This window comes from Methylobacterium sp. J-090 (genome assembly GCF_022829345.1).
Lineage (GTDB): Bacteria > Pseudomonadota > Alphaproteobacteria > Rhizobiales > Beijerinckiaceae > Methylobacterium.
In genome coordinates this window covers 1-50,215 of the sequence record NZ_JAKSXV010000115.1, presented here as the reverse complement: position 1 = coordinate 50,215, position 50,215 = coordinate 1, and the positions used below count along the sequence as shown (strand labels likewise).

Annotated in this window: 58 protein-coding genes, 2 tRNA genes and 2 pseudogenes; 40 read left to right on the top strand and 22 right to left on the bottom strand. The window is 67.3% G+C overall.

What is annotated here, in order from left to right:
* Positions 1-17 precede the first annotated feature (17 nt).
* The 16 genes and pseudogenes from MKK49_RS24105 (at position 18) to MKK49_RS24030 (ending at position 11,435) form a co-directional block, all read left to right on the top strand.
* Positions 18-94: transfer RNA gene (locus MKK49_RS24105), tRNA-Met, on the top strand.
* Between the two features lie 165 nt (positions 95-259).
* A pseudogene (locus MKK49_RS24100) lies at positions 260-501 on the top strand (DUF6429 family protein).
* Between the two features lie 410 nt (positions 502-911).
* The gene (locus MKK49_RS24095; RefSeq protein WP_244032723.1) at positions 912-1,793 is read left to right on the top strand and encodes a bifunctional DNA primase/polymerase; all 882 of its coding nucleotides are present in this window, start codon (positions 912-914) and stop codon (positions 1,791-1,793) included.
* On the top strand, positions 1,777-3,186 hold the full coding sequence (locus tag MKK49_RS24090; RefSeq protein ID WP_244032721.1) for a phage/plasmid primase, P4 family: 1,410 nt from the start codon (positions 1,777-1,779) through the stop codon (positions 3,184-3,186). Before MKK49_RS24095 ends, MKK49_RS24090 begins: the two co-directional genes overlap by 17 nt.
* Positions 3,186-3,581, top strand: coding sequence for a helix-turn-helix domain-containing protein (locus MKK49_RS24085; protein ID WP_244032719.1), 396 nt, complete (start codon positions 3,186-3,188; stop codon positions 3,579-3,581). The genes MKK49_RS24090 and MKK49_RS24085 overlap by 1 nt, the downstream gene beginning before the upstream one ends.
* 3 nt (positions 3,582-3,584) lie before the next feature.
* Entirely contained in the window at positions 3,585-3,881 is a 297-nt protein-coding gene (locus MKK49_RS24080; RefSeq protein WP_244032715.1) for a hypothetical protein, read from the top strand.
* A gap of 144 nt (positions 3,882-4,025) precedes the next feature.
* The gene (locus MKK49_RS24075; RefSeq protein WP_244032713.1) at positions 4,026-4,565 is read left to right on the top strand and encodes a hypothetical protein; all 540 of its coding nucleotides are present in this window, start codon (positions 4,026-4,028) and stop codon (positions 4,563-4,565) included.
* Positions 4,562-4,792 (top strand): hypothetical protein, encoded by a 231-nt coding sequence (locus MKK49_RS24070; RefSeq protein ID WP_244032710.1) that lies wholly within the window; start codon positions 4,562-4,564, stop codon positions 4,790-4,792. The genes MKK49_RS24075 and MKK49_RS24070 overlap by 4 nt, the downstream gene beginning before the upstream one ends.
* Positions 4,789-5,748 carry a hypothetical protein gene (locus tag MKK49_RS24065; RefSeq protein ID WP_244032701.1) on the top strand — a complete coding sequence of 320 codons (960 nt, stop codon included), beginning with the start codon at positions 4,789-4,791 and terminating at the stop codon, positions 5,746-5,748. The genes MKK49_RS24070 and MKK49_RS24065 overlap by 4 nt, the downstream gene beginning before the upstream one ends.
* Positions 5,745-6,014, top strand: coding sequence for a hypothetical protein (locus MKK49_RS24060; protein WP_244032699.1), 270 nt, complete (start codon positions 5,745-5,747; stop codon positions 6,012-6,014). Before MKK49_RS24065 ends, MKK49_RS24060 begins: the two co-directional genes overlap by 4 nt.
* Positions 6,011-6,241, top strand: coding sequence for a hypothetical protein (locus MKK49_RS24055; protein WP_244032698.1), 231 nt, complete (start codon positions 6,011-6,013; stop codon positions 6,239-6,241). Before MKK49_RS24060 ends, MKK49_RS24055 begins: the two co-directional genes overlap by 4 nt.
* Before the next feature lie 24 nt (positions 6,242-6,265).
* Positions 6,266-6,571 (top strand): hypothetical protein, encoded by a 306-nt coding sequence (locus tag MKK49_RS24050; protein ID WP_244032696.1) that lies wholly within the window; start codon positions 6,266-6,268, stop codon positions 6,569-6,571.
* 3 nt (positions 6,572-6,574) lie between these two features.
* Complete coding sequence (locus MKK49_RS24045) at positions 6,575-6,778, top strand: hypothetical protein (protein ID WP_244032694.1); 204 nt, start codon at positions 6,575-6,577, stop codon at positions 6,776-6,778.
* Positions 6,775-7,167: a hypothetical protein gene (locus MKK49_RS24040; protein WP_244032692.1), complete on the top strand. Its 393-nt coding sequence runs from the start codon at positions 6,775-6,777 to the stop codon at positions 7,165-7,167. Before MKK49_RS24045 ends, MKK49_RS24040 begins: the two co-directional genes overlap by 4 nt.
* A gap of 398 nt (positions 7,168-7,565) precedes the next feature.
* Entirely contained in the window at positions 7,566-10,136 is a 2,571-nt protein-coding gene (locus MKK49_RS24035; RefSeq protein ID WP_244032689.1) for a phage tail tape measure protein, read from the top strand.
* A gap of 162 nt (positions 10,137-10,298) precedes the next feature.
* Positions 10,299-11,435 carry a DNA cytosine methyltransferase gene (locus tag MKK49_RS24030; RefSeq protein ID WP_244032687.1) on the top strand — a complete coding sequence of 379 codons (1,137 nt, stop codon included), beginning with the start codon at positions 10,299-10,301 and terminating at the stop codon, positions 11,433-11,435.
* On the opposite strand, the gene MKK49_RS24025 is transcribed toward MKK49_RS24030, so the two are convergent.
* A complete protein-coding gene (locus MKK49_RS24025) occupies positions 11,422-13,473 on the bottom strand; it encodes a Z1 domain-containing protein (protein ID WP_244032685.1) in 2,052 nt (683 codons plus the stop codon). The genes MKK49_RS24030 and MKK49_RS24025 overlap by 14 nt on opposite strands.
* A 125-nt stretch (positions 13,474-13,598) precedes the next feature.
* Between MKK49_RS24025 and MKK49_RS24020 the strand changes: the two genes are divergently transcribed.
* On the top strand, positions 13,599-14,027 hold the full coding sequence (locus MKK49_RS24020) for a very short patch repair endonuclease (RefSeq protein ID WP_279595757.1): 429 nt from the start codon (positions 13,599-13,601) through the stop codon (positions 14,025-14,027).
* A gap of 22 nt (positions 14,028-14,049) precedes the next feature.
* Here MKK49_RS24020 and MKK49_RS24015 read toward each other — a convergent pair whose 3' ends face one another.
* Positions 14,050-15,015, bottom strand: coding sequence for a phage exclusion protein Lit family protein (locus MKK49_RS24015; RefSeq protein ID WP_244032682.1), 966 nt, complete (start codon positions 15,013-15,015; stop codon positions 14,050-14,052).
* Between the two features lie 33 nt (positions 15,016-15,048).
* Positions 15,049-15,285: a hypothetical protein gene (locus MKK49_RS24010; protein ID WP_244032681.1), complete on the bottom strand. Its 237-nt coding sequence runs from the start codon at positions 15,283-15,285 to the stop codon at positions 15,049-15,051.
* A 398-nt stretch (positions 15,286-15,683) separates the two neighbouring features.
* Here MKK49_RS24010 and MKK49_RS24005 point away from each other — a divergent pair, with 398 nt between their 5' ends.
* The 3 genes from MKK49_RS24005 to MKK49_RS23995 all read left to right on the top strand — a co-directional run bounded on the left by MKK49_RS24005 (position 15,684) and on the right by MKK49_RS23995 (position 18,195).
* On the top strand, positions 15,684-16,598 hold the full coding sequence (locus MKK49_RS24005; protein WP_244032680.1) for a ferritin-like domain-containing protein: 915 nt from the start codon (positions 15,684-15,686) through the stop codon (positions 16,596-16,598).
* 11 nt (positions 16,599-16,609) lie between these two features.
* On the top strand, positions 16,610-17,548 hold the full coding sequence (locus tag MKK49_RS24000; RefSeq protein WP_244032678.1) for a ferritin-like domain-containing protein: 939 nt from the start codon (positions 16,610-16,612) through the stop codon (positions 17,546-17,548).
* Positions 17,549-17,676: 128 nt separating this feature from the next.
* Positions 17,677-18,195: a tetratricopeptide repeat protein gene (locus MKK49_RS23995; protein WP_244032676.1), complete on the top strand. Its 519-nt coding sequence runs from the start codon at positions 17,677-17,679 to the stop codon at positions 18,193-18,195.
* A gap of 536 nt (positions 18,196-18,731) precedes the next feature.
* Here the strand turns inward: MKK49_RS23995 and MKK49_RS23990 are convergent.
* Positions 18,732-18,989, bottom strand: coding sequence for a hypothetical protein (locus MKK49_RS23990; RefSeq protein ID WP_244032674.1), 258 nt, complete (start codon positions 18,987-18,989; stop codon positions 18,732-18,734).
* Positions 18,990-19,452: 463 nt separating this feature from the next.
* On the opposite strand from MKK49_RS23990, the gene MKK49_RS23980 reads away from it, so the two are divergent.
* The 6 genes from MKK49_RS23980 to MKK49_RS23955 all read left to right on the top strand — a co-directional run bounded on the left by MKK49_RS23980 (position 19,453) and on the right by MKK49_RS23955 (position 22,382).
* Positions 19,453-19,710, top strand: coding sequence for a hypothetical protein (locus MKK49_RS23980; protein ID WP_244032672.1), 258 nt, complete (start codon positions 19,453-19,455; stop codon positions 19,708-19,710).
* 11 nt (positions 19,711-19,721) lie between these two features.
* Positions 19,722-20,264 carry a hypothetical protein gene (locus MKK49_RS23975; protein ID WP_244032671.1) on the top strand — a complete coding sequence of 181 codons (543 nt, stop codon included), beginning with the start codon at positions 19,722-19,724 and terminating at the stop codon, positions 20,262-20,264.
* Positions 20,261-20,509 carry a hypothetical protein gene (locus tag MKK49_RS23970; protein ID WP_244032669.1) on the top strand — a complete coding sequence of 83 codons (249 nt, stop codon included), beginning with the start codon at positions 20,261-20,263 and terminating at the stop codon, positions 20,507-20,509. Before MKK49_RS23975 ends, MKK49_RS23970 begins: the two co-directional genes overlap by 4 nt.
* 78 nt (positions 20,510-20,587) lie before the next feature.
* Complete coding sequence (locus tag MKK49_RS23965; RefSeq protein WP_244032666.1) at positions 20,588-21,151, top strand: MerR family transcriptional regulator; 564 nt, start codon at positions 20,588-20,590, stop codon at positions 21,149-21,151.
* Between the two features lie 3 nt (positions 21,152-21,154).
* Positions 21,155-21,343, top strand: coding sequence for a hypothetical protein (locus MKK49_RS23960; RefSeq protein ID WP_244032665.1), 189 nt, complete (start codon positions 21,155-21,157; stop codon positions 21,341-21,343).
* A gap of 28 nt (positions 21,344-21,371) precedes the next feature.
* Positions 21,372-22,382 carry a tyrosine-type recombinase/integrase gene (locus tag MKK49_RS23955; RefSeq protein ID WP_313899203.1) on the top strand — a complete coding sequence of 337 codons (1,011 nt, stop codon included), beginning with the start codon at positions 21,372-21,374 and terminating at the stop codon, positions 22,380-22,382.
* A 41-nt stretch (positions 22,383-22,423) separates the two neighbouring features.
* Here the strand turns inward: MKK49_RS23955 and MKK49_RS23950 are convergent.
* Together MKK49_RS23950 and MKK49_RS23945 are read right to left on the bottom strand one after the other, a co-directional pair.
* Positions 22,424-22,497 (bottom strand) — tRNA-Gln (locus tag MKK49_RS23950).
* Between the two features lie 150 nt (positions 22,498-22,647).
* On the bottom strand, positions 22,648-22,965 hold the full coding sequence (locus MKK49_RS23945) for a hypothetical protein (RefSeq protein WP_244032659.1): 318 nt from the start codon (positions 22,963-22,965) through the stop codon (positions 22,648-22,650).
* 150 nt (positions 22,966-23,115) lie between these two features.
* On the opposite strand from MKK49_RS23945, the gene MKK49_RS23940 reads away from it, so the two are divergent.
* Positions 23,116-24,558 carry a protein adenylyltransferase SelO gene (locus MKK49_RS23940; protein WP_244032658.1) on the top strand — a complete coding sequence of 481 codons (1,443 nt, stop codon included), beginning with the start codon at positions 23,116-23,118 and terminating at the stop codon, positions 24,556-24,558.
* A 77-nt stretch (positions 24,559-24,635) separates the two neighbouring features.
* Positions 24,636-25,208, top strand: a complete 573-nt coding sequence (locus MKK49_RS23935; RefSeq protein WP_244032657.1) for a hypothetical protein — start codon at positions 24,636-24,638, stop codon at positions 25,206-25,208.
* Positions 25,209-25,320: 112 nt separating this feature from the next.
* Here the strand turns inward: MKK49_RS23935 and MKK49_RS23930 are convergent, their stop codons facing one another.
* Positions 25,321-26,583 (bottom strand): allantoate amidohydrolase, encoded by a 1,263-nt coding sequence (locus tag MKK49_RS23930; RefSeq protein WP_244032656.1) that lies wholly within the window; start codon positions 26,581-26,583, stop codon positions 25,321-25,323.
* Between the two features lie 222 nt (positions 26,584-26,805).
* Here MKK49_RS23930 and MKK49_RS23925 point away from each other — a divergent pair, with 222 nt between their 5' ends.
* Positions 26,806-27,216 carry a hypothetical protein gene (locus tag MKK49_RS23925; protein ID WP_244032654.1) on the top strand — a complete coding sequence of 137 codons (411 nt, stop codon included), beginning with the start codon at positions 26,806-26,808 and terminating at the stop codon, positions 27,214-27,216.
* Between the two features lie 279 nt (positions 27,217-27,495).
* On the opposite strand, the gene MKK49_RS23920 is transcribed toward MKK49_RS23925, so the two are convergent.
* The 3 genes and pseudogenes from MKK49_RS23920 to puuE form a co-directional block, all read right to left on the bottom strand.
* On the bottom strand, positions 27,496-28,023 hold the full coding sequence (locus MKK49_RS23920) for a flavin reductase (protein ID WP_409565132.1): 528 nt from the start codon (positions 28,021-28,023) through the stop codon (positions 27,496-27,498).
* Positions 28,024-28,087: 64 nt separating this feature from the next.
* Positions 28,088-29,722: a histidine ammonia-lyase gene (hutH, locus tag MKK49_RS23915; RefSeq protein WP_244032651.1), complete on the bottom strand. Its 1,635-nt coding sequence runs from the start codon at positions 29,720-29,722 to the stop codon at positions 28,088-28,090.
* An 85-nt stretch (positions 29,723-29,807) separates the two neighbouring features.
* A pseudogene (gene puuE, locus MKK49_RS23910) lies at positions 29,808-30,698 on the bottom strand (allantoinase PuuE); the annotation flags it as partial.
* 199 nt (positions 30,699-30,897) lie between these two features.
* Here puuE and MKK49_RS23905 point away from each other — a divergent pair.
* From MKK49_RS23905 to chrA, 6 genes are read left to right on the top strand one after another with little or no spacing between them, the layout of a single operon-like run.
* Positions 30,898-31,518 carry an urease subunit gamma gene (locus MKK49_RS23905; RefSeq protein ID WP_244032648.1) on the top strand — a complete coding sequence of 207 codons (621 nt, stop codon included), beginning with the start codon at positions 30,898-30,900 and terminating at the stop codon, positions 31,516-31,518.
* A gap of 14 nt (positions 31,519-31,532) precedes the next feature.
* Entirely contained in the window at positions 31,533-33,251 is a 1,719-nt protein-coding gene (gene ureC / locus MKK49_RS23900; RefSeq protein ID WP_409565133.1) for an urease subunit alpha, read from the top strand.
* 8 nt (positions 33,252-33,259) lie between these two features.
* Positions 33,260-33,775 (top strand): urease accessory protein UreE, encoded by a 516-nt coding sequence (locus MKK49_RS23895; protein ID WP_244032646.1) that lies wholly within the window; start codon positions 33,260-33,262, stop codon positions 33,773-33,775.
* Positions 33,768-34,442 (top strand): urease accessory protein UreF, encoded by a 675-nt coding sequence (locus MKK49_RS23890; RefSeq protein ID WP_244032644.1) that lies wholly within the window; start codon positions 33,768-33,770, stop codon positions 34,440-34,442. Before MKK49_RS23895 ends, MKK49_RS23890 begins: the two co-directional genes overlap by 8 nt.
* 11 nt (positions 34,443-34,453) lie before the next feature.
* Complete coding sequence (gene ureG / locus MKK49_RS23885) at positions 34,454-35,083, top strand: urease accessory protein UreG (RefSeq protein WP_244032642.1); 630 nt, start codon at positions 34,454-34,456, stop codon at positions 35,081-35,083.
* Positions 35,076-36,272, top strand: a complete 1,197-nt coding sequence (gene chrA / locus MKK49_RS23880) for a chromate efflux transporter (protein ID WP_244032640.1) — start codon at positions 35,076-35,078, stop codon at positions 36,270-36,272. The genes ureG and chrA overlap by 8 nt, the downstream gene beginning before the upstream one ends.
* On the opposite strand, the gene MKK49_RS23875 is transcribed toward chrA, so the two are convergent.
* The 7 genes from MKK49_RS23875 to sfnG all read right to left on the bottom strand — a co-directional run bounded on the left by MKK49_RS23875 (position 36,273) and on the right by sfnG (position 42,375).
* Positions 36,273-37,025, bottom strand: a complete 753-nt coding sequence (locus MKK49_RS23875; protein ID WP_244032638.1) for a molybdopterin-dependent oxidoreductase — start codon at positions 37,023-37,025, stop codon at positions 36,273-36,275.
* Positions 37,018-37,737, bottom strand: coding sequence for a cytochrome b/b6 domain-containing protein (locus MKK49_RS23870; RefSeq protein WP_244032636.1), 720 nt, complete (start codon positions 37,735-37,737; stop codon positions 37,018-37,020). Before MKK49_RS23870 ends, MKK49_RS23875 begins: the two co-directional genes overlap by 8 nt.
* Positions 37,734-38,324, bottom strand: a complete 591-nt coding sequence (locus tag MKK49_RS23865) for a class I SAM-dependent DNA methyltransferase (protein WP_244032634.1) — start codon at positions 38,322-38,324, stop codon at positions 37,734-37,736. Before MKK49_RS23865 ends, MKK49_RS23870 begins: the two co-directional genes overlap by 4 nt.
* Positions 38,321-39,520 (bottom strand): acyl-CoA dehydrogenase family protein, encoded by a 1,200-nt coding sequence (locus tag MKK49_RS23860; protein WP_244032632.1) that lies wholly within the window; start codon positions 39,518-39,520, stop codon positions 38,321-38,323. Before MKK49_RS23860 ends, MKK49_RS23865 begins: the two co-directional genes overlap by 4 nt.
* Positions 39,521-39,615: 95 nt before the next feature.
* Positions 39,616-39,774 carry a hypothetical protein gene (locus MKK49_RS23855; protein ID WP_244032630.1) on the bottom strand — a complete coding sequence of 53 codons (159 nt, stop codon included), beginning with the start codon at positions 39,772-39,774 and terminating at the stop codon, positions 39,616-39,618.
* 182 nt (positions 39,775-39,956) lie between these two features.
* Complete coding sequence (locus tag MKK49_RS23850; RefSeq protein WP_244032629.1) at positions 39,957-41,216, bottom strand: SfnB family sulfur acquisition oxidoreductase; 1,260 nt, start codon at positions 41,214-41,216, stop codon at positions 39,957-39,959.
* Positions 41,217-41,262: 46 nt separating this feature from the next.
* On the bottom strand, positions 41,263-42,375 hold the full coding sequence (gene sfnG, locus MKK49_RS23845) for a dimethylsulfone monooxygenase SfnG (protein ID WP_244032628.1): 1,113 nt from the start codon (positions 42,373-42,375) through the stop codon (positions 41,263-41,265).
* Positions 42,376-43,085: 710 nt separating this feature from the next.
* On the opposite strand from sfnG, the gene MKK49_RS23840 reads away from it, so the two are divergent.
* The 4 genes from MKK49_RS23840 (at position 43,086) to MKK49_RS23825 (ending at position 45,449) form a co-directional block, all read left to right on the top strand.
* A complete protein-coding gene (locus MKK49_RS23840; RefSeq protein ID WP_244032627.1) occupies positions 43,086-43,505 on the top strand; it encodes a response regulator in 420 nt (139 codons plus the stop codon).
* Between the two features lie 222 nt (positions 43,506-43,727).
* Entirely contained in the window at positions 43,728-44,420 is a 693-nt protein-coding gene (locus MKK49_RS23835; RefSeq protein ID WP_244032625.1) for a helix-turn-helix transcriptional regulator, read from the top strand.
* Between the two features lie 88 nt (positions 44,421-44,508).
* A complete protein-coding gene (locus tag MKK49_RS23830; protein WP_244032623.1) occupies positions 44,509-45,168 on the top strand; it encodes an acyl-homoserine-lactone synthase in 660 nt (219 codons plus the stop codon).
* Positions 45,169-45,230: 62 nt separating this feature from the next.
* Positions 45,231-45,449, top strand: coding sequence for a hypothetical protein (locus MKK49_RS23825; protein WP_244032621.1), 219 nt, complete (start codon positions 45,231-45,233; stop codon positions 45,447-45,449).
* A 37-nt stretch (positions 45,450-45,486) separates the two neighbouring features.
* Here the strand turns inward: MKK49_RS23825 and MKK49_RS23820 are convergent, their stop codons facing one another.
* Both MKK49_RS23820 and MKK49_RS23815 read right to left on the bottom strand, forming a co-directional pair.
* Entirely contained in the window at positions 45,487-46,128 is a 642-nt protein-coding gene (locus MKK49_RS23820) for a response regulator (protein ID WP_244032619.1), read from the bottom strand.
* A 97-nt stretch (positions 46,129-46,225) separates the two neighbouring features.
* Positions 46,226-46,696, bottom strand: a complete 471-nt coding sequence (locus MKK49_RS23815) for a type II 3-dehydroquinate dehydratase (RefSeq protein ID WP_244032725.1) — start codon at positions 46,694-46,696, stop codon at positions 46,226-46,228.
* 304 nt (positions 46,697-47,000) lie between these two features.
* Here MKK49_RS23815 and rocF point away from each other — a divergent pair, with 304 nt between their 5' ends.
* Positions 47,001-47,930 (top strand): arginase, encoded by a 930-nt coding sequence (rocF, locus tag MKK49_RS23810; RefSeq protein WP_244032617.1) that lies wholly within the window; start codon positions 47,001-47,003, stop codon positions 47,928-47,930.
* 9 nt (positions 47,931-47,939) lie between these two features.
* On the opposite strand, the gene MKK49_RS23805 is transcribed toward rocF, so the two are convergent.
* The 3 genes from MKK49_RS23805 to MKK49_RS23795 form a co-directional block, all read right to left on the bottom strand.
* The gene (locus MKK49_RS23805) at positions 47,940-49,448 is read right to left on the bottom strand and encodes a methyl-accepting chemotaxis protein (protein WP_244032615.1); all 1,509 of its coding nucleotides are present in this window, start codon (positions 49,446-49,448) and stop codon (positions 47,940-47,942) included.
* Between the two features lie 10 nt (positions 49,449-49,458).
* The gene (locus MKK49_RS23800) at positions 49,459-49,764 is read right to left on the bottom strand and encodes a hypothetical protein (protein ID WP_244032613.1); all 306 of its coding nucleotides are present in this window, start codon (positions 49,762-49,764) and stop codon (positions 49,459-49,461) included.
* Positions 49,765-49,981: 217 nt separating this feature from the next.
* Positions 49,982-50,215 (bottom strand): sugar transferase (locus MKK49_RS23795; protein ID WP_244032611.1); only part of this gene is annotated, 234 nt, incomplete at its 5' end.

The window sequence follows — 50,215 nt, the reverse complement described above, 5'->3', positions numbered from 1 at the left end:
ACGGCAAAACACCCTGGCGCGGGGTGGAGCAGCCCGGTAGCTCGTCAGGCTCATAACCTGAAGGTCACAGGTTCAAATCCTGTCCCCGCAACCAAAAAACCAACACCAGAAAGCCCCCGACCCGAAACGGTCGGGGGCTTTTCGATGTTCTGAGGTCCTCGAACGAAGGCGACAGGTGGGCCCTGCCCCTTGTGCGCAGACCGAAATTCGACATGCTGGCGCCCAGAGGAGCCCTGCCCACGCGCATGGAGGAGGCCCCATGGAGGTCGACGCGGACAAGACGACGATGCGGTCCTGGCACTCCTTCATCTGACGCTCGATCGCGACGGACGGGCCTGGAAAGGCTTCGATTGGGAGACCATGAACCGCTTGCACGCCAAGGGGATGATCGACGACCCCGTCGGCAAGGCCAAATCGGTCGGCCTCACCGAGAAAGGCGTTCGACGGTCGAAAGACCTCTTCGCCGGCATGTTCGCGAAGTCCGATAATCCGACGCCTTGAAACCCACGAAAAAGCCCGCCGAGTCCGAGACTGGCGGGCTGAATTCGTTGGCTGGGGGACGAGGATTCGAACCTCGACTAGAGGAGTCAGAGTCCCCCCTGCCCCATTGAAATTACTGCGCTTTTTCTCCGACCATGGAGGAAAGCGACTATGCAACATCAAAGGGTTAGCAAGAGAAATCCGACTGGCAAAGGCCTCTCGGCAAGCGCTGGAAATAGCAACGCCGTCGCGGGGGTGAAGGCCCGCAACGGCGCTAAGAGAGGCTCCGACCAAAGAACCAGCGCACATGGTACTGGCCAGCGCCCTCCCCTGGCAACCCGGCTCGTGGCGCTGATCGACCGGGACGGTACGGTTACCGCCCTGTTTCGACGCCCTGACGAGGTGCGTGCCTACCTGCAGGGAGGTCACGCATGATCGAGGTCCCGTCGCGCGTCGACGCTGCTCTCTATTTCACCGAGCGCGGCGGGAGAGTCTTCCCGCTCCACGGCATGTGTGCCGACGACGGCGGGCGCCTCGTATGCACCTGCGGCAAGGCCGATTGCCGCGACGCCGGCAAGCACCCGATGGCGAAGCTGGCTCCGCGCGGGCTGACCAACGCCACGAACCACGAGCACATCATCCGGCACTGGTTCACTGTCGCGCCCTTCGCCAACATCGGGCTCGCCACCGGGCGAGTGGTGGTTCTCGACGTCGATCCACGGCATGGCGGTGACGAGAGCCTGCAGGCGCTCGAAGCCGAGCATGGTCCCCTCCCCCATACCTGCCGTGCACTCACCGGAGGCGGCGGCGAGCACATCCTCTTCCGGCCCCCTGATGGCCTTGAGATCCGTAACAGCGCGGGCGATCACGGCGGTCTGGCACCCGGGCTCGATATCCGTGGAACCGGCGGGTACATCGTCGCCCCACCGAGCCTGCACGCCTCCGGCCGCTCCTACGAGTGGTCGGTGGACCACCACCCCGACGAGGCACCGACGGCCGAGATGCCGCCCTGGATGGTGCAGGCTTTGGTCCACCCCGGTGGTGATGCTCAGCGGGCTCGAAACCCATCGGAGTGGCGCCAACTCGTCGCCCAGGGCGTCGCCGATGGTGGCCGCAACGTCGGTGTGTCTCGCTTGGCTGGGCATCTGCTGCGCCGCTACGTCGACCCCGGCGTGGCGCACGAACTGGTGCAGGCCTGGAACCTCGCTCGCTGCCTCCCGCCCCTGAGCCCCGAGGAGGTGACGAAGACCGTCGGCTCCATCGCCCGCAAGGAACTTCGGCGTAGGGAGGCTCAGCATGGCAGCCGGAGCTGAGGACATCCGCCGCCTGTTCGAGTTCGAGCAGCGTGGCTCGTCGAAGCCGGGTAGCAATGGTGACCTCCTCACCGAGGACCATGCTGCGCAGACCTTCGCTGAACGCCATGCCGGCGAGCTACTGTTCTGCCACGACACCGGCAAATGGCACGAGTGGACCGGTGCGGCTTGGGTGCCGAACCGGCGGGGCAAGGCGTTCCATTGGGCCCGTGAGCTCGCTCGAGAACTCTGCGCCGACGAGGATCCAAAGACCCGCTTCATCGCCTCGAAAACGAGCTTCGCTGGCGGGGTGGAGCGGTTCTGCCGCTCCGATCCCGTCTTCGCGACGACGATCGACACATGGGACCGGGACCCGTGGCTGCTGGGCACCCCAGGCGGGACGGTGGACCTGCACACCGGCGAGCTGCGCGTTGCGGATCGGAACGATCGCATCACGAAGCTGACCGCGGTCACCCCGGCCGAGGCCCCGGACTGCCAGACCTGGTTTCAGTTTCTGCACGACGTCACCCAGGGGGATGCCGGCTACATCCGGTTCATCCAGCAGTGGGCCGGGTACTGCCTCACCGGTGACACCAGCGAGCAGGCCCTGTGCTTCGCCTTCGGAGGCGGCGGCAACGGCAAGGGCGTTCTGATCCACGTCCTGGCCGGGATCCTGAAGGATTACGCCCTCAACGCCGCCATGGAGACCTTCACGGCGGCCAAGCACGACCGCCACCCCACCGAGATCGCGGCGTTGCGCGGTGCCCGCCTGGTCACGGCCTCAGAGACCGAGCAGGGGCGCCAGTGGGCCGAGAGCCGCATCAAGCAGCTCACCGGCGGCGACGTCATGCGCGCCCGCTACATGCGCCAGGACGAGTTCGAGTTCATGCCGGTGCTCAAGCTCCTCATTATCGGCAACAACAAGCCGGGGCTGTCGAGCGTTGACGACGCCGCCCGGCGCCGGTTCAACCTGCTGCCCTTCCTGTTCAAGCCCGCGAAGCCGGATCCCGAGCTCGAGAAAAAGCTGAAGGCCGAATGGCCGGCGATCCTGCGCTGGATGATCGAGGGCTGCCTGGATTGGCAGATCAACCGCCTCGTGCGCCCCGACGTCGTAAAGGACGCCACAGACGAGTATTTCACCGCGCAGGACACGTTCAGCCAGTGGCTGGAGGAGCGGTGCATCGTCGATAAGGCCAATCCCTACCGGAAGGCCACGACCTCTGAGCTGTTCGTCTCGTGGGCCGAATACGCGCGAGCTAACTACGAGCCAACCGGGACACAAACCAGCTTCGGCGAACGCCTGGAGAAGCTCGGGCTCAAGAAGAACAAGAACGTCCCCACGGGGGCCGGAGGCCGCGCCCGTGGGTACGAGGGCATTGAGGTCCGGCCACGTCCATCTCATGAGGCAGCGTGATGAGGCGGCTTGAGGCTAGTCACCCGTACTGCACGCACACGCGCGGGCGTGCGAATGGCAAGGTAACCGGACGGGAGGCCTCACCCCGCCTCACCTCTGTCGCGGCGGTAGCAACCCACTGCCTCGTCCCCTTCAACCGGCGCGAGGGACTGACCACGGCAGAGGCCGCGGAGCAGGCGAACCGCACCGAGCGCACCATCCGGATGTGGTGTCGAGATCACGACATTGGCCGGCGGATCGCGGGTGGCCCCTGGCTGGTGTCACGTGTCGCGCTCGCGATGTTCCTGAACGACGACGCCCCGTCCCTGCGGTCCTACCTGGCGGGCGATCGGCACAGCCCCGAGGTCGCGGCGTACTTCGCCTCGGAAGGCCTGGGCGAGCTCGTCGCCGGCTGAGGCATGCACGTCGCGGAAATCGTGACGTATCCCGGCACCGCTCTCATCGGGCACGTTCTGCACACCCTGAACGGCAGCCCCGAGGATCGCACCATGAAGACCGCCGACCGCTCCATGACCTACCCGGAGTTCGTCCGGTTCCGGACGGAACACGGCATCTCCGGCGCCATCGTCCAAGCTGCACGGCAGAGCCGCATCACCACCAGCGAATTCCTGCGGCAAGCCGTGCGGGCGAAGCTGGCGGCCGACGGCATCGCCCTCCCCGCCCTCGACGAGCTGGCCCCGCGGCAGGCGGCCTGACCCCATGGTCACCCCCTGGCATGCCAGACCCGACCGCGGGTCCTCCGGCGTCCGTGCACCTACTGCGGGCAGAGTTGCTCCCGGTTTTTCCCTCTCTGCAACTTCGATTTTTAGATCGAACGCCCTGAACGAACGGTGCTGAATATGGATCTCGCGACCTCCTACCGACAGCTCTCGAAGGCGACCGGCTACAGCCTCTCGACCCTTCATGGGATGCGGGCAAAAGGGCAGATTCCAGAGCGTGGACCGGACGGCTGGCGGATCGCCGACGTGCTCGCGGCGATGGAAAGGAACACCGATCCAGGCCGCCGTTCGGAGCGCCGTTCGGCACCGAACGTTCGGCCGAACACCGAACGCCCCAAGTCCGACCCGATGCCGGAGCCGGCGGACTACCGCGCTCGCACCGATCTGCCCGACGATTTCGCGCGCGGCGTTCTCTATGCGACCCACGCCCTGGCCTACTCGATGCCGACCCATCTTGCGTCGACGATGATGGAGCAGGGCGCCGACGCCGAGCGTGCCCTTGCGGTGTACCGCGAGAGCCGGGCGGACGCCTCCCTGGTGGTCGCCGACCCGCTGGCGGCCGTCGGGCTGGTGGCCGAGGACGCCGACGACTGCGGCCCCTACGCGCCCACGCTGTTCTGCGGCTTCGACCCGAGCACCTTTTTTGGGGCTGCTCGATGACCCGGCTTCCCCCCTCCTCGGAGCAAAATGGCACGGGTCGGGATCGCGCCGCCGCCATCCTCGCCGAGCGGGTCAGCACCGCCGCCCTGCCGGCCCGCAATCTGGCCGCCGCCCTGTCCCGCCACCGCATCCCCACCGGCCGCGAGATCCTCGCCACCGTCGAAGGGCAGCGGCGCGCCTACCTCGCCCACCTGGGCCTCATTCCTCAGAAGGATCCACGCCCGTGAAATCGACCCTGCCGAAGCTCGCCAAGGATCTGGCCTCCCTCGTCGGTATCGCCCGCAAGGAGACCGACCCGGAGAAGATCGAGTCCGCCCTGCTCGACGCCCGCGGCCAGAACGAGGTCGCCGTCGCCGATCGCGATGCCGCCGAGGCCGCTTACCGCGATGGCCTGCTCGACGCGTCACCGGCGGAGTCGGAGCGGCAGCTTGGGACGATGCTCGCCGCCAAGGTGAAGGTCGACCGTGCCGAGGCGTTGGTCGCCGCCCTGACGCAGCGCCTGGCCCAAGCCCGCGAAGACCACGAACGCGCCGCCCGCAAGGCGATCCACGACGATGCCGTCGCGAAGTGCGAAGCGATTCGCGCTCGGCTGCCGGAGGAATACCGGGTGCACGCCCTGGCACTGCGGAGCTTGCTGCGCGACCTCGCCGAGGCAGAGGTGGCCCGTGAGCTTGCCAAGCCGCTGGAAGCCGAGTTCGGCCGCATCGAGAGCGTCGAGGACAGCCTTCGCGGATTTGCCGGCATCCCCGAAGAGATCATCGAGCAGACCGAAGCCAAACTGTGGACGATCGACGGCCGTAACCAGCCTCTGCCGGATGACCAACAGGGGCGCGTGCAGCGTCACTTGGACGGCCAGGGCCAGCTTCTCGGAATCCACGGGGGCTCAGGATTCACCTGCTTCCGTTACCGCTACACGCGCACGCGTTTCCGGGAAGCGGTCGGTTCTCCACGCGACACCGGCTCCCTTCTGAACCGGGTCAGCCTGCCCGCCTTCCACGCCTACGGCGACGACTACGTCACGGCCGAGAGTTTCCGCGGCCCCAGCACCACCCTGGCCCATCTCACCAAGGAGCTGACAGAGCGTCCCAACCATGAGCGTCCGATCCGGGAGCGCCTGGAAATGGTGATGGAGGAGCGCGAGGACGGCGCCCGCTTCGCGACTCCGCTCCGGAGCGTGGCATGATGCTCTCGGATTTCGAGCAAGCCGTTCTGGCGGACGAGATGATGGACCGGCGAGCTCAGCACGAAGCTCGCCGGAAAACGGTGCTCGGCGCGCCGGAGGCGCAGGGGCGCGATCTGGTCGCCTTCGCCCTGCTGATCCGCTTCGACCTCTCTGCCGAGGATGCTGTCCTCTACCTCCGCGAGGCGCCGACCCTGCTCACGGTCGCCGAGGTGTCCGCATGGGTCGAGGCCATCCCCCGTCCCCCCGTCGTGGAGACCCTGCAATGAGCACGCCCCACCACCAGGCCCATGCGCGCGGCGCGGACGACGGCGACCGGACAAGCGCCGTCGAGGCCTCCCGCGCCAGCATGCGGCGGGAACTCGCCCGTGCCGGTCTTTCCCCCGACGCTGGGCGTACTGCTCAGGCTACCCCCACTGCCATCGGCGCGAAGGCTTCCGATGCTCAGGCCAACATGCGCCGCCAACTGGCGCGCGCCGGCCGCGCCCCCGCCTGATCCTGACACGGAAGGAGCCTCGTCATGAGCACCGAAACCACCCGAGACGCCGCCTCGCTCACGGACCTACGTCGCGATCGTACTGCCGCATCCAACCGCATGACCGAGTTGGTGGGCGTCCAAGCGCGCGGCCGCTCCCTGACCGACGACGAGCAGCGCGACTTCGACGCCGCTTCGCGCGAGTTCACATCACTCGACGGGCGCATTGCCTCCGCCGAAGCTGTTCCTCTGCCCCCTCAGAAACCCGCCGGTGGAATCGCCGGGGTAGGGGCATCGAAGCCCGTCGATCTGGTCGCCGACATGAAGCGACGCCACGGCGTCAAGGCCTGAGCCATGGCCCACCTCACCGCGGCCCTACGCGTGTCCCTGTCGGCCCATCCGCCGGCCGGCGCCCTCCTCGACCTCGCTGACCGGCTGCGCCGGCTCAGCCCGTCGGCGCGCGATCCCGAGCGCTTCCACGTCGAGAAATCCGAGATCGAGGGCGAGCTGCGCCGGCTCGCCCTGCCGTCCGCCCGCACGAAAGGAATCCACCCATGAGCAGCACCGCGTCCACCTCCGCCGTCACCATCGTCGGCGGCCCGCCCGTCACCAGCCCCCGCGTGCCGTGGACCTGGATCTATCAGCATGAGGGCCGGACCTATGACGGCGTGCGTGTAAAGCGCCTCACGGTCGCTGAGGTCCGTGCCCTGATGGCAGCTCAGCGTGCGGCCGAGGCGAGCGACCCGGACGCCTCGCTGCCGCTGCCGATCTACGTCGACGACGAGGGCGCACCGATCCCGCAGGCGGTCATGAACGGGCTGATGGACGACGATCTTGCGGCGACGGAGCGTGTCGCCGCCGATTTTTTTCCCGCCCGGTTCCGGACGACCCCCGCCGATTCTTCCTCGGCCAGTGGCGACGCTACCGAGCCGACATCCAGCGAGTGACCCCTTGGGGGATGGCCGACCTCGACGTGATGGAGTGGTCGGACTTCTGCGCCGAGTGGATCGAAGCCGACGACGCGGCCCGGCCGCCCGCGTGAGGACGTAGCATGATGACGCGCACCGCCCACCTCGTTGCCCGCCTGACAGATCAGGTATCAGGTCCCGCTGCGAAGATGGCGGCAGGCCTAAAGCAGGCCGCGGCCCAGGCCGAAGCCCTGACCCGCCTGTCGGGCAAGGGCGGCACGGGCAAGTTCGCCAGCGACCTGCGCAACCTCGGCGCCAGCGTCTCGCAGATCGACGCGGTGACGGCGGCGATGAAGCGGTACGCCCAGCAGATCGGGGCGAGCGGGAATCGGGCCGACTGGACGAAGGACCACCGGGCCCAGATGCGGACCTGGGAGATGTCCACCGTCGCGAGCCTGAAGAACGTCATCGCCGCCGAGCGCGAGGCAGGGCGGGCCGCCGGTGAGATGGCCAGCGCGCAGCTCGCCGCGGCGGTGAAGGCAGGCGAGGCATCCCGGATCCAGAGGAAGGCAGCCGCCGAGCAGGTACGGGCGCATCGAGAGGCCGTGCGGGAGCGCCGCCGGGACGCTGCGACCACCATCGCCTCCGGTGCCGGCCTGGTGGCCGCGCACAAGGGCAAGCAGATCGGCCTGGCGTCGGTCCAGTCGGCGGCTGACTTCGACATCGCCGTGCGCAAGCAAAAGGAATTTACCGACATCACATCGGTCGACCAGGCCGGCCTGCTCGCCCAGGCGAAACGCGTAGGACAGGAGACGAAGTTCTCGAACGAGGACGTGGTGAAGGCGCAGACGGCCTCGATGCAGGGCCTGCCCGCCGGCTTCGGATCGGAGCTCAAGGCGGCGGTCGCCCAGGGCATCGTCGAGAACGTGAAGAGCTACGCGATCCTGATGGACACCGACCTGAAGGAGGGTGCGGAGACAATCCGCTCGTACCTCTCGCAGACCGGCAAGGACATCAGCACGAAGGAGAGGGCGGTCACCGAGGCGAACAAGGCCACCAATCAGCTCGTGAAGATGGCCAAGCTCGGCGGCATGTCGGGCGAAGACGTCGGACAGTTCGTGAAGCTGGCCATGTCGTCGGGCTCGACCGCCGGCCTGAGCACGGACAGTCTCATGTCCCTCGGCGCGCTGGCCAAGCGCGGTGGCCTGCGCGGCGACGAAGCCGGCACCTTCGTGAAGACCTCGGCCGGCAAGCTCGTGAATCCCACGAAGAAGGGTCTCGCCGCCTTCAACGCGGCCGGGGTCAACCATTCGAGCTTCGTAAAGATGCCGGAGCGGCTCAGCACGTCGGCGTTGGAGGGGCAGTTCCGCCTGGACATGGGCAAGGGCTTCACCCCGGCCATCCGCAAGCGCCTCGACGCCATCAACGCCGACAAGGGTCTGATTGGCGACCAGGGCCGTTACACCGAGGCGGTCGTGAGCGCCGTCGGGGACATCCTCGGCAAGACGAAGAAGGGCAAGGTCCGGGCGTCGGACGCGCAGACGGCGGCCAAGGCCGTGGGCAACTACCACAAGGTCGCCGCCCAGTCGGTCGACGTTGAGGCCCTGCTCGATGCCCTCATGAGTTCCAACGCGACGCTGGCCCAGCTCAATGCGATCTTCACCGGGGCGCACGGCGGCAAGGGCGCGATCACGGCTCGGCAGTGGGAGGAGTTCAAGGCCTCTCGCGCCGAGATCAAAAAGAGCGGAGACGATCCGGACTATGCCAAGAGGAAGGCCAACGAGATCATGGCCGGCCTCGGCGGTGCGGTCGAAAACCTGAAGGGCTCGTGGGAGAACTTCATCCTCACGGTTGGCACGGCGAACGAAGGCCTCATCAAATCCACGGCCGACATGCTCGGCAACGCGATCGACAGCTTCTCCAAGCTCGACAAGACCACGCAGCAGGCCCTCTCCCTGGCCGGCGGCGGCGCGGCGCTCGCCGGGGGCGCCTACGGGGCGTTCAACCTCGGCAAGGCCCTGCTCGGCTTCGGAGGTGGCGCGGCGGCCCTGACGGGCTCGGCGGCGGCCCTGACCACCTCGGCGGGCTTGCTCGATGCTGCTGCCCTGAGGCTCGCGGGCGGTAGCATCGGCAGCGGGATTGGCGCGGGTGTCGGTGCGGCTGCGGGCGGTGCAGCAGTCGGGGGCGTCTCGCTCGGCCTCGGTGGTACCGCTGTGGCAGCCGGCGCCCTGGCCGGCGGCGTCCTCGACATGCTGACGCCCGGCACGAACGGTGGCGTCGGTCACGCGCTGCTCGGGCGCGACAGCAGCCTGCAAAAGACGATGAAGGCTCTGGCCGCAGAGAGGAAGGCGGCTCAGGCCCTACAGGGCGTCGACAGCCCGACAATCATGGGCGCGGGCCGGACCATGTCGCTGCCCGGCGGGGCCGATTCCAAAAAGGGGTTCAAGTCGGAGTACACCGCGTCACGGGGGACGCTGGGCGACTTCCTGTTCGGGCAGGACAAGAAGGCGATCGTGCTCCCTCAGGCCCTTCAGCGAGCCCGCGCCGACATGGCGCAGATCCAAACACCGCCGGCCGCGGGCTCGACCGCGGATGCAGCAGCGCGCAGCGTCCCGCTCCCGCCGCGCCGTCCCGTCGAACTCGGCGGCACGCTTGCGACGCAGCTCGACGAGGCCAAGCGCAAGGCCGACGAACTCAACGCCACCACGATCGCACCGAAGGGCGACGGCGCCGGGCTTGCCCCCCTCGGAACGGCTGCCGACGAGGCCAAGGCGAAGCTATCCGAACTCAGCGGCCTCACCGTTGCCCCGCAGGGCAACACAGCAGGGATCGACTCTGTGACGGCCTCAGCCCGGGCGGCAGCCGCAGCCCTGCGCGAGGTGATCGCTCTTGGCGGGCAGGCTCAGACGACCATTGCGAAGGTCAACACCGCAAACTTCGGCGGGGGCGTGCGCACCGGCAAAGTTGCCGAGACTTTTCGGAACCTGCGTTCGGATACGGGGATGTAGCGGATGCCCTGGTGGGTTGGCTCGCCTTCACCATCGGCATGACCTGCCCGGTTCGAGGGGACGAAAAAGCAGGCTCTTGAGGCACATCGATCCTCAAAAAAATGAGATCGAGCAGCTTGCCTCCGTCGACGTCGGTCCACCGTCCATGCTAGGAGATGCGGTATGCGCGCCGAGGTAGTGGATCTTTTTTGCGGTATCGGAGGACTTAGCGCGGGATTCCGCAGCGAGGGCTTCGACGTCGTCGCCGGCATCGACCTCGATGGAACATGCCGATACGCCTACGAACGCAACATCGGCGCACGGTTCATCGCCGGTGATCTCGGTGACGTATCGGTCGACGAAATCGCCGCTCTGTACTCCGGCACAGCTCGCCGCGTCCTGGTCGGCTGCGCTCCGTGCCAGCCATTCTCCATGTACACGGGCAGGTATCGCAAGGCACCGGACGTTGCCCCGGCCGACCTCCGCTGGCGTCTCCTGGAGGAGTTTGCCCGCATCATCGAGGGTCTAAAGCCCGACGTGGTGTCGATGGAGAATGTCCCTCGCGTGGCGCTTCACCCGGTGTTTGCCGAGTTCGTCGAGCGGCTACGAAACGCGGGCTATCACGTTCGCTACGACAAGGTGAGGGCCGACCATTACGGCGTGCCCCAGAAACGCGCCCGTCTAGTGCTGCTCGCCTCGCTTCATGGTCATGTCGAACTCGTGCCGCCGACACATCGAAAGCACCCGCGTACCGTGCGGGATGCGATCGGCGACCTGCCTGCCCTCGTAGCGGGCGTCCCTGACTCCACCGACAGGTTGCACGTGACCCGGGGACTGAGTGAAAAGAACCTCAGCCGCATTCGCTCGACGAAGGAGGGCGGCAGCTGGCGGGATTGGAGTTCCGACCTCAAGCTCGACTGCCACAAGAAGGCTGGAGGCGAGTCCTTCCGGGCGGTGTACGGTCGCATGAGTTGGGACGAGCCTTCGCCCGTCATCACCACTCAGTGCCTCGGCATCGGCAACGGACGCTTTGGGCATCCCGTACAGGATCGCGCCATATCGATCCGCGAGGCTTCACTCCTGCAGTCGTTCCCTGCGGATTTCGAGTTCGTTGGGCCAGACGAGCCGGTCAACCAACTGCGCCTGTCCCGTCAGATCGGAAACGCGGTTCCGGTACGTCTGGCGGGCGCCATAGCGCAGTCGATTCAGCAACACCTAACAGCCATTCCTGTTCCCATGCCCAAGTCCCCAAAGTCACGCATCCGTCGTCAGCTTAAATGGACGAATGGATGGGTAAGACCAAGCTTCAAGAGGCATTGAAGACATAAGATGGGGCGCCAGGTGGCATAACAAGCGTTGGGTACCAAGCGTCGGGCGCCAATGGATCCCCGCGGTACATTAGGGCAAGAGCCGGCACCTGCGGCGATGATTGCCTAATCATCGCGATCTCGGGACCACTCAACCGCCCCCTGAACCACCCGTCCGTAGGCATGACGGTATCCTGAAGGCCGCGAACGTAGACTTGGCATTGACCGGCAAGGCGATCTTCGTACGTGCGAAGAAGCGCCAGAATTACTTCTGGCTGCCATAGCCCTGGATCTTCGTCTTCAAGTGCCACGCCTTCGATCAAGGCTTTGGCCTCATCGAGAGGCACCGGTGTGGAGCGATCAGAGCGCGTGCCTCCGCCGATCGGAACGCCACACCGTTGTAGTGTCGTCAGCACGGCCGCGGCTTGGACTGGGTCGGTACGAATGTAATATGGGAATATCTGATCGCGACCGGCAACGATCGTTGTGATCGCTGCGGCATGCAATGCGTTCGGTCGAGTCGGGCGCGCCGACCGGGGGACTTGGATAAGGATAGGATCAGTCGGGTCGTCGGATGACAGCGCTGCCCTGAGTTCCTCCTCAGCAACGTGGATCTGCTTGAATTTGGCACCTAATCGCAACGGAAGGTAGATGCGCATGTGGTCCAAATAGGCACGACGATAGCCGTACATGCGAGCATGCTGCCAGACAGTGTCCATCTGCGAAGTGCGTGCCTCCCGGATGTAATAGGTCACGAGCAAGTCATCAATGGTGAGGCCCCGCCCTAGGATGTTTCCACCGACCATGAAGTTGAGTCGGGGGCCATAGACCGGAGCATCGGCCCGCGCATTCACTCGTATGATTTCGACCTGCCTCATGGCGCTCGTGATCGAGCCGACCAGATCAGTCAGCGACGGAGCCGCCGGGACCGAGCGTCGAATCTCGGCGTCGGCGACAGCGAAGAACGTAGGTACCGTGCCGTCACGGACGGCCTGCCGGATTTCCTCTAGTCGCGCCTCGATGTGGCGGACGACGACGTCATGGTCGGTTATGAGGTGGCTGGTGTGGGAAAGGTGCTTGAACCCTTCTGCGGGCCACAAGCCGGCTATCGCTGCTCGGGCGCAGGCGGACAGAACAAAGAAATCGATCGATGCTGCAAAACCTGCGGGAACCGTTCCGCGCATGAAGTCGGTCTGCTGATCGTTGACGATCACGATAGTCGTTGGTTGAGGCTGTCCCGCACGCCCGTCGAATGCACCGAAGAAGACCTCACCACCGCAGTAGCCACCGCCGGGCGCAAGAAGGAAAGTCGCGCTGGGCCGCATAGGCATGTCGCTGCCTTGAAGGAGCAGCACGTAGGGCGTCGCCGTCACTTGAACAAAAAGGCTATGAGGCAGGATCTCGCCTATGGAGAAACCCGACTCCTGCGGCCGGTCATTCTCCACGAGCAGTCGGTTGATCGTGCTGGCGTAAGCGGGCGCGCTCGGCAAGCCGGCTGAACGAGCTGCAAGCGTCGTATCCAAGGACGCTGCATCCGCCTCGTCGTCCAAAATCAAGACGGGATAGCTGGGCGCATCGAGTCTTTGGAGCAGAAGGATGACCTGCTTGAGGTTCGAAGAGTTCTTTGCGCAGACAAGAACTATACCGTCCGTCGCCACAGAATCGCGCAACCGATCCTCTTGACCTTCCCACTCATAGGATTGGCCTTCCTTAGTGGCCGAGAAGACACGAGGTCCGTCGAGGCTCTTAAACCGTGCTGCCGTCTGTTTGACCAGGGCGACGTTGTCGGTCGTAAGAACCACTACGACTCGGAATCCGTTATCGAGGCATAATGCAGCGCTCAGGATCATCGCTACGGTCTTGCCACTCTGAACGCGTCCGTACAGGAGCATGCGAGACGGCTTGTCCGCCAGGATGTCCGCACCGCTGGCTTGAGCCGATCCAGTCGCGCCGACCTCGCCGGGCGCAACCTGCGTCTCGTAGATTCCAACGAGCCGTTCGACGAAGCTAGCTGCTTGGTCCGTCACGGCGTCTACCGCGGACGCGGCCATGGGTCTGCCTCGCAGGCCATCCACCAAGTTGCCACGGGTGCCGGTGGCGACGGGGCCGTCCAAACGAATTGGCATGTGGCTCTTTGGGCTCTTTCAGGTCGAGGGTCCGAACCTACATTCGCCGGATGACCGAAGCGAGTCCCGTTGTGGACCTCCCCGTCGATGCCTCCCGATCCGCCCTGATGGGCCGGATCAAGGGCAAGGACACAAAGCCTGAGATGATTGTCCGCCGCTTGGCGCATCGCCTCGGCTATCGGTTTCGGCTCCACCGCCGCGATCTGCCGGGATCGCCGGACCTCGTGTTCCCGAGCCGGAGGAAGGTAGTGTTCGTCCACGGATGCTTCTGGCACCGTCACCCTGGCTGCCGGCGGGCGTCGACGCCGAGCACCCGCCGGACATTTTGGCAGGCGAAGTTCGACCGCAACGTCGAGCGGGATATCCGCCAAGAGATCGAGCTCATGGCCGCCGGCTGGGAAGTGCTTGTCATTTGGGAGTGTGAGACCCGAGATCTCAATCGCCTCAACTCGGCCCTAATCAATTTTCTTGAGCCATAATCAAAATTGCCTGAGCCCCACACTAAAAATGGATTTGAATGGATGATATGTGCTGATTAAGTCTGTACAGAGCGTCGTACATTGCGTCAGCTGAAGTATCGAATCCCCTGTCTGGCCCAAAACGTTTATCTGGTGTAAGCCAACATCCAACTATATCCGCAATAATTTCTGATGCGGCACTATCTGCGCTTAGCTCGAATGTATTCCAGCAGGCTTCGATGCGCTCCGCTACCGGTGGATAATCGGCGCTACCTCTCGTCTGCTCAGAGTCAAATAGGGCGATCCAGATCAATCCTACTCCTGTCACGAGTGCATTTGCATCCAATGCCAAATCAGATATGCTTGGTTTTGCGCCCAGCTCCCGGTCAACATCAGCAGAAAGGTCCCTTTTTAGCCAGATAGCTGCCTGTTTATCAGACTCCCTTTCGCAGCCTATGGTATCAATATCAAATCTTTTCTGTCTTTCATCGTGGTTTAAAACAATATGAGCTAGTTCGTGTCGGAATATCCATCCGAGAGCGCCTACAAATAAAAGCACGCCCGTATGGTCATCGGTTCCCGGATCTGGGTGGGAGATTATGGGTGGCGCCCAAGCTGGCCAATGTGCCTTGCTAGCAAATTCGCTGGGCACATCATTATCAAGAAATCTTCTAGCCAGCTCGATACCTTTGAGTCCCGTCTCTAACTCAATATCGTCGTCAAGTTGCAGTTCATCTTTGCCGGATCTGCGGGCTTCGAACACCCTTTTAGCTAAACGACTAATACTTTGACTTAGTGCCCATAGGCTTGCTAAGCCGTTCCAAGTGCAAATCACCTGTTTCTGCGATGTTATTACAAGAAATTGAGCGCGGGCCGTATGACGACCATAGGGCTCTTCAGAAATCAATAGCTTAATATCCACCAGCGACAACTTTGCGTCAGCGACCGCCTCCGAGAAACAACTTTCGATCTGAGGCTTAAACTCGCAAAAAAGTGGCTCAAGAGGCATCACAGCACCCTTCAATGATTCGGAGCGTCCGGGTCAGCCTTTGGCTGGCTTGGCTGGCTTAGGTTTTGTCGGTTTGGCGACATCCTTCGCCGCAGCGTCGTCGGCATCCCGCGCCAACCGCTCGGCCTTCAGGCGAACGATCTGGTCGTCACGCGCCGTCTCTCGCACCTTCACCTCTTCCCAGACCTGCCCTGCAGTGTCGGCTCTTTCGGCTGCTTTGGCAGCACGGGTATCGGCACGATCCTGACTGCCGCTTTTATCCTGGGCCATCGGGATCCTCCTACCGCATGAAGTCCGCGCCGGTGAGACGCTTTCATCCCTATCGCACACTTCCGATAGGGTTTGATGCCTCTGCCACCGGGGAAATCTGACATGATGAGGGTATCCCCGGGCAAAACTTATGCACTTTGCTATGTTTAATTCGAAATGCTATAAAACACAGCTCAATATATAAACTAACGAAAATTTGTTTTTTCAGCTTGGAACAAAATCGAAATTCATTCTAATTGAGCAAATTCTAATAACTGTAGTTTTGCGGACTATTCAAGGCTCAGGATCCACGATAAGGGCTTCAAAGCTCCAAGCGTTATCGCAATGCCAATGGCATCATTGGGGCTAGCTGAGTATCGAGTGCGTAATCCTTCCGCCCGTGTAGATGGAATGTATTTATGACTTACCAGCAGCAAGATACAACGCAAGTGCCTGGGAGCACAATCGACACTATTCCTGATTACGCTGCAGGGCGGCGCGCATTTCTCGGAACACTCGGCCTTGGTGCTGCTGGTGCGCTCATCATGGCGGGCACACCAAGTGCCGCTTTCGCGCAGGCCGCTGCCCCGTCAGCCGCGGATGTCTTTAATTTCGCGCTTAACTTCGAGTACCTTGGCGCGGAGTTCTACCTTCACGCTCTCAACGGCTCCACTCTTGGCGCGGGCGATATCGAAGGCACGGGTGCACAAGGTGCGGTCGTCGGCGGCCACGCGGTGCCGTTCCAGGACCCGTTCGTGCGGTCCATTGCCCAGGAGTTCTCCGCGGACGAAGTGGGACACACGCGCTTTCTGCGGTCGATTCTCGGCGCCGCTCGCATCGCGCGTCCGGCCATCGATCTCAACAACAGCTTTACGGTCTTTGCCCGCTTCGCCGGCCTCGTCCCGTCGACGGGAACTTTCGATGCCTTCGCCAGCGACAACAACTTCCTGCTCGCCGCCTTCGTCCTCGAGGATGTCTGCGTCACAGCCCTGAAGGGCGCCTCGCCGCTCATCCGCAACAACGAATTTTTGGAAGCCGCGGCCGGGTTCATCGCCACGGAGGGCTACCAGGCCGGCATCCTGCGGACCCTGCTCGCACAACGGGGGCAGTTCACTCAGGCGCAGCAGGTGTCCGATCTGCGTGACTATTTCGACGGCCCCAGCGACATCGACCAGGGCATCGGTACGGCCCAGCAGGTCAACATCGTTCCGGCCGACGCCAACAGCATCGCCTTCAGCCGCACGCCCGAGCAGGTCCGCAACATCGCCTACGGCACCACGAACGGTCAGCCCGGCGGCTTCTTCCCGAATGGCCTCAACGGCGTCATTCGATAATCCGGCATTCCATGGAAACGGCAGTCCAACCGACGCAACACCACATCCCAGGAATGAGCGCCATGTCAGATACCACCCCCACAACACAGTCAAACACCACGGCCTTTGACTACGAAACCGGACGCCGCGCGTTCATGCGGACCCTCGGTTTGGGCGCTGCAGGAGCAGCACTTCTCACCGCCGGCGGAACGGCACCGGCCGAAGCGCAGAGCGTCGGCGCCGCCGAGGTTTTCAACTTCGCGCTGAATCTCGAATACCTCGAGGCGGAGTTCTATCTCCGCGCCGCCTTCGGTCGCGGTCTCGCCGATGCCGATATCACGGGTACCGGCACCCTCGGTGCCGTCACGGGCGGACGACCGGTCGACTTCACCACACCGCTTCTGCGCGGTTATGCCAACGAGATCGCGGCGGATGAGGAAAACCACGTCCGCTTCCTGCGTGCGATCCTCGGTAGCAGCCGTGTCGCCCGTCCGGCGATCAACTTCGTCGACAGCTTCAACACCCTGGCCCGCTTCTCCGGCCTCGGCAACACCTTCGACGCCTTCGCCAACGAGACGAACTTCCTTCTCGCGGCCTTCGTGTTCGAAGATGTCGGCGTGACTGCCTACAAGGGCGGCTCCCCGCTGATCCGGAACAACGAGTTCCTGGAGGCCACCGCGGGCATCCTCGCCGTCGAGGCGTATCATGCGGGTCTGATCCGCACGGTGCTGGCCACGCGCGGTCTCTACCAGCAGGCCCAGCAGATCTCGGATCTGCGCGACTATTTCGACGGTCCCAGCGACATCGATTTTGGCATCGGGACCTCGGCCACCCCGGATTTGGTTCCGGCCGACGTCAATGGCATCGCTTACAGCCGGACACCGGCGCAGGTTCTGGCGATCGTCTATGGCAGCGGTACTGCTCAGCCGGGCGGGTTCTTCCCGAATGGGGCGAACGGCGTCGTCCGATAAGGCATCAACGGGCGGGGTGGAGAGCCACCCCGCTTCCTTTCGCCTTCAACTAGCCTGGGTGCTGCCGTACTCGACAGCCATGCTTGCCCAACAGCCTAGCTGGGTGTTGGCGCGTTGGAAAACAAAGCGTGAGAGATTTATCAATCGGCAGTTGTAATGCAATTGGTTCGATCGTCCCAACTGTAGTGCTGGGAATCTTACTTGCTGGATGTCAGACTGGCTCAGATCAAGGGATTGCAGTGGTGCCGGGCGTCGAGGCGACATTGCCTGCTGCGAATGAGCTCTACAACGTCGGCCGCATAAATCTTGCTGCTGGAAATAGCGGCTTGGCTGAACGCAACTTCCGCGAAGCAGTTCAGCGTAATGATAAGGATGCAAGTTCCTGGCTTGGTCTTGCGGCTGCGTACGACAATCTTGGACGATACGAACTTGCTGATCGCGCCTATGAACAAGCCACTTCACTTATCGGTGAAACCCTAGAGATCGTCAATAATCGCGGCTACTCATTCATGCTGCGGGGAAACGGTAAGCGTGCTCTTGAGCAGTTTGAGCGTGCTCGTATTCTAGACCCTAGCAACTCTGTCATTCTCAACAATATTCAGATCCTCGGATTAGCACAGCGTCCGACGCGATCTGCGCCATTCTAAACGGCATTTGGGGTAATATCCGGCTCCGGCCTTTCGGCCGCGAGCATAATCTGCCCAAGTAGGGAAGGCAGCTCAATACCGTACTCTCTCAACAGCACGCCGGCGTCGAGAAGTGAGCGGACGTGATCGTCTGGAACCTGCCGCTTCATAATCTGAGCGTCTAGCACCCGATCGGCGAGGAGCGTCGCGAGGCGCGAGACTTCTGACAGCCGCGCTGGCGGCCCACCGATTGCGGGCTCCGTTCCCGGGTCGTCACCTATTTCAGCCACGTGCTGCTCCGGATTACGACGAGCAGGATCATTGACGCACACAACGCGCCGATAATGGCATGCTCGAAGGCGAGCTCAGGCTGAGTTGGCTGCACCAAGTACCAAACCGCGGCGGTGGCGCAGAAGGAGATGCCCGCCAAAGTAAGAGCGGTGCGTGCGAAGGAGGGCCCGGTCATTCGGGTGTCACAGCCTGCCTCTGAGTGCTCTTCCGTAACCGCACGCCTGGCCCCTCAACATTCTGCTCGATGAAGATGACGCCGGCGGGGGCTAATCCCAATCGTCGTCGCTATCTGCGGGTGACCCAGGTGGCAGGACGCCGTCACCGATGACACCCGGATCACCATAGTTAGAGGGCGGCCCGTCGAAGCCCACGACCCCATCTGGGTTATCAGGTGTGACGTTCGGATCGATCCGCCGGCCTGTATTCTCGCGGTCGAGTCGCCTGTCGATGCGGTCCATACGCTTGAGGTCACGCTGAATTGGAATGTCTTGTGCGAACGCGTTGCCGGCGAACGCGACGACCATCAAGGTGGCCCACGAGAGAGATCTCATTTCAGGTAGCCCTTCGCCTTCAGATGCTCGGTCAGCATCAGATCGCCGCTGCTGTCTTCCGCAAACGGACCCCAGGCCCGCTGCCATTCTCTGGGATGAACTCAACGCCGGCCGCTTCGAGGGCGGAGCGTAGAGCCGTGACGGTGCGCTCCTTCAGCTCTTCGCCTGCCTCAAACCGCGAGACCGTATTCGTCGAAACTTGAGCCTGCTCTGCGAGCTCACGGACGCCAATACCCAGCCCGGCACGAGCCATCTTGCACTGAGCGGGAGTCAAATCGCGTCTCCGTTGCGAATTTGCGTTGACACTGCGATTCCAGTGCGTATGTTCGCTACATAGTAGCGAAATCGCTGCTGAACGCAAGCAAAATGGCGACCCGCCAAGGCGGTCGCATCTCCAATCATGCTCGCAACCCCTCAGCCCCGGAGCACACCGGTTATGGCAATGCCCTCGCTCGCCCCTTTGCATCTCAAGCGCCGGCCATCAGAGGGCCTCTACGCCCGTCAGGCCCCGATCCTGGAGGCCAACGAGCACACCCCGGACAGCGCTGAGGATTGGCGCGTCACGGCCCCCGTCCGGCCGGACACTGCCCACGTCCGCGCCCCGCGCTTCCTCGACCAGCTCGGCGACCTCGTGTCTGCCCTCCTCATCATCGCCGGGGGCGTGTTCGCCTACGGCTTCGTGCACCTGGCTTGAGGGGGGTGATCATGAGCACAGCACGAAAGATCGCCCCCGAAGACGGACCTGCAGGCTTGAAGCAGCGTGCCAGGGCTTCACGGGAATCGGCAGAGCGCCGGCTTCATGCGGCACCCAACGCACTCGGAGAAGCGGTCCCCGCCACCTGCGCCGCGGCAAAGCTCGGTGAGTTTCTGGAGAAAACATGGGCTGCTCTGTTCGCGCTCGATGATCTGACCACCGACGCAAACAGGGCGACTCATGAGCCGATGGAGTGCCACTACAGGCATCGAATCGACGAGCTGGAGTTGGCCATCAGCTACGCACGGGCAGCATCACCGGCCGGCATACTCACGCAGCTTGCTGTGGCGTTCGATGCGTTCGATCTGGTTACGACGGGGGCAGATCCTACGATCCGTGAAGCAGCTGGCAGCCGTGGCGAGCGCTGTCTTCATTCGGTTGCTGCAGCGCTCTGCGCAATGACCGGCATCGATCGAGAGGGCTCCTGCGCAAGCCGCTACATGTCGGGCGTAAATGACACGCTGGCCTTCCTCTCTCCGGAGGTGGTCCGATGACGAATGTCGTTCGCTTTCCGGCCAGCCGCCGCGTCCCATCCGCTACCATCCCCCGCGAGGAGTTCGAGCGCCTGGCCGAGCTTGCCCTCGACGTCGTCGATCGCATCGTCGCCCTGCTCGACGCGACGGACGGCGACGCGGATCTCGAGCCCGATGCCGACGACGAGCCGTCGCTGGGGGCGCTCGAGCAACAAATCTCTCAGGTCGGCTGGTTCCGAGGCGGAAGCCGAGACCTCGAGGTTTGAGTGCATGGAACGACCACAAGGGTCTTTACGCTGCGCGTCTTCCAGCGTATGACCTTTGTGGTCTTCTAAGGATGGGTCATGGAACACTCGCAGATTGCGGCCTGGGCGTTCGACCGCAACGTCACCGCTGAGCTCGTCGGCATGAGCACGGTTCAGGTCGGCAATTACCTCAAGCGCTACGACCTCTTCCCCAATCGCCCGCGAGGAAAAGGCTATCCCATTTCCCTCAAGCTCGCCGATCTCCTGAAGCTCAGCGCCGTGAAAACACTCATCGAGCATGGCTTCACACCAGAGCAGGCGTCTGGAGCGCTGCGCTTCAGCCGTGGCCCCTTCAGCGCCATGATCAATGATGGGTACGGCCCAGATCGGGAGCCGCTGTTCGCCTACCCAGGAACGCTCTTCTTCTCTCGCAACCGGGACGGGCAGTTCGTCGAAGTCGACAGCGCGGACACCCTGGTGAGCATTCAAGTTCGCTGCTGGCCGTTGTTCGATGATCTGTGGCCCCGCGTGCGTGCCCAGATCGAGAAGGAAGGCGCATCCGATCGCCCGCCCTACCCTGGCAACGTTACCGAAGGCATCGCGGCATTCGAGAAGTACATCGCCGATCTTCGTGCCGAGCGCTGGGGCGAGGAGCAGGGCTGAGCGATGCAGCGTCGACAGGTCATCACCCAAGCCGCCATCGCCCGCGCCGTGAAGGGCGCACAGGCCGCCGGCCTGAAGGTAGGCCGGGTCGAAATCGAGGGCGGAAAGATCGTGCTCTACTCCAGCGAGGACGCTCCGAAGGATTCGGCGTCCGAGTTCGACGCATGGAGGGCGAAGCGCGATGCGCGTTAGGTTGAAGGGTCTCAATTCACGGACGAAGGTGCTGAGCGACGGCACCAAGCGGACGTACTGGTACGCCTGGAAAGGCGGCCCGCGGATCGAAGGCCACCCGGGCACACCCGAGTTCATGGCGAGCTACAACGCCGCCGTGGCTGAGCGGAAGAAGCCGGCCGCCGGGGTGATGTTCTCGATCCTCAAGGGCTATCAGGCCAGCGCTGAGTTTCAGGGCCGGAGCGAGATCACCCGGAAGGACTACATCCGGCACATCAAGGGCATCGAGGCCGAGTTCGGCGACCTGCCCCTCGGCGCCCTGACGGATCGGCGGATACGCGGCGAGTTCATGGCGTGGCGCGACCGGCTTGCCGTGCGGTCCCGCCGCCAAGCCGACTATGCCTGGAGCGTGCTGGCGCGGGTCCTGTCGTGGGCGCTGGATCGTGGCCACGTGCTGGTGAACCCCTGCGAAAAGGGTGGTCGCCTGTATCGAGCGCAGCGCACCGACAAGGTGTGGACCGCGGCTGACGAGACAGCGTTCCTCGCCAAGGCACCGGCGCACCTGCGCTTGCCCCTCATCCTGGCGCTCTGGACCGGACAGCGCCAGGGCGACCTCTTGCGGCTCCCCTGGTCGGCCTTCGATGGCGAGACGATCCGGTTGAAGCAGAGCAAGACCGGCGCCCGCGTGGTCATCCCCGTCAGCGAGGTACTGCGGGAGGCCTTGGCGGCCACGCCCCGCAAAAGCCCGGTGATCCTCGTGAACTCGGAAGGTCGGCCCTGGACCAGCGACGGATTTCGCTCGTCGTGGCGCAAGGCCTGCCAAGCGGCCGGCGTGAGTGGGGTGACGTTCCACGACATCCGCGGGACGGCGGTCAGCCGTCTGGCACTGGCGGGATGCTCTGAAGCGGAGATCGCGACTTTGACCGGGCACTCGCTGAACGACGTGCGATCGATCCTGGATGCCCACTACCTGAACCGTGATCCGGCTCTGGCGATTTCGGCGATCAGGAAGCTCGAATCGAGAACGCAGTTTCCCGACTGCGTTCCCGACCGGGGCTAAATGTTCTCAGTCTGACACTGGAAAAGCGTAGTAAAATCAAATGGCTGGGGGACGAGGATTCGAACCTCGACTAGAGGAGTCAGAGTCCACTGTTCTACCGTTAAACTATCCCCCAAAGCTTTGAATCATCAAAAGCTTAGGACGGTTTGGTCTGGTCCGCGATCCGTGCCGTGCACCGATCGTTTCGCGCCCGGTCCGTTCCGGTGGAGGGGCGATAGCATGGAGCCGGCGCGGCATGCAAGCGTTCGATTGAGGGCTTCCGCCATCAGGCGATGGCGGGACCGCCGGTGCGGGCCTCGATCATTCCCAGGGTGCGCAGGATCGCGAGCGCCACGATCTCGGCATCGACCTCCCCTTCCGGGGTCGCCGGCAGGATCGCCACGGTGCTGACCTCGTCGTCGGTGAGCAGCCCCGCCACCACCTTGTAGACGTCGCCCTCGGGGGCGGCCGCGTCGTGGACGAGGCAGACACGGCAGCCCCCGGCCTCGCCGTAGACGCGCTGAGTCAGCACCTGGACGCGGCTCTCGTCGTCGGGCTCGGCACGGCGGGGTTGGCCGAAGGTCGGTCGAATGATGTTGTCCATGCTCGTCACTATACCCGAGCCTGGGCGGTTTGTGAGGAGCCCGCTGCCGACGCCGGCGTCCCGGGATCATCCGGGCCGTCAAGGCGATTGACGTGTCATCCGCGCGGTCACCGGTTAGACGGAGGCCGCCCTCAACCCCCAGGACGCCCGATGCCGATCTCCACCGCGCGCCTCGCGCAGCGCCATGCCGAACTCGGCGAGTCCTTCTACGATGTCGTGGCGCCGGCTGCCTTCCCGCGCACGATTCCACGCTACCGCAACCAGCCCTGGGCGGAGCGGATCGGCCTCGGCGACCTGACGGAGGCGGAGTGGATCGCGCATTTCGGCCGGTTCGAACCGCTGCCCGGCAGTTTCCCGCAGCCCCTCGCCCTGCGCTACCACGGCCATCAGTTCCGCTCGTACAATCCCGACCTCGGCGACGGGCGCGGGTTCCTGTTCGCTCAGGCCTACGATCTGGCCGATGGGCGTCTCCTCGATCTCGCCACCAAGGGCAGCGGGCGCACGCCGTGGTCGCGCACGGCCGACGGGCGCCTCACCCTCAAGGGCGGCGTGCGCGAGATCCTCGCCACCGGCATGCTGGAGGCGCTCGGCGTGAACACCTCCAAGACCTTCAGCCTCATCGAGACCGGGGAGGAACTGGAGCGCGGCGACGAGCCCTCCCCCACCCGCTCGGCCGTCCTCGTGCGGCTCAGCCACTCCCATATCCGCATCGGTTCGTTCCAGCGCTTCCTGGCGCTGGACGAGCCCGACAACATCCTTGCGCTCATGGATCACACGATCCGCACCCACATGCCCGAGCTGTGGCGCGAGGAGACGCCGGCCCGCGCCGTCGCCTTCCTGGAGGAGGTGTGCCGGCGGGTGGCGCGCACGGGCGCGCAATGGATGGCCGCCGGCTTCGTCCACGGGGTGCTCAACACCGACAACATCAACGTCACCGGCGAGAGCTTCGACTACGGCCCCTGGCGCTTCGCGCCCGTCAACGATCCGGCCTTCACCGCCGCCTATTTCGACGTACAGGGGCTCTACAGCTTCGGACGCCAGCCCGAGGCCTTGTTCTGGAACCTCAGCCGTCTCGCCGAATGCCTGACGCCCCTGGCATCGCAGGACGGGCTCGAAACGGCCCTCAAGCTGTTCGGACCGGCCCTGCAGGAGGCCTTCGCCGACGCGCTCCTGGCGCGTCTCGGCCTCGCCCGCACGGACGACGACGCGGCGCACCGCTTCGTCGCCGCGTTCTGGGGGTTCCTCGCCCGCAGCGGCGCGCCGTTCGAGCGGACCTTCTTCGACTGGTACGGCGGGCTCGCCAGTGCGGCGCGCGCAGCGGCGAGCCCGTCGGCGTCGTTCTATGCCGCGGAAGGCTTCGCTCCCGTGCGGGCGAGCCTGGAGGCGATGGTCCCCGTCGATGCGGGGCGTCTCGCGCATCCCTACTTCGCCGAAAGCGACCCGTGTACGATGCTGATCGAGGAGGTCGAAGCGCTGTGGGCGCCCATCGCCGAGGGGGACGACTGGTCGGCGCTGCACGCCAAGGTCGCCGCCATCGCGAACATGGCCGAGGCTTACGGTACGCGGGTTGCCCCCGTGGCGGCCCCGGCCTGAGATCGCGGCCCTGTTTCCGACACATGCGGCGGTAGGGTGCCGTGACGGCGCCGACGCGGGAGCGCGGGAAAGCGACGATGAGCGAGATCCGAATCCTCGACGGCACCGGCCCTCACGGTGCCTGGAAGACGGGGGCCGGCACCTACGAAGCCGGCCTGCTGAACCTGCCCGATGGGCGGGCGCGCGGCGTCGAGGATCTCGATGCGCTGGAACTCGCCGACGGCCCCGCGCCGCAGCGCCGGGCCGGGATCGCCGGCGGGCTCAGCGCCGCCCTCGACGCCACCGGGCCCCTGCCCCGTCCTCTCGGCTTGGCCGCCGCGTTCGTCGGCCTCGGCCTCGGCGCCCTCGGGGGGACCCTTCACGCCGTCGCGATCCTGCATGCGCGCTTCTCCGATGGGGCGAGCGCCCGGATCGAGACCGATCCCGCCACCGCCGCCGCGATGGTGCGCGATCGGGACGTCGTCCGGCACGCTCTCCTGCGCCGGGACGCTCCGGTCCGGCGCCTGCTCGCGCCGCCGGCTGTCCCGCCCGTCGCCCTGCCGGCGCCGGAGCACGAAGCCGCACCGGCCCTCACCTCGATCTTCCAGTACGAGATGCGCAAGGGCCGCCTCCGGCGCCTCGCCTCCGGCAAGGCGCCGGACGAGACCTGAGCGCCGATCCCCGTGACGCCGAGATGCGTTCGCCCCGGACACGTCGGTCGCTGGCGGACGGTCCCGATGGGCGCGCCGGAGACGACGCCTCCGGCGGCAACCCGGCACGCGTTCAAGTCCCCTCGGCGGCCAGGCGCAGCAGGGTCGCCAGCAGCACGCGGGCGCCGGCCTCGATGTCGGGCCCGCTGGCGAACTCGTCGGGGTGATGGCTGATGCCGCCGCGGCAGCGCACGAACAGCATGGCGATGGGGGCGATGGCGGCGATGGCCATGCCGTCATGCCCCGCCCCGCTCGGCAGGCGCAGAACCGGATGGCCCTCCGCCGCGATTCCCGCGGCGAGGTGTGCCATCAGCGTCGGGTCGCACGGCGCGCAGGCGGCATCGTGGGTCACCACCCGCTCGAGTTCGAGGCCGCGCCGGGCGGCGATGTCCGCGAAGGCGGCGGCGAGGTCGGCCAGGGCGATGCGGCGCTGGCGGTCGTCGGGCGCGCGCAGATCGAGGCTGAAGCCGACGCGGCCCGGGATCACGTTCACGGCGCCGGGGGCGGCCAGGATGGTCCCCACGGTGCCGACGAGGCCCGGCTCGGGGGCGCAGCGCGCCTCCACGGCCAGGATGCATTCGGCGGCCCCCGCGAGGGCGTCGCGCCGCCCCGCCATCGCCACGGTCCCGGCATGACCCGCCTCGCCGGTGAGCGTGACGGCAAGCCGCGTCGCGCCGCTGATGGCGGTGACGAGGCCGACGGCGAGGCCGGCCCGCTCCAGGGCCGGTCCCTGCTCGATATGCAGTTCGAGATAGGCGCGAATGGTGCCGGGCGCCCGGGCCGCCTCGCCGATCCGGTTCGGGTCGAACCCGCCGGACAGGAGCGCCTGGCCCATGGTGATCTCGTCGGCGTCCGAACGGTCGAGGACGTCCGGGGTCAGGGTGCCGGCGAGCGCCCGGCTGCCGATGAGGGTGGTGGCGAAGCGGGTGCCCTCCTCGTCGGCGAAACCCACCACCTCGATGGCGAAGGGCAGGACCACGCCGGTGCGGACCAGGGCGGCGACGCATTCGATGCCCGCCACCACGCCGAGGGGGCCGTCGAACCGCCCGGCGTCGCGCACGGTGTCGAGGTGCGAGCCGATCACCACGGCGGGTTCGCCGGCAACCGGGCCTTCGAGGCGGCCAATGACGTTGCCGACGGCGTCGATGCGGGCCGTCATCCCGGCTTCGCGCATCCAGCCGAGGACGAGGGCGCTGGCCCGGGCCTGCTCGGGACTGAGATAGACGCGGGTGATGGCGCCCGGGTCGGCGCTGATGGCGGCGAGCGCGTCGAGGCGGGCGACGATGCGGGGGGCCAGCGCGGTCTGGAGTGTGTCGATCACCGGTCTCTCGCTCAAGGGGGGTGTCCTCAACCTTAGGGCACGATCCGGTTTCGGGGAAACCTCATCATGCCCTAAGCTTTTGGAGGCGCATGATATAGTTCGAAGAACGGTCGGCGCTCTTTCCGAGCCTCGCTCGCGTGCCGATCCCCGCCAGGCGCCGCCATGGCAGGCGACGCGCTATCCTGGCCCTCGTCCGCGCCCGCCGGTATGGTCCCGTTCCCACGAGGCCCGAGGCACATGATCCAGAAGAACCACCTGCCCCCCGACGCGACCATCGCCGACGTGGTGGTCGATCTGGAGGATGCGGGCGAATACCTGCGCCGGGTGCTCGGCAACATGCGCTTCTGCCAGAAGCGGCACGGCGACGCCCACCTGCGCATCGGCATCACGGGCAAGCGTTCTCCGGGCAAAGGGCTGGCCCCATCCTACCGCATCGACTATCCGGCCGGCCCGGACGCGACCGAGATGGCGATCTACAACGGATTCGGTGGCCGCTCGCACAGCGCCTTCACCCCGGTCAATGTCCGCGAGACCAACTGGAGCCGTGGCCACGCGAGCATCCAGGAGGTCCAGAAGCTCTATGACGGCCTGCACAAGGCCGGGATGGAGCGGGCCGAGCGGGGCGCCCCTGAGCCGGACACGCCCTGATCACGACGCCCTACGGCCACGGCCCGGGTGCGCGTGCCGCGCCTGGCCCGCGACGGCGACCCTCACGGCGTGCACGAATTCACCGTACGGATCCTGCCGACGGGCGATTTTCCACCGCCTGCACGGCCGACGGCAACCGCCGGATCATCGGCGGTCCCCATCATCACACCCGCACCCACGACGACAGTGTCGTCCGACCCATGGATGGGCGATCGAGGCCGTGATCGGGGGCCAACCGAGCCATGCCGGCATCGGACATCGATCCGAATCCCGGGACCGTCAGGCGGCGTCGTCGCGCGCCGGCGCCTGCAGCGGCGGAGCGTGATAGCGCCTGTCGGCGTAGAGCAATCCGTCGCCGGTGCCGGCACAGGCCAGGGCCACGACCTCGCAGACCAGGACGTCGTGGGTCGCCACGGCATGACGGCCGACGATGCGGCAATCGAAGGCGACGCGGGCGTTGTTGAGGACCGGCGACCCCGTGACGAGCCGGCCCCAGCTGGCGGTGGCGAAGCGCTCGTCCATGGGCGTGCGGCCGCCGAAGGCGCCGGCGACGTCCATCTGGTGCGCGCCGAGGGTGTTGACGCACAGGGTGTCGTTGACGCTCAGGGCCGCATGGGCCGACGCCGTGCGGTTGATGCACACCAGCAGGGTCGGCGGCTCATCGCTGACGCTGCACACCGCCGTCGCGGTGAAGCCCGCGCGGCCGCCCGGCCCGGCGGTGGTGACGAGATGCACGGCGCTGGCGATCCGGGCCATGGCGGTCCGGTAGTCGGCGGCTTCCACCGGGATCGTCGTCGGTTCTGTCATGGTCGGTTCCGTCATGGTTGGTTCGTTCATGCCGGGGACCCTGCCGTCAGGCACGATCGCGGGCCTATTCCAGCGGCCCCACGGCCGACTCCACCGCCGCCACGATGGCGCCCGAGCGCAGGAGGGCGAGGGCGTCCACCATCTCGGTGTGATACCAGCGGTCGCCGTCGAGGGCCGGCGGGATCGTTTCGCGAATGGCGGCGAGCGCCGCCTGGGTGCCCCTGCCGATGGGATGATCCTTGGCCACCTCGGCCACGAGGCTGAGGGCCTGGGCCGCCATCAGGAGCTCGCCGGCGACGATCTGCTCGGCGTTCTCCACGATGGTGCGCGCCTTCCGGCCGCACCAGGTCGAGTTCGAGACGTGGTCCTCGGCATTGGACTTGCCGGGAATCGAATCGACGGAGCCGGGGCTCGACAGGGTGCGGTTCTCCATGACGAGCGCCGAGAGGGTGCATTGCACCGTGGCGAATCCGGTGTTGAGCCCTTTCTTGCCCGCGAGCAGGTTGCGCGGAAGGCCGTAGCTGAGGGTCGGGTCGATGAGACGGAACAGGCGTCGCTCGGAGATCGAGCCGAGATCGGTGATCGCGATGGACAGGAGGTCCATGGCCTGGGCCACGTACTGCCCATGGAAATGCCCGCCCGAGATGCAGGCGTAGCCGCCCTGCTCGTCGTCGAAGATCAGCGGGTTGTCGGTGGCCGAGTTGATCTCCGTGCCGATGATGCCGCCGATATAGGCGAGCGCCTCGCGCACGGGCCCGTGCACCTGGGGCGCGCAACGCAGGGAGTACACGTCCTGCACACGGGGCGGCGGGGCGGTGCCGGGCGCGCGCGCCTCGTCCGGGAACACCGTGTGGCGGGCCGATTCCGTGCAGCGCAGGGAGCCTTCGAGGAGGCGCAGCACGTTGCGGGCGGTGGCGGCCTGACCCTGGTGCGGGCGCGCGGCGTGCAGGCGCGGATCGAACGCCTTGGTCTCGCAGCGCATGCATTCGAGACTCAGGGAAAGCGCGATGTCGGCGTGCTTGAGCAGCTTTTTCGCGTCCTCCAGAGCCAGGACACCGAGCGCCAGGGACACCGTGGAGCCGTTGATGAGCGCCGAGGCGTCCTTGGCCTCCAGGGGGAATTCGGGTTCCATCCCGGCCAGCGCCAGGGCCTCGCGGGCGGGCAGACGCTTGCCCTCGTAGACCATCTCGGCCTCGGCGAATCCGCAGATGGCGCCGGCGAGATGGGCCAGGGGCGCCAGGTCGCCCGAGGCGCCCACCGAGCCCTTCTGCGGGATCACCGGCACGAGGCCGGCATTGAGGCAGGCGAGGAGGCGGTCCACCACGGCCACGCGCGGCCCGGAATAGTTCGACGCGAAGGCATTGGCGCGCAGGAGCATGGTGGCGCGGGCCACCTCCGGGTCGAAGGGCTCGCCGACGCCGGTGGCGTGGGCGTAGACCGTCCGACGCTGGTACTCTTGCATCTCGTCCATACGCACGCGCTGGTCCTTGAACAGGCCCACGCCGGTGTTGAACGAGTACATGAGCGGCGCGTCGTCGGTCATGAAGTTGGCGTCGATATAGGTGCGCGCGGCGGCGAGGCGCGCGCGGGCCCCCTCCTCCAGGGCGGCCGTGGCCCGGGCGCCCGAGGCGTCCGGCCGGACGACGGCCAGGACGTCGGCGGGCTGGAAGGTCCGGCCGTCGAGGGTGATCGTCGTCATGTCGTGTCTCCGGCGAGGGTGTGGCGTGCGTCAGCTGTGTGGTGGACGTCGGCTGTGTGGTGAACGTCAGCAGGAATCAGGCCGGCGGGTGGTGCCGGGTCCAATGTTCGGCGATGTCGATGCGGCGGGCCAGCCAGACCCGGTCGTGGGCGGCGACATGGTCGAGGAACCGGGTGAGCGCGCCGATCCGGCCCGGCCGGCCGACGAGGCGGCAATGCAGACCGACCGACATCATCTTGGGCGCCGTCTCGCCCTCGGCGTAGAGGGCATCGAAGGTGTCGCACAGGTAGGTCGCGAAGTGATCGGCGGTGTTGAACCCTTGGGCCGCCACGCAGCGCATGTCGTTGGCGTCGAGCGTGTAGGGCACCACGAGGCCACGCCTGTCCGGCCCGCCGATCCAGTAGGGCAGGTCGTCGGCATAGGAATCCGACAGGTAGGCGAACCCCGCCTCGAGGCCGAGGTCGAGGGTGTGGACCGAGGAGCGCCCCGTGTACCAGCCGCGCGGGCGCGCGCCCGTGACCTCCGTGTGGATGCGGATCGCCTCGTCCATGTGCGCCTTCTCGGCCGCGCGGGTAAAGTCGCGATAGTCGATCCATTTCAGGCCGTGACAGGCGATCTCCCACTCGGCCTCGCGCATGGCCTCGGCGATGTCGGGGACCCGCGCGAGCGCGTTGGCGACGGCGAACACCGTCACGGGGACGTCGCGCGCCCGGAGGAGGCGCCAGATGCGCCAGAACCCGGCGCGCGACCCGTACTCGTAGAGGGATTCCATGTTCATGTGGCGCTGGCCCGGCCAGGGCTGGGCGCCGACGATCTCGGACAGGAACGCCTCCGAGGCCGCGTCCCCGTGGAGGATCGAGTTCTCGGACCCCTCCTCGTAGTTCAGCACGATCTGCACGGCGATGCGGGCCCCGTTCGGCCAGTGCGGATGAGGCGGCGTGCGGCCGTAGCCGACGAGGTCGCGAGGGTAGGTCACGGCGGCCTTCCTGTGCGGAATCGGGTCCCGCCGCTGTTCGGACGCCGTGCGGTGTCCTGTCAACCGATCCGGCGCACCGACCCGTTTCCGTGGAGCCCTTGCGCCGCCGGCGCCGGGATGCATCGATGCGCGGGATCGGACCGCGCATGGTCCTTGCCTGTCCACACACGCGCTTCGACGCCCCACCTCGAGGTTTCCCGTGCTTCTGACCCCCCGCGAAAAGGACAAGCTTCTTCTCGCCATGGCCGCCCAGGTCGCCCGCAACCGGCTCGCCCGCGGGGTGAAGCTGAACTATCCCGAGGCCGTGGCGCTGATCAGCGATTTCGTGGTCGAGGGCGCCCGCGACGGCCGTTCCGTCTCGGACCTGATGCGGGCGGGCGGGCACGTCCTCACGGCCGACCAGTGCATGGACGGCATCCCGGAGATGATCCACGACATCCAGGTCGAGGCGACGTTCCCCGACGGTACCAAGCTCGTCACCGTCCACCACCCGATCCGGGGTGCGGCCAGCGCCGAGGTGCCCGGCACGGTGACGACGCTGCCCGGCGACATCGTCTTCAACGAAGGCGCCGCCCGTACTTTGGTCACCGTCGCCAATGTCGGCGACCGGCCGATCCAGGTCGGCTCGCACTACCATTTCTACGAGGTGAACTCTGGGTTGACCTTCGACCGCGAAAAGGCGCGGGGCCAGCGCCTCGACATCGCACCCGGCACGGCGGTGCGGTTCGAGCCCGGCGCCACGCGGGACGTGGTGCTGGTGCCGCTCGGGGGGGACCGGACGGTGTACGGGTTCCGGGGTGATGTGATGGGGAAGCTCTGAAGACCATGGCCAGCATGCCCCCCCGCGCCGCCCTCCCCCGCGCCGCCTATGCCGACATGTTCGGCCCCACTACCGGCGACCGCATCCGGCTGGCCGACACATCCCTCGTCATCGAGGTCGAGCGCGACCACACCACCTACGGCGAGGAGGTGAAGTTCGGCGGCGGCAAGGTGATTCGCGATGGGATGGGGCAGTCCCAGGTCACCAACCAGGACGGGGCGGTGGACACCGTCATCACCAACGCCGTGGTCCTCGACCATTGGGGCGTGGTGAAATGCGACGTCGGCATCGTGAAGGGGCGCATCGTCAAGCTCGGCAAGGCCGGCAACCCGGACATCCAGCCGGGCGTCGACATCGTCGTCGGGCCGGGCACCGAAGTCATCGCGGGCGAGGGAAAAATCCTCACGGCGGGCGGGTTCGACAGCCACATCCACTACATCTGCCCGCAGCAGATCGAGGAGGCCCTGTGCTCGGGGGTCACCACCATGCTGGGCGGCGGCACCGGGCCGGCGCACGGCACCTTCGCCACCACCTGCACGCCGGGCCCCTGGCACCTCGCCCGGATGATCGAGGCGGCGGATTCGTTTCCGATGAACCTCGCCTTCGCCGGCAAGGGCAATGCCTCGCGCCCCGAGAGCCTCGTCGAGATGATCCGTGCCGGGGCCTGCGCCCTCAAGCTTCACGAGGATTGGGGCACCACGCCCCAGGCCATCGACACCTGCCTCACCGTGGCGGATCTGCACGACGTCCAAGTGATGATCCACTCCGACACGCTCAACGAATCGGGCTTCGTCGAGGACACCATCCGGGCGTTTGCCGGGCGCACCATCCACGCCTTCCACACGGAAGGGGCGGGGGGCGGGCACGCGCCGGACATCATCAAGGTGGCGGGGCTCGCCAACGTCCTCCCGTCTTCGACCAACCCGACGCGCCCGTACACGAAGAACACCATCGACGAGCATCTCGACATGCTGATGGTGTGCCACCACCTCGATCCGGCGATCCCCGAGGATCTCGCCTTCGCCGAGAGCCGCATCCGCCGCGAGACCATCGCGGCGGAGGACATCCTGCACGACATCGGCGCCCTCTCGATGATGTCCTCGGACAGCCAGGCCATGGGCCGGGTCGGCGAGGTCGTCATCCGCACCTGGCAGACGGCGGACAAGATGAAGCGCCAGCGGGGCGCCCTGCCGGGCGATGCCTCGGGCCACGACAACCTGCGCGCGCGCCGCTACATCGCGAAATACACCATCAACCCGGCCATCGCGCACGGCGTCTCGGCCCATGTCGGCTCGGTGGAGCCGGGCAAGCTCGCCGACCTCGTCCTGTGGAATCCGGCCTTCTTCGGGGTGAAGCCCGACCTCGTGATCAAGGGCGGCATGATCGCCACCGCGCCCATGGGCGACCCCAACGCCTCGATCCCGACGCCCCAGCCGGTGCATTACCGGCCGATGTTCGGGGCCATCGGCCGTTCGCCCTTCGCGACCGCCCTCACCTTCGTCTCGAAGGCCGCCATCGAGGACGGCTTGGGCGAGCGGCTCGGGGTGCAGAAGCGGCTGGTCGCCGTGGAGAACGTGCGCGGCGGCATTTCGAAGAAGAGCATGATCCTCAACGACGCCACGCCGAACATCGAGGTCGATCCCGAGACCTACGATGTCCGCGCCGACGGGGAACTGCTGGTGTGCGAGCCGGCCGAGGTGCTGCCCATGGCGCAGCGGTATTTTCTGTTTTGACTGGTTCCATGATCCGCGCCACCCACGTTCTGCGCCGCGACGCCCTCGCGGGCGAAATCGTCGACCGCATCGTCCTCGACCACGGCGACCGGCATCGCCGTCGCATGGCCATGCGGGGGGTGGGTGGTGTGGCGTTCCTCCTCGATCTCGCCGAACCGACGGTGCTCGACGACGGCGACGCCCTCGTGCTGCAGGATGGGCGCCTCGTCTGGGTCGAGGCCGCGCCGGAGCGTCTGCTGGAGATCCGGGCGGCAGACGATCATGCCCTGAAGCGGCTGATCTGGCATATCGGCAACCGGCACATCCCGGCCGAGATTGCGCCGGACGCGGTCTACATCGCCGACGACCACGTCCTCGCCGAGATGGTGCGGGGGTTGGGTGGCACCGCCGAACTGGTGGAGCGCCCGTTCCGCCCCGAGGGCGGCGCCTATGCGGGGGAGGCCGCCGGGCATCATCACCATGGTCACCACGATCACGGGCATTCCCACGCGCATCCGCACGACCATTCCCACGCCCATGATTGACGCCCTGCGCCTGATGGCGTGGCTGTCGCCCGGCTATCCGGTGGGGGCCTATGCCTATTCGCACGGGCTCGAAGGGGCGGTGGAATCCGGCGACGTTTTCGGGGAAGCCTCCCTCCGCGCATGGCTCGGCGACGTGCTGGAACAGGGATCGGGCCGCAACGACCTCATCCTCGCCGCGCACGCCCATGGCACGGCCCTGGTGGAAGACTCGGCGGCACTGGCGGACCTCAACGACCTCGCCCTGGCGCTGGCACCATCGCGAGAGCTTCACCTGGAGACGAGCCAGCAGGGGCGCAGCTTCCTCGACGCCACCCTGGCCGCATGGCCCACCCCCGCCCTCGCCCGCCTCGCCGAGGCCCTGCCCGGCCCGGTGGCCTATCCGGTGATGGTCGGCCTCGCGGCCGGCGCCCACGGCATGGCCCTGCCCCCGACGCTCGCGGCCTTCGGCCTCGCCTTCCTGCAGAACCTCGTCTCGGCGGCCCTGCGCTGCGCGCCCATCGGCCAGAGTGCCGGCACCCGGGTGATCGCGGCCCTGACCCCGCGCGTGGTGGCGCTCGCGGCCGGGGTTCCGGACCTGACCTTGGACGACCTCGGCAGCGCGACGCTCCGCCTCGATCTCGGCTCGTTCCGGCACGAGACCCAGTATTCTCGGATTTTCCGCTCGTGAAAGACCCAGCGATGACCTCTCCCAACGGCCGCTCTCCCAACGGCCCGCTCCGCGTCGGCATCGGCGGCCCCGTCGGCTCCGGCAAGACCGCCCTGATGGAGCAGCTCTGCAAGCGGTTCCGCGACACCTACGAGATCTGCGCCATCACCAACGACATCTACACCAAGGAGGATGCCCGCATCCTCACCGTGGCGGGCGCCCTGCCGGAAGAGCGGATCATGGGCGTCGAGACCGGCGGCTGCCCGCACACGGCGATCCGCGAGGACGCGTCCATCAACCTCGCGGCCGTGGCCGAGATGCGCCGGCGGTTCCCGAAGCTCGACCTGATCCTCATCGAATCCGGGGGGGACAACCTCGCGGCCACCTTCTCGCCGGAGCTTGCCGACCTCACGCTCTACGTCATCGACGTCGCCGGCGGCGAGAAGATCCCCCGCAAGGGTGGGCCCGGCATCACCCGCTCGGATCTCCTCATCGTCAACAAGACCGACCTCGCGCCCCTGGTCGGCGCCGACCTCGGGGTGATGGAATCCGACACCAAGCGCATGCGGGGTGCGCGCCCCTACGTGTTCGCCTCGCTGCGCGACGGACACGGCGCCGATACGGTCGCCCGCTTCATCGTGGAGGCCGGAGGGCTTGCCTGAGCCTGGAGCGGGCTCCATCCGCGAGGTCTTTCTCGCCTTCCTGAAACTCGGCCTGACGGCCTTCGGCGGCCCCGTCGCCCATCTCGGGTACTTTCGCGAGGCGTTCGTGGCGCGGCGGCGCTGGATCGACGAGGCGGGCTACGCCGATCTCGTCGCCCTGTGCCAGTTCCTCCCCGGTCCGGCCTCGAGCCAGGTCGGGTTCGCCCTCGGAATCCTTCGGGCCGGGAGCCTGTGGGGCGGGCTGGCGGCCTTTGCCGGCTTCACCCTCCCCTCCGCCCTCATCCTCGTAGCCGTCGCCTACGGCGCCGGATCGGGGGACGGACCAATCCTGTCGGGCCTGCTCCACGGCCTCAAGCTCGTGGCCGTGGCGGTGGTGGCCCAGGCCGTGTGGGGCATGGCCCGGACCCTGGCACCGGATCCGACCCGCGCCGGGATCGCGCTCGGCGCCCTCTGGCTCGCGGTGCTCGCGCCGACGGCGCTCGGTCAGGTCGGTGCGATCCTGTTTGGCGCCGTTGCCGGCCTCGCCCTGTGCCGGGGCGTAGTACCCGCGCCCGTCGGACACCTCGCCGTTCCCCTGTCCCGGCGGACGGGGGCCGCGGCGCTGGCGCTGTTTTTCGGCCTTCTCATCGGCCTGCCGATCCTCGCGACCGTGCTGCCTTCGCAGGGGATCGCCGTGGTCGACGCCTTCTACCGGGCCGGCGCCCTCGTCTTCGGTGGCGGCCACGTGGTGCTGCCGCTCCTGCGGGCCGGCACCGTCGATCCGGGCTGGATCGGCGCCGATGCGTTCCTCGCCGGCTACGGCGCGGCGCAGGCGGTGCCGGGGCCGCTGTTCACGTTCGCGGCTTATCTGGGTGCCGTCCTGCGGACACCGCCGAACGGCCTTCCCGGCGCCGGCCTCGCGCTCGCGGCGATCTTCCTGCCCGGCCTCCTCCTCGTCACCGGCGCCCTGCCGTTCTGGGACGCGTTGCGAAGGAGGTCCCTGGCCCAGGCGGCCCTGCGCGGCGGCAACGCCGCCGTGGTCGGGCTACTCGCCGCCGCCCTCTACGATCCAGTCTGGACGGGAGCCATCGGCAACGCCCGCGACGTCGCCCTCGCGGCGACCGCCTTCGTACTGCTCACGGTGGGGGGCGTCGCGCCCTGGATCGTCGTCGGGCTGACGGCCCTCGGCGGCCTTGCCCTCGCGGGCTGATCAGATGCCCGCGTACCAGGGGAAGCCCAGTTCGGCGACCATGCTGCCGCGTCCCTTGCCGTAGCCGTCCACGCGCTCGGCCGCCTCGATGGCCGAGATGTACTTCAGGCTCTTGTAGCCGAGCTGGCGCTCCACCCGCAGGCGCAACGGGGCGCCGTGCTTCACCGGCAGATCGCCCCCGTTCATGCCGTAGGCGAGGATGGTCTGGGGGTGGAGCGCGTCGAACAGGTCGTAGCTGTCCCACCAGCCATCGACGCTGCGGATCACGATGAAGCGCGCCTGCGGCTTCAGTCCCACCCGCGCGAGGAGGCGGGCGAGGGGCACGCCGGTCCACTCGCCGATGGCCGACCAGCCCTGCTCGCAGGAATGCAGCGTCACCTGGGTGCGCGCCGGCATCGCCTTGAGGTCGGCGAGCGAGAACGCGCCGGGCCGCTCGACGAGGCCGGTCACCGGCAGCTTCCAGTCGGCGAATCCAGCCTCCTTCGAGCGCTTGTAGGCGGGGTCGTCGGGGTCCGTGGTGTTGATGGTCGGGAACACCGTCGAGATCTGGCTGCGGTCGAACTCGCGCACCAGGGGCTGGTGCCGGAGCAGCCAGCGCTGGACCGCGAAGGTGAGGCCGTTGCTCCAGTCGTAGGGGGTGGCCAGATGCGACAGGGCCGGCGCGTCGCAGCCGCCCAAAGAACTGCCCACGAGGCCGGCGCCGAGGAGCGTCCCCGAGCCGGTGAGGAGGCGGCGGCGCGACAGGTCACGCATCGGGGATCTCCCGGGAGGCCGGCGATTCGGGCGGGACGGCGAGGCGCCCGGTGATCATCGCGCGCGTGAGGTTGACGGCCCCGCCGACGAAGACCTGACCGACATGGACGAGGAGGAACAGGACCAGCAGGCTGGCGAAGACGAAGTGCAGGGTGCGGGCCGATTGCCGGCCGCCGAACAGGGTGAAGAGCTCGGGGAACGCCGCCGTGACGCCGGGCGACATGGTCAGCCCGGTGAGCACCATCAGGGGGAACAATCCCAGGATCACGGCCAGATAGGCGAATTTCTGCAGGGCGTTGTAGCGCAGGGCCTCCCGCCCCGTCGGCGGCCGCAGGCGGGCATGATCGGCGATCTCGCGGGCGAGGTGGCCGAGCGCCAGCTGATCCCGGTCCGGCAGGAGGTTGCGGCGCAGGTGCCCGCCGAACAGCGAGACGAGCAGATAGAGGCCGCCGTTGAGGACGAGGATCCAGGCGGCGAGGAAGTGCAGGTTGCGGCCCCAACCGGTCTGTTCGAGGTTCACGGGCAGGGGCAGCACCAGGGCGGCGGGGGCGTCGTTGGCACCGGTCTCGCCCCAGAACAGGCGCGGCAGGGCGAGCAGGATGGCGATGCCGCTGACCAGGAGCGCCCCGAATGCGGCCGTGTTGACCCAATGGGTCAGGCGCACGAAGGCGCGGTGCCGGAACACCGTCTGGCGCGGCGTTCGGCCGGTCATGGATCCACGGCGCGCAGCACGTCGAGGCGGTAGCTCTCCGTGCGGGTCTGATGGTGTGGCGCCAGGGTGCCGGCCGTCCCGGCGATGAGAGCCTCGACGGCGTCGTCGCCGCTCAAGGGATAATTCGTTTCACCAGTCCAGTGAACAAGGATGATCTCGGCCCCGGGCTTCACCGCCCGGGCCATGTGCCCGGCCAGGCGGGCGAGGTCGGCACGGGTGAAGAAGTACAGCACCTCCGACACCAGGATGAGGTCGAACCGGCCGGGCGGCCATTCGTCGGGCACCGCCGCGCGCAGGAACGAGACGTGCGGACGGTCGGCGCAGCGGGCCCGGGCCGCCTCCAGGGCGGTCTCGGCCACGTCGAGGGAGAGGAGCCGGGTGCAGCGCTCCGCCAGCCGCCGGGTCAGCACGCCGATGGAGCAGCCGACCTCAAGGGCCTCGTCGTAGGTGTTTCGCGGGAGGGCGGCCAGGGTGGCGTCATACTTGGCTGCCTCGTACGCGCTAGTGGTGAACCCCCACGGGTCCGGATTCCCGGCGTAGATGCCGTCGAAGTAATCGGGCGGGAGCGAGGCGGTGGACCGGGTCATGCGGCGCAGCCGGGCTGGAGGTCGACGGAGCTCCTGTCCAATGTGCTTTCGTCGGGGTGATCGCGCCAGAGGGCATCGGCCGGTCGGCCATCGGCGAGGACATGGGCCGCCGCGTGCGTGAGGGCGCGATCGGGGCCGGGCTGGCGCAGGTAGGTGGCGAGGTCGCGCATGAGCCGCTCCAGGGGGTGCGTCTGCAGGAAGCCGGCGAGTCCCACGGAGCGTTGCGCGCGCTCCAGCACGTCGAGACCGGCCCGCTCCACGGCGAGGCGGGTGAGGTTGACGTAGGCGATCACCCGCGCCGACTCCACGTTGGAATCGGCCATCATGGCGCCGGCCCGGCCGACGAAGAGACGCGCCGTCTCCATGGCGATGGCCGCCTCGCCGAGGCGCGCCGCCTGATGCGGGTCGCCGCCGCGCCCGGTGGCGACGAGGTGCGCCCGCAAGCTGTCGAACACCGCCTCGATCCCGCCGAGCTGCACGGCCGTAAAGCGCCAAGCGCCGGCGGAGAAGTGCGGCTCGCGGAAGTAATCGTCGGCCTCGCCCACCGCGGCCTGGGCGTCCACGGACAGGCCGGTGAAATCGAGTACCCCCGAGGTCGAGGCGCGCATGCCGTGGGCGCACCACGACGACAGGTCGGCCCGCGTGCCGGCCTCGAGGGTGACGACGAGCATCTGCTGGCGCCCATCGGGCCGGCGCGCGGTGACGAGGGGACGCGTCACCGATCCGGCGCCCGAGGCGAAGGACTTCACGCCCGAGAGCAGACCGGTTCCATCGGGATCGAGGGCGAGACCGCCGGACTGGGGCTGGGTGTTCCACACCCCGAACAGGTGCCCGGCATGGACATCCGCCACGAGGCGTCCGAGGACGGGCTCGGAGGCGTATCGCAGGATCAGCGACAGGGCGTTGACGTGGCCCTCGTAGAGCCGTCCGAGGGCGAGGCTGCCGCGGCCGACTTCCGCCAGCACATCGAGCAGCACGGCCGTCATGGCCGGCGCATTGAGGCCGGACCCGCCGAGCGCCACGGGAAGGGGGGCCGCCAGCAGGCCGGCCTCGTGGCAATGGACGATGTCGTGCTCCGGAAACCCGCCGGTGCGGTCGAGAGCGTCCGCCCGCTCGGCGGCGAGGCGCGCGACGGCACGGGCCGCGGCGCGGCTTCGGGAGCCAGTCTCAATACGGTCGGGGACGATGAAATTCATCCCTACGAACATGGAACAGGCCGGTGCATCCACCAGTCGTCAGCGCCGTCTTTTCGCGTGAAACGCACCCTGCGGGAAGGCGAATCGCCCCCGGGTCAGCGGGCCGGGCCGCGCGTCCCCTCCGTGTCCGGCGTCAGGATGCGCAGATCGCGCAGCATCGCGAGGGCGGCCGACGAGAGCGTGACGAGGGAAAAGGCGGAAACAACGACGATGAGGGCAGCACCCACCAAGGTCTTGGCGGTCTCGATATCCACGGGCTGAAGTCCTGAAAACGGTCTCGGGTCGATCACGATGAGCGACGAAAGCTGTGATGATCCGCTTAATCTGGCACCCGGATCGGCCCGGCGCCAGATCGATCATCGTGACACTGCCATGCGCGTTGCCCGTCGTGCCGCGTGCGCCGCCGCACCGCATTCCGGTGCGGCGTCCCGCGGCCTCAGCTCCAGGCGTGGAAGGGCGGAGCGACCCCGTTGAGGGTGTGGTTGCCGACGATGGCGTATTTCCAGCGCACGGGGTCGTGGAGCGTGTGGGTGCGGGCGTTGCGCCAGTGCCGGTCGAGATTGTGCGCGTCGAGGGTCGAGCGGGTCCCGGCGAGTTCGAACAGGGTGTTGGTGGCTGCCAGAGCCACTTCGGTGGTGAGAACCTTCGCCTCCGCCACGGCGAGCTGGGCCGCCGCGACGCTGTCGGCGTCGGGAGCGGCCACTGCCGCGTCGAGGGCGAGACCGGCCCGGTCGAGGAGGGCTTCGGCCGCATGCAGGCGGATGGTGAGGTTGCCGACGATGGCGATGGTGTGGGGATCGTCCGAGGCCCGTTCCAGGCCGCTGTCGATCCAGGGGCGCGACTTCGTGCGCACGAACGCCACGGTCTCGGCCAGCGCCTCGCGGGCGATGCCCGCATCGACCGCCGCCTGGATGATCTGGAAGATCGCTCCGTTGGCGCTCGGGCGCTCGTAGCCTTTCCACGACGGCACGAGGTGGCTCTTCTCCACCCGCACGCGATCGAGGATCACCGTGCCGCTCGCCGTGGTGCGCTGGCCGAAGCTCGACCAGTCGTCGATGACGGACAGGCCCGGCGCGTTGCGCTCGGCGATGGCGTACCAGGGCCGCCCCTGGTCATCGACGGCGACGATGGGCACGAGATGGGCGAGCAGCGCCCCCGTCGCGTAGAACTTGCGGCCGTGGACGATGACGTGGTCGCCGTGATCGACGAAATGGGTCTTGAAGTCGGCGGCCCTCGGGGTGCCGCTCTCGGAGAAGGCGTTGCCGAAGCGGGTGCCGGCCAGAACCTTGCCGAACAGCAGAGCCTTCTGCGCGTCGTCCGACACGGTGTCGATGGCGGCCACGATGCCGAGGTGATTCTGAGCGATCTGCCCGATGGACGGATCGGCCGCCGAGACGATGGCGATGACCTGCGCCAGGGTCCGGTAGGAGACCCCCGGCCCGCCATGGGTTCCGGGGACGTTGATCGACCACAACCCGCTCTGCGAGAAGGCGTCGAGTTCGGAGAAGGGGCGGCGCCCGGTGCGGTCGCGCTCCGCCGCCTCCGTGCGGAACGTGTCCGCGAGGGCATGGGCGACGCGGATCGCCTCCGCGTCGTCGCGGATGATGTGGGCGGGCTCGGGGATCTGAGCCGGACCCGGCGCGCCCTGCGGGACGCGGTTGGCCTCGAGGGCGCTCGCGCTGACGGCGATGTTCATGGACGGTCTCCGGAGGATTCTGACAGCAATCGTTCGGCCGGGTCGCTCAGGCGGCTTCCGCCCGGCGCTCGCGTTCCGCCTCCAGCGCCCTCACCCGCGGGATGATGTGCGCGCCGAAATACGCGACCTCCTCCTGGAAGTGCAGGAAGGCGAGCAGCGCGAGATCCACGCCGGCCTCCTTCAGGGCGACGATGCGCTCGGCGATCTGGTCGGGGGTGCCGATGAGGTTGGTCTTGAAGCCGTCGTTGTACTGGACGAGGTCCTCGAAGCTCGATTTGGCCCAGTTCCCCTCCCCTTCCGGCGAGGCCTTGCCGGCGTTCTTCACCTCGTGGCCGAAGGCCTTGACCGCCTCCGGATCGGCGTTGTCGATGATCTCCTGCAGGACGGCGCGGGCGTCCTCCTCCGTGTCGCGGGCGATGACGAAGGCGTTGACGCCGACCTTGACCGAGTGGCCGTTGGCCCGCGCCTTCTCCTGGATGTCGTCCACCTGGGCCCGGATGCCCTCGGGGGTGTTGCCGTTGGTGAAGTACCAATCCGAGACCCGGGCGGCCATGTCCCGCGCCGCGCGCGACGATCCGCCCTGGAAGATCTCCGGCTGCGGGTCGGCGGGCTTCGGCTTCAGGGTGTAATTCGTGTAGCGGTAGAAATCGCCACGGAACGTGAAGTTGTCCTGGGTCCAGATCCCGCGTAAGGCGCGGATGAACTCCTCCGAGCGCCGGTAGCGTTCGTCGTGGTCGAGCCACGGCTCGCCGATGGCGCGGAACTCACCCGAGAACCAGCCCGAGACCACGTTGATGGCGATGCGACCCTCGCTCAACTGGCCGATGGTGGCGATCTGCTTGGCGGCGAGCGTCGGGTTCCACGGCCCCGGCAGCAGGGCGGCGATGACCTTGAGCTTCGTGGTGGCGGCGAGCAGCGCGTGGCTGAAAGCCACGGATTCGTGCTGATACTCGGCACCGTAGCCGGCGGTGAAGCGGATCTGCGTCAGGGCATAGTCGAATCCCGCTTCTTCGGCGATCTGCGCCAGACGCCGGTTGTAGGGCGCGTCCCAGCTCGTGCGCTGGGGAATCTTGCTGATGACGAGGCCGCCCGACACGTTGGGCACCCAATAGGCGAATCGGATCGGCGCGTCCGTGGCGGCGGGCTGTCGCAAGCTCATGGGATGATCCGTATTCAGGACGGCGCATGCACCGGTATTGGGCGCATGAGGCCAAGGGAAAAAGCGAGATTATCTTGGGCGATGGTGCAGGGGCGGCGAAACAAGACTGGAAGAAGGCGGGATTTATGTCCGCGTTTTCGATCGATCCCAGTATCCGCTCGTGACGATGATGCGTCAAAGGAAGCAAATGGCTTTTTGCGGCGCGCATGGAAAAGAGCATTCTCTCAGCCGGACCTCCGGCCACATGATCGGTTTTCCATTGTCCGGTGCGGCGACCCGCGGAGAGCGGTGCGAATCGGTGATTCGCCGGGCCGAAACATGTTTCCCGGCAAGAGGTTGTCCTGCTCGGCCAATCCCGACGAGGATGCTTCGCGCGCCCGCATGTCGTGGGCTCGAACGCCGACATCACCATTCCGAGAGACTCGATCGGCGAAGCGAGCCTGCATCGCGTGCTGTAAAGCGGCATGGTGCATCTACCCTGAGCGGTTTCACGCGTTCGCCTTGGGTGCGCATCTTTATTAGGCAGTGCCGTGATTGCGCCGTGCGCAGAGGATACAAATTAACGGCAGGACGTCATTTGGGGATACTGCACCGGTTGTCAGGAAAGACCAGTCATTTAAGGGGTCGTTAACCGATCGGACCCTACGATCGAAGAACCGTTCCTTGATCGGCTGCGCATCGCATCCGGACCGACAGGCAGGATCACCGCCATGGCTCGCGCGTCCCTTCCACCCCTCGTCATTCTGCTGGCCGGCGACGAGCTGACCCGGTCGATCACGACGAGCTGCCTGGAGGCCTCCGGCTACGATGTCCTCAGCGCGCGCACGGCCGGCGAGGTCGAGGCGCTGCTGCTGGGCCAGACCGACCGGCGCCGGGTCGATGTGCTGGTGACCGATGCCGACGTGCGCGACGAAGTCGATGGGTTCTCCCTGGGAGCCGTCGCCCGCTGTCTCGATCCCGCCGTCGGGGTGATCTACACCACGCGCTCGCCCCGCACCCTGCCCGCCGCCATCGTGGCGGGGGCGCCGTGCCTGCGCACGCCCTACCATGCCCATCAGCTCGTGAGCCTCATCGCCGGCCTGCCCCGGCCGACGGCACGGAACCGGGGCGCTGCGTACCGGGCCGCATGAACCCGTCTCGCATGACCCTGTCTCGGATGAACCTATCCCGGCGCCGATCCCTGCCCGGCGGCGCCCCCGCGGACCCGGCCCAACCTATGGTGTGAAGCCGCGGGCGCCCGCGCGCGTCTTCACCTTTCACAAACCTTCGATCCTGTTACAATCGCTGGGAGAATTTTTCGAGTAACGCTTGTGCCCGATGTCCGTCAGACCGCGTTCGACATTATCCATCGGTTGCGATCGGCGGGAACCCAGCGGGCCGTCTATGCCGAACTGCGCCGCACGGGGGCGATCTTCGGCTACGACGCCTTCCTCATCGGCGGCCTGCCGCATTCGCCCAATGAGAACCTGTCCGACTGTTCGATGATCTCGGGCTGGCCGACCGGCTGGACTCAGCGCTACCAGCAGCAGAACTACCTCCATCAGGATCCGGTCATCCGCTACATCCGGGCGACGACGGAGCCGTTCCTGTGGCAGGAGGCGGTGACCCGTGGCGACCGGCGCGGCCTGACCGTGATGAACGAGGCGCGGGACTACGGCCTCGCGGAGGGGTTCTGCGTCCCCTTCCACGAACTCGACGGCAGCGAGGCCGGGGTCAGCTTCGGCGGCAGCGAGGTACGGCTGTCGGAGGATGCGCGCGCCGCCCTGCACCTTGTGGCGATCTACGCCATGTCCCGGGCCAAGGCGATCGCGCGCCGGATGCCGGAGGACGACTCGGCCGACGAAGCCGCCGTCGGCCTGACCGGTCGGGAGGTCGAGTGTCTCAAATGGGCCGCCGCCGGCAAGACCGCGTGGGAGACCTCGGTGATCCTCTCCATCTCCGCGCGCACGGTGGAGCATCACCTCGCCTGCGCGGCACGCAAGTTCAACGCGGCCAGCCGTGTCCAGAGCGTCGCCGAGGCCATCCGGCGTGGCATCATAGACTGATTCCGGCCGCTCCGATCCTCCGTAGATCTACGGATGCCTGAGCGCCTCGAGCTTGGCCAGAACTCTCCCCGTTGCAGGGAGATCTGGCATGTTGAGGGTTCTGAGCGGCGACGTCGAGGTGCGGGATCCCGCCCTCATGGACCGGGTCTACCGCTTCCGGCACGATTTCTTCGTCGATCATCTGAAGTGGGAAGCCTGCCGCAAGCCGGACGGCCGCGAGCGGGACCAGTTCGATGGGCCCGACTGCCTTCACGTGGTCGGGCAGCAGGACGAGGCCATCGTCTCCTACTCGCGCCTGCTGCCGACGACCCGCCCGCACCTGCAGACCCACCTCTATCCGGAACTCCTCAAGGGCGCGCCCGCGCCGTCGGGGCCGCACGTCTACGAATGGACGCGCTGCGCCGTGGCTCCGAGCAAGCGCGAGAGCGCCAAGGGTGTGGATGCCGTCTCGGGCGCCTCCTTCACCGCCGTTGCGGAAGTCGCCGCGCGTTTCGGCCTCGACGGGCTCCTGGTCCAGACGCACCCGGTGCTCGTCACCCGCCTGATGGACATGGGCTGGGACGTCGAGCCCCTCGCCCTGCCCTGCGCCTACGGTGATTCGCTCCTGCTGCCGATCTACGCCCGCCTGACGCCCGAGACCGTCGCCACCTGTCGGCGGGTGTTCGGCCTGTCCGGACCGGTGCTGCCGACCGACGCCCCCGATGGTTCGCGCCCGCCCGCCGATCGGCCCCACCGCGCCGTGCCGTGAGCGGATCGCGCCGTGAGCGGATCGCCGTGATCTCCTTTCCCGCCCGTTGCCAGAGTAATGCGATGCCCACCGTCACCCAAGAACCCGCTGATCAGGGACCTGATGATCGAGGGGCTGCCGATCAGGGACTTCCCGAGATCGATCTCGTCCATCGCGCCATCGACCACTCCATCGACCTGCGCGAGGCGGTGGGTCGGATCACCGATCCGCTCCTGCACACCCTCGCCGACATGCTCCTGTTCGAGCTCGGACGTCGTCTGGCGCGTCTGGAGGGCGAGTGAGGCGAGACCGTCTCGCGCAGGACGGAGTCGCCGAAGCTCACGACCGCATCTGGACGTGATCGAAGTCGAGTCCGGCCGTCCGGATGACGACCTGGGTGCGGTTGCCGACCTCGAGCTTGCGCAGGATTTCGGTGACGTGCGCCTTCACGGTGGATTCGCCAACCTGAAGTTCATGGGCGATCTGCTTGTTGAGCCTGCCCTGGCGGATCATGCCCAACACCCGCATCTGCTGGGGCGTGAGCCGGGCCAGGCGCTCGGCGAGCTGCGTTTGGCCCGGATCGGTGGCCTCCGCCAGGGCGGCGGGCAGGAACAGGCCTCCGTCGAGGACGTCCGCGATGGCCCGCGTCAGGGTTGCGCGGTCGACGGCCTTGGGCACGAAGCCGGCCGCGCCGTGGTGGATGGCCTCGCGCATGATGCGCGGGTCGTCGAGGCCCGAGACCACGAGGATCGGCACGCGCGCGAACCGCGTCCGGATGGTGACGAGGCCGTCGAACCCCTGAACCCCCTGCAACGACAGATCGAGGAGGACGAGCGCGACGGCGCTCTCGCGCGCCAGGGTGGCGCAGGCGCCGGTGATCCCGTCCGCCTCGTGGAGCACCGCCTCCGGGTAGGCCAGCGCGAGGGTGCTGGCGAGGGCCTCGCGGAACAGCGGATGGTCATCGACGATGAGGAGATGCATGCGTGCTCCGCCGCCCCGGGGATATCCGGTTGATGGTCCACAGCTCAAGTGCTCTTGCGACGAAGTGGATACCGGTTCGTCGCAAGAGGGCACGGCTCTAACGGCTCCCGCCCGGGCCTGCCACCCGTGCGGCGGCTCGCAGGTGGGCGAGGTGGCGCACGGCCAGGACGTAGCCGTGGGTGCCGAACCCCGCCATCACGGCGGTGGCGGCCAGGGAGACATAGGAGTGGTGCCGGAAGGCCTCGCGCCTGTGGACGTTGGAGATGTGACACTCGACGATGGGCACTTCGCAGGTGTTGAGCGCGTCGAGGATCGCGATGGAGGTGTGGGTGTAGGCGCCCGCGTTGAGGACGATTCCGGCCGAGCCGACGCGGTAGGCTTGGATCAAGTCGATGAGCGCGTGCTCGGCGTTGCTCTGGTGGAAGGCGAGGCCGAGGCCGAAACGCGCGGCCTCGGCGCGGCAGCGCGCCTCGACGTCCGCCAGGGTTTCCGAGCCGTAGATCTCGGGCTGGCGCTTGCCGAGGAGGTTCAGGTTGGGGCCGTTGAGGACCAGGATCGTGGTGTCCAGGCGGTCGGCCTCGGTCGTCTTGATGTCGGTCGTTCCGGAATCTGTCATGGCGAAGGCTCCTTCATACCAGGCGGCACTGATCCCGACCGATGGTCGGCCTCAGCGCGTTCGGCGGACGTCAGCCGCCGCACCGTCTGGTATGACGTCTCGTTTGCGCCCGCCGGCGGAGGATTGCCAGGGCCGTCGGGGCGGCCCGGCGGAGGATGTCCGGCCCGCGTCTTCGACACGTGTCTCGATCCGGCGTCTTCGAATTGCCGTCCGCGGCCGTTAAGGCCAGGCTACGAGGCGGAGACCGATACGTGCCATGGATACCCGACGCTGCATCCTCATCGGCGCGCCCGTGCAGGCGGGCACGCGGCGCCTGGGCTGCGACATGGGACCGAGCGCCTACCGCGCGGCCGGTCTCGGCCCGGTCCTCGCCGCCCTCGGCCTCACCGTGGAGGATCGCGGCAACCTCGCGCCCGTCGCCGGGGGCGGCCCCGTCCACCCCAATCCGGCGATCCACGGCCTGCCCGAGGTCGCGGCCTGGACCATTGCCCTGGCGCGGGCCGCCGACGAGGCCGGGGCTGAGGGCGTGCCGATCTTCCTCGGTGGCGACCACAGCCTGTCGGCCGGCACCGTCTCGGGCATGGCCCTACGCGCGGCCCGCGAGGGGCGCCCGCTCTTCGTCCTGTGGCTCGATGCCCACCCCGACCTGCACACCCTCGACACCACCACGAGCGGCAACCTGCACGGGGTGCCCATGGCCTACGCCACGGGCGCGCCGGGCTTTGCCGGCTACCTGCCGCCGCTCGGAGCGCCCGTCGATCCGCACCACGTCTGCATGATCGGCCTGCGCAGCGTCGATCCGGCCGAGCGCGCCGCCCTGGGAACGGCGGGCATCCGTGTCCACGACATGCGCGCCATCGACGAGAACGGCATCGGCGTGCTGCTGGCGGATTTTCTCGACCGGGTGCGGCGAGCGGACGGACTCCTGCATGTCAGCCTCGACGTCGATTTCCTCGATCCCGGCATCGCGCCGGGCGTGGGCACCACGGTGCCGGGCGGCGCCACCTTCCGCGAGGCGCATCTCGCCATGGAGATGCTTCACGACAGCGGCCTCGTGCGCAGCCTCGACCTCGTCGAGCTCAATCCGTTCCTGGACGAGCGCGGCCGCACCGCCCTGCTGATGACGGATCTGGCCGCCAGCCTCATGGGCCGGCGCGTCCTCGACCGGCCGACCCGGAGCTTCTGAACGGGCGGCTCACGCCGCCTGCGCCGGCCCCGTGTGGAGGTCGCGGAGGAACGCGGCGGTGACGTTCCCGAGAAGTCCGACCTGATCGCGCACGGCCTGGGTCGAGGCCTGGACCTCGTCGGCCACGAATGTGGTCGTCCCCAGGGCCTCGGCGACGGCCGAGACCTGAGAGGTCGCCGAGTGCGCGTCCTGCACGGCCGCGCCAACGTTCACGTCCATGGCCTGCGTCGCCTGACGCTGGCGCTCGATGGCCTCGACCATCGCCGCGGTGGTGCGCTCGACATCCGCGATCCGCGCGGCGAAACCCCGCATGAAGGCGATGGAGGTCTGCGTCGCGCCCTCGACGTCGCGGATCTGCGCCGCGATCTCCTCCGTCGCCCGGGCGGTCTGACCGGCCAGGGTCTTCACTTCCGCCGCGACCACGGCGAAGCCCCGTCCCGCCTGGCCGGCGCGGGCTGCTTCGATGGTGGCGTTGAGGGCGAGCAGGTTGGTCTGCTCGGCCACCTGCCGGATCGCCGTGATGACCGAGCCGATCCGCTCGACGGAGGCGGTCAGGGCGTTGACGGTCTCGCCGGTCTGGCGCGCCTCATCGGCGGCCGCGCGGGTGACGGTGTTGGTGGCCGCCAGGTGTCCGGCGATCTCGTCGGCTGCCGCCGTGAGGCCGAGGCAAGTCTGGGCGATCTGGTGGACGTTGCGGCTGGCGTGCTGCGAACTCGCCGTGGCGCCGTCCGTGGTCTGCGCCGTCTCCCGGGCGAAGCGCATGAGGCGAGCGGCGCTGCCCTCCATGGTTCCGAGGGTCTGTTCGATGGTCCCCACGGCGCGGCCCATGGCGCCCTGGAATGCCTGGACCTGGGCCTCGACGGCGAGGACCCGTGCCTTCTCGGCCTGGACCTGGGCGACGGCCTGGCTCTTGAGGGCCTCGGCCGCGTCGCGGTCGGTCACGCTCTGCTGCAGGGCGTCGCTCGCGGCCACGCCGGCCTGGAGGCTCGCGACCAGCCAGACCAGGACCCCCGTCTGCGCGATCAGGATGGCGGCGTGGAGGAGGACGCGGTCGATCCCGGCACCGTCCGGGAAGACGAGACTCGGCAACACCAGGGAGAGCCCGAGGTGATGCACGGCGACGATGGCCGCGTAGGCGACCAAGGCCTTCCAGTCGAGCCAGGCGGCGACCATGGCCAGGCTCGCGAAGAAGTACATGTGCGCGTCGAGCTGGAGGCTGCGTCCGCCGCCCTCCCGGTGGAGGATTGCCACCAGCACGGCGACGAGGCCGGCCAGCGCCATGCTGGACGCGATGCGCGTGCGTGGGCCGATCAGGTCGCGCGTGCTCAGCCAGGTCGGGGGGAGCGCCAGCGCCAGGGCGGCCGCCGCCGCCACCATGTTCGGCAGGCCGCCCTGCCACGCGTTGATCCCGACGATCAGCGCGACGTTGACCCAGAGGAGCCCGATGAGCGTCTTGCCGGACGTAGTCCGGATCTTGTCGAGGGTGGACCCCTGTGCCGGAGCCGGATGCAGCGTCATGGGACTCGTCTCAGGGTTCGCGCGTCGTCGGACAACCCGCGACGCTGGAGGCACTGACAACCGCCCAGGCGCCGGCGTCGCGCAGGCGCCGCGGGAAGTCCGGGCGTTCCGAGACGGCCACGGCCATCCAGGCCAAACCCGCCCCGCGCAGGACCCGGCCGTCCGCCCGCCCGACAAGATCGAAGATCCGGGCGGCCCCGGACCCGGGCGGAGCGATGACGAGGACGGGCCGGCCGGTCTCGGGGGTGCCGAGGAGCAGGAGCGGAATTCCGAGGGCGGTTGCGGCCGGCAGGACGGAGTCGGACAGGAATGCCATGAACGACAAATAAACGTGATGCTCTTGAAGAAGGCCTTAACGCGCCCGGAGAAGTTGCGCGGGGCGGATGGTCCCGGTCCGCGGTATCGTCCAAAGGGCGAGACCCGCATGGCCGTTCCCGCAAAGTCGCAGGCGGGGAGCGAACTTCGGCGCGGCCTTCCCGAGTGCCGCGCGAGCCTGGTGATACGATCGTCGATCGCATCGATCGTGGATTTTATCAGTAGGCGTTGTTCGTGCGGACCAGGGAGAACGGTGTGGCGAGCATGATCCGGATGTCGAACAGTACGGACCAGTTCTCGATGTAGTGCAGGTCGTGCTCGACGCGGCGCTGGATCTTGTCGCTGGTGTCGGTCTCGCCGCGCCAGCCGTTGACCTGCGCCCAGCCGGTGATCCCCGGCTTGACCTTGTGGCGGGCGAAGTAGCCGTCCACCACCTGGTCGTAGAGGGTGTT

Bases quoted from the DNA above. Each gene is read 5' to 3' on its own strand.
- MKK49_RS23920 (WP_409565132.1), bottom strand. From the start codon at position 28,023: ATGACAGAACCGACGACGATCCCGGTGGAAGCCGCCGACTACCGGACC.
- MKK49_RS24090 (WP_244032721.1), top strand. From the start codon at position 1,777: ATGGCAGCCGGAGCTGAGGACATCCGCCGCCTGTTCGAGTTCGAGCAG.
- sfnG (WP_244032628.1), bottom strand. From the start codon at position 42,375: ATGAGCTTGCGACAGCCCGCCGCCACGGACGCGCCGATCCGATTCGCC.
- MKK49_RS24000 (WP_244032678.1), top strand. From the start codon at position 16,610: ATGGAAACGGCAGTCCAACCGACGCAACACCACATCCCAGGAATGAGC.
- MKK49_RS24085 (WP_244032719.1), top strand. From the start codon at position 3,186: ATGAGGCGGCTTGAGGCTAGTCACCCGTACTGCACGCACACGCGCGGG.
- MKK49_RS23890 (WP_244032644.1), top strand. From the start codon at position 33,768: ATGATTGACGCCCTGCGCCTGATGGCGTGGCTGTCGCCCGGCTATCCG.
- MKK49_RS24045 (WP_244032694.1), top strand. From the start codon at position 6,575: ATGGCCCACCTCACCGCGGCCCTACGCGTGTCCCTGTCGGCCCATCCG.
- MKK49_RS24055 (WP_244032698.1), top strand. From the start codon at position 6,011: ATGAGCACGCCCCACCACCAGGCCCATGCGCGCGGCGCGGACGACGGC.
- MKK49_RS23865 (WP_244032634.1), bottom strand. From the start codon at position 38,324: ATGACCCGGTCCACCGCCTCGCTCCCGCCCGATTACTTCGACGGCATC.
- MKK49_RS23830 (WP_244032623.1), top strand. From the start codon at position 44,509: ATGTTGAGGGTTCTGAGCGGCGACGTCGAGGTGCGGGATCCCGCCCTC.
- MKK49_RS23875 (WP_244032638.1), bottom strand. From the start codon at position 37,025: ATGCGTGACCTGTCGCGCCGCCGCCTCCTCACCGGCTCGGGGACGCTC.
- MKK49_RS24040 (WP_244032692.1), top strand. From the start codon at position 6,775: ATGAGCAGCACCGCGTCCACCTCCGCCGTCACCATCGTCGGCGGCCCG.
- MKK49_RS24060 (WP_244032699.1), top strand. From the start codon at position 5,745: ATGATGCTCTCGGATTTCGAGCAAGCCGTTCTGGCGGACGAGATGATG.
- MKK49_RS23990 (WP_244032674.1), bottom strand. From the start codon at position 18,989: ATGGTCGTCGCGTTCGCCGGCAACGCGTTCGCACAAGACATTCCAATT.
- ureC (WP_409565133.1), top strand. From the start codon at position 31,533: ATGCCCCCCCGCGCCGCCCTCCCCCGCGCCGCCTATGCCGACATGTTC.
- MKK49_RS23940 (WP_244032658.1), top strand. From the start codon at position 23,116: ATGCCGATCTCCACCGCGCGCCTCGCGCAGCGCCATGCCGAACTCGGC.
- MKK49_RS23850 (WP_244032629.1), bottom strand. From the start codon at position 41,216: ATGAACATCGCCGTCAGCGCGAGCGCCCTCGAGGCCAACCGCGTCCCG.
- MKK49_RS24050 (WP_244032696.1), top strand. From the start codon at position 6,266: ATGAGCACCGAAACCACCCGAGACGCCGCCTCGCTCACGGACCTACGT.
- MKK49_RS24020 (WP_279595757.1), top strand. From the start codon at position 13,599: ATGACCGAAGCGAGTCCCGTTGTGGACCTCCCCGTCGATGCCTCCCGA.
- MKK49_RS23965 (WP_244032666.1), top strand. From the start codon at position 20,588: ATGGAACACTCGCAGATTGCGGCCTGGGCGTTCGACCGCAACGTCACC.
- MKK49_RS23945 (WP_244032659.1), bottom strand. From the start codon at position 22,965: ATGGACAACATCATTCGACCGACCTTCGGCCAACCCCGCCGTGCCGAG.
- MKK49_RS24035 (WP_244032689.1), top strand. From the start codon at position 7,566: ATGTCCACCGTCGCGAGCCTGAAGAACGTCATCGCCGCCGAGCGCGAG.
- MKK49_RS24080 (WP_244032715.1), top strand. From the start codon at position 3,585: ATGCACGTCGCGGAAATCGTGACGTATCCCGGCACCGCTCTCATCGGG.
- rocF (WP_244032617.1), top strand. From the start codon at position 47,001: ATGGATACCCGACGCTGCATCCTCATCGGCGCGCCCGTGCAGGCGGGC.
- MKK49_RS24095 (WP_244032723.1), top strand. From the start codon at position 912: ATGATCGAGGTCCCGTCGCGCGTCGACGCTGCTCTCTATTTCACCGAG.
- MKK49_RS24030 (WP_244032687.1), top strand. From the start codon at position 10,299: ATGCGCGCCGAGGTAGTGGATCTTTTTTGCGGTATCGGAGGACTTAGC.
- MKK49_RS23825 (WP_244032621.1), top strand. From the start codon at position 45,231: ATGCCCACCGTCACCCAAGAACCCGCTGATCAGGGACCTGATGATCGA.
- MKK49_RS23805 (WP_244032615.1), bottom strand. From the start codon at position 49,448: ATGACGCTGCATCCGGCTCCGGCACAGGGGTCCACCCTCGACAAGATC.
- hutH (WP_244032651.1), bottom strand. From the start codon at position 29,722: ATGACGACGATCACCCTCGACGGCCGGACCTTCCAGCCCGCCGACGTC.
- MKK49_RS24010 (WP_244032681.1), bottom strand. From the start codon at position 15,285: ATGGCCCAGGATAAAAGCGGCAGTCAGGATCGTGCCGATACCCGTGCT.
- MKK49_RS24070 (WP_244032710.1), top strand. From the start codon at position 4,562: ATGACCCGGCTTCCCCCCTCCTCGGAGCAAAATGGCACGGGTCGGGAT.
- MKK49_RS23860 (WP_244032632.1), bottom strand. From the start codon at position 39,520: ATGAATTTCATCGTCCCCGACCGTATTGAGACTGGCTCCCGAAGCCGC.
- MKK49_RS23840 (WP_244032627.1), top strand. From the start codon at position 43,086: ATGGCTCGCGCGTCCCTTCCACCCCTCGTCATTCTGCTGGCCGGCGAC.
- MKK49_RS23895 (WP_244032646.1), top strand. From the start codon at position 33,260: ATGATCCGCGCCACCCACGTTCTGCGCCGCGACGCCCTCGCGGGCGAA.
- MKK49_RS23960 (WP_244032665.1), top strand. From the start codon at position 21,155: ATGCAGCGTCGACAGGTCATCACCCAAGCCGCCATCGCCCGCGCCGTG.
- MKK49_RS24025 (WP_244032685.1), bottom strand. From the start codon at position 13,473: ATGGCCGCGTCCGCGGTAGACGCCGTGACGGACCAAGCAGCTAGCTTC.
- MKK49_RS24015 (WP_244032682.1), bottom strand. From the start codon at position 15,015: ATGCCTCTTGAGCCACTTTTTTGCGAGTTTAAGCCTCAGATCGAAAGT.
- MKK49_RS23975 (WP_244032671.1), top strand. From the start codon at position 19,722: ATGAGCACAGCACGAAAGATCGCCCCCGAAGACGGACCTGCAGGCTTG.
- MKK49_RS23800 (WP_244032613.1), bottom strand. From the start codon at position 49,764: ATGGCATTCCTGTCCGACTCCGTCCTGCCGGCCGCAACCGCCCTCGGA.
- MKK49_RS24075 (WP_244032713.1), top strand. From the start codon at position 4,026: ATGGATCTCGCGACCTCCTACCGACAGCTCTCGAAGGCGACCGGCTAC.
- MKK49_RS23925 (WP_244032654.1), top strand. From the start codon at position 26,806: ATGATCCAGAAGAACCACCTGCCCCCCGACGCGACCATCGCCGACGTG.
- ureG (WP_244032642.1), top strand. From the start codon at position 34,454: ATGACCTCTCCCAACGGCCGCTCTCCCAACGGCCCGCTCCGCGTCGGC.
- MKK49_RS23980 (WP_244032672.1), top strand. From the start codon at position 19,453: ATGGCAATGCCCTCGCTCGCCCCTTTGCATCTCAAGCGCCGGCCATCA.
- MKK49_RS23970 (WP_244032669.1), top strand. From the start codon at position 20,261: ATGACGAATGTCGTTCGCTTTCCGGCCAGCCGCCGCGTCCCATCCGCT.
- MKK49_RS24005 (WP_244032680.1), top strand. From the start codon at position 15,684: ATGACTTACCAGCAGCAAGATACAACGCAAGTGCCTGGGAGCACAATC.
- MKK49_RS23820 (WP_244032619.1), bottom strand. From the start codon at position 46,128: ATGCATCTCCTCATCGTCGATGACCATCCGCTGTTCCGCGAGGCCCTC.
- MKK49_RS23935 (WP_244032657.1), top strand. From the start codon at position 24,636: ATGAGCGAGATCCGAATCCTCGACGGCACCGGCCCTCACGGTGCCTGG.
- MKK49_RS23870 (WP_244032636.1), bottom strand. From the start codon at position 37,737: ATGACCGGCCGAACGCCGCGCCAGACGGTGTTCCGGCACCGCGCCTTC.